This window comes from Streptomyces sp. NPDC096311 (genome assembly GCF_044763085.1).
Taxonomy (GTDB): Bacteria; Actinomycetota; Actinomycetes; order Streptomycetales; family Streptomycetaceae; genus Streptomyces.
Window position 1 is genome coordinate 1 of sequence record NZ_JBIWFN010000002.1, and the last position, 55549, is coordinate 55549.

The following is a 55549-nucleotide window of genomic DNA, read 5'->3' on the forward strand; positions in this document are numbered from 1 at the left end:
GGGGGGGGGGGGGGGGGGGGGGGGGGGGGGGGGGGGGGGGGGGGGGGGGCGGGGGCCCCCCCCCCCCCCCCCCCCCCCCCCCCCCCCCGCTTCGCCGTGCTCCCCCGTACTCCCCGTTGGGCCCCCGTTCGGTCGTCCCCCGGGTTCCCCCGTGCCTCGCTCCCGCCGACGGAGTCGACGGAAGGAGCGGCCAAGGGCGCGAGGACCGTTCCGCCGCCCCGTGTCGGCGGTACCGGAGCCGCGCCCCTTTCCGTGTCTCCACTCTCTCTTTCGCGCAGGTCGGGCCCCATCCGCGCGCGTACTCATCTCACTCACTAGGTACGGATACTCAGTCGTACGCACTCATGCCCAGGACGCACCGTCGTCAACTGGTTACGATCGCGTCCGTGTCCGTACTCCCCCTGGTCTTCACCAGCGGCTGGGCCAGCGGCATCAACGCGTACGCGGTGGTGCTGCTCCTCGGCATCTTCGGAGCGACCGGTCTGAGCGACGACGTCCCGGAGTCCCTTCAGCGCCCTGAGATCCTGATCACAGCGGGCGTTCTCTTCCTGTGCGAGGCGGTCGCCGACAAGATCCCGTATGTGGACTCGGTGTGGGACTCGGTGCACACCGTGATCCGCCCGGCGGCGGGGGCATGGGTGGGGGCCCTGCTCGCCGGGCAGAGCGGTTCGCTCTCCGATCTGGCGGCGGGCGCGATCGGCGGTTCGACGGCGTTGGCGAGCCACACGGTCAAGGCCGGGACGCGGATGGCGATCAACACCTCGCCGGAGCCGTTCAGCAACTTCGTCATGAGCACCGCCGAGGATCTCGGGGTCGCCGGGATCCTGACCTTCGCGATGTTCCACCCCGAGGCCGCGGCGATCATCGCGGGCGTGCTGCTGCTCGCGGGCCTGCTGGCGCTCTTCTTCCTGATCTCACGGATCCGCCGGTTCCTGCGCCGCAGGGCCCAGCGCCGGGAGGAGAAACGCCTGGCCGAGCGGGTGGGACAGCCACCCGACTGAGACCGCGGACCGGGTTGTCAGTGGCGGCCGATAAAGTCGCTGGCATGGGACGGATTGCGGTGATCGGCGCTGGGATGGGCGCGATGGCGGCCGCCGCCCGGCTGGCCGTCGCGGGCCACCGGGTGGTGGTGTACGAGCGCGGGGCGACGTACGGCGGGGCGGTGCGCCGCTTCGAGCGCGACGGCTTCGTGTTCGACACGGGCCCGGGACTGCTCCCACTGCCCGCGGTCTACCGCGATCTGTTCGTCAAGACGGGCAAGGAGCCTCTGGAGACGTGCGTCGAGCTGGTCCAGGTGGACCCGTCCTCGCGCCATGTCTTCGCCGAGGGCACGGAGGTCGGTCTGCCGAACGCCTCGCGCGCGGGCGTCGTCACCGCCCTCGACGAGGCCCTCGGGGCGGGCGCGGGCGCACGGTGGGGCGACTTCCTGGTGCGGGCACGCGAGGCCTGGGACCGCACCCGCAGGCCGCTCCTGGAGGAGCCGCTGTGGCCGCACTGGTCGGTGCTCGCCGAACGCGAGCCCTACCCGTCGGTGCCGCACAAGAAGCTGCTGCGCACCCGCCGCGCCACGACCCTCGCCGAGGTCGCCGCCTGGGAGTTGCGCGACCCGCGCCTCACGGCCCTGCTGGAGAGCCACGCCCTCGCCCACGGGCTCGATCCGCGCGTCACCCCGGCGAGCGCGGCGGTACTGCCGTACATGGAGCACGCCTTCGGCACCTGGTATGTGCGCGGCGGCATACGGGAGTTGGCGCGCGCGGTGTACGAGCGGTGCGTGGCCCGCAGGGTGGAGTTCCGCTTCGAGGCCCCGGTCGCGCGGATCGTCGAGAAGGACGGCCGGGCGACGGGTGTGGAGCTGGCCGACGGCGAGGTCGCGGACGCCGACTTCGTGGTCGCCGGTGTCGCGCCCGGAGCGCTCGACGCCCTGGTCCCCGGGACGGCGCTACGGGGCGGTGACGAGGTCGCGCCGCAGCGCGGGGCGCCGAGCAGGCTGACCGTGCTCCTGGCGCTGCGCGGAGGGCGTCCCGAGGGGGTGGCACACCGCACGGTGGTGCACGCGGCGGACCGGGCGGAGGAGTTGGAGGGCTTGTTCGATGACAGCAACGCCCCGGTGGGTTCGGCGCAGCCCACGGTCACTGTGCTCAGACCGGGAGACGCCGGCCTGGCACCGGACGGCGACCACGAAGCGGTCACCTTGACCGCCACAGTGCCCGCGTACAGCGATGCCCCGGACTGGGCTGCGCGTGATGTGTTCGCCATCCAGGCCGAAAATCTGGTCGCCCGTGCCGAGCGTGCGATACCGGATCTGCGCGACCGCATCCTCTGGCAGGAGGTCCGCACCCCGTGGGACGTCGCGGAGGAGACCGGCGCGGACGGCGGCGCCGTCCCCGCACCGGCGCTCGCCGCGGCGGACGGACGGCTGCTGCACGCGTCGAACACCACCCGTATGCCGGGGCTGTTCGTGGTCGGCGGCTGGGCCCACCCGGGCGGCGGCCTCCCGCACGCGGGCATGTCAGGCGCCCTGGTGTCCGGACTGATCGTGGAGGGACCGCAGTTCCGGGGCTCTCAGTGAGCGCACCGGCGCGCCGAAGGCCGCCCGAAGGGGCCGGCCTTCAGTACCGGTACTGCTCGTCGTACCCGGCGCCGTTGGCGTTGCCGTTGCCCTGGTACGGGTAGGGCTGCTCCGGCGGGAGTTCGCCGCCGTAGGGGTCGTCGGTGTTGCGCTGCTGCGGGACCCAGACGCCGCCGGCCGGGGTCTCGCCGGCGTAGCCGCCGGTGGCGTACTGCTGCTGGCCGTTGTCGTAGCCCTGCTGCTGCGTGTACTGCTGGTCGCCGCCACCGTAGGTCGTGTCGTACGAGGCGCCGCTGTAGGTCTGCGTGCCGATGTACGGGTCGGAGTAGGCCGCGTACTGCTGCTGGCTGTTGTCGTAGCCGTACTGCTGCTGGTCGTACCCGGTCGAGTAGCCGTCGTACGCGTAGGCCTGCTGGTCCTGGGACTGGGCCGCGGCGGCGTAGGACTGGTCGTTGGCGGCCGCGTAGGCCGTGGCGCTGTAGACGCCGTAGGAGCCGGTGTCGTCGGGCAGGGGCTGGGGCTCGTACACGGCGGTGGCCTCGGCGGCCGTCAGGTCGCCGGAGCCGGGCGGCATGAACCGGTCGGAGTGCGCGGGCGAGAACACGTCGTCCTCGCGGGTGAAGTCGTCGCCCTGGGGATACGCCGCGCCTCGGGCCGGTCCTTCGGCCCCGGCCTCGGCTCCCTCGGCTGTTTCGAGGTCGGAGACCTCCAGCGCCGGGTCCTGGTGGTCCTCGCCGCGGCGTCGCTTGCTCTTGCCGAAGCCCTTGCCGACGCCGCTGTCGGCAGCCTGCCGGTTGCCCACGGCCCAGCCTTCCGCGAAACCGCGGCGGAACGACAGGGTGACGTACGTCTGGCCGACCGCGAAGGCCGCCGCGCCGAGCCCGATGACGACCACGGAGGGGATCAGTACGCCGAAGACGACACCGAGGAAGCCCACGAACGCGAGCAGGCGCCAGCGCAACCGCGCCTTGTACTGCAGCAGGACCTCGCCGAGCAGCCACAGCGCGACGATGCCGAAAGCGATATAGAGGACCGTCCAGCCCATGTACGCCCCTCTCCCAGTGGCCGCTACGCAGTGTGTCGTACGTGGGTGCGACCGGTCTAGGCCTGCTGCGGGTGGTGCAGGCCCAGATTCTCGTAGATTTCCAGCGTCGCCGTGGAGTTGTTGAGCGTGATGAAGTGAAGTCCGGGGACTCCCTCGTCCTGCAGCCTCGCGCAGAACTCCGTCGCGAACTCGATCCCAATGGAGCGTACAGCCGCCGGATCGTCTTTGGCTGTGAGGATCCGCTCTTTCAGGACGTCCGGGAACGAAGCGTTGCTGAGCTTCGGAAGTCGTTCCAGCATCTTCACACTCGTCACCGGCATGACTTCCGGGATGACCGGTGTCGTACAGCCGGCCGCCACCACCCGGTCACGCAGGCGAAGATACGACTCGGGCTGGAAGAACATCTGGGTGATCGCGTAGTCCGCGCCGGCCCGGCACTTGTCGACGAAGTGCGCGACGTCCATGTCCCAGTCCGCGGAGCGGGGGTGCATCTCGGGGAAGGCGGCGACGCCGACACAGAAGTCGCCGGACTCCTTGATGAGACGGACGAGTTCGGCGGCGTAGGTCAGGCCCTGGGGGTGCGAGACCCACTCGCCCATCGGGTCGCCGGGCGGGTCGCCGCGGACCGCGAGCATGTTCCGGATGCCGGCGTCGGCGTACTGGCCGATGATGTTGCGCAGTTCGGCGATGGAGTGGTTGACCGCGGTGAGGTGGGCGACCGGGGTGAGCGTCGTGTCGGCGACGATCTGCTCGGTCTCCTTGACCGTGCCCGCGCGCGTCGAGCCACCGGCACCGTAGGTGACAGAGACGAAGTCGGGGGCGACGGCCTCGACGCGACGCAGCGCGTTCCACAGGTTCCGCTCGCCCTTGGGGGTTTTCGGCGCGGAGAACTCGAACGAGTACGTCGCCTTGCCGGTGGCGAGCATGTCACGCACGGTGCGTGCGCGATCAGTCCTGGTGGAAGCAGATCCGAGGGCCATACCCGCAGGTTAGTCAGGGGGCGGCGGTCTCCCAACCGAACCGACGTCAATTGTCCGATTTGTCGACTTCTTGTCCACCCCTCGGACACCTGTTGGGACAACCGGTCCGATCGTCATCGACCATCGACGCGCCCGTGGGCACGGCCTGTACCTGACGCGGCCGCCCCTTACGCCTGACGCAGCCGCTTCGCGAATTCTCCCGCCGCCGCGCCGGGATCCGCCGCCTCGGTGATCGCCCGTACGACGACGACGCGGCGGGCGCCCGCCTCCAGGACCTCGTCGAGGTTGCCGAGGTCGATGCCGCCGATGGCGAACCAGGGGCGGTCGGTGACGAGCGAGGCCGTGTAACGGACCAGGCCGAGGCCTGGGGCGTGGCGGCCGGGCTTGGTGGGGGTGGGCCAGCAGGGACCCGTGCAGAAGTAGTCCACGCCGTCCTGGGCGGCGGCCGCCGCGGCCTCGGACTCGGCGTGCGTGGAGCGGCCGATCAGGACCTCGTCGCCGAGGATCGCGCGGGCGGCGGGGACCGGCAGGTCACCCTGGCCCAGGTGGAGTACGTCGGCGCCGATGGCGTGGGCGACGTCTGCCCGGTCGTTGACCGCGAGGAGCTTGCCGTGGCGGGCGCAGGCGTCCGCGAAGACCTGGAGGTGCTCCAGTTCCTCGGCGGCCTCCATGCCCTTGTCGCGCAGCTGCACGATGTCGACGCCGCCGGTCAGGACCGCGTCCAGGAAGTCGGCGAGGTCCCCCTGACGCCTGCGGGCGTCCGTGCAGAGATAGACGCGGGCGTCGGCGAGGCGGGTGCGGGCGGCGTTCTCGGGCATGCGTGTGTCCCCCGTGGTGCGGTGCGTACGGATGTCGTACGCACCCTACGGACGTGGTGCGGTGCGTACGGACCGCGGCGGCCGGGGTGGTCCGGGGCCGGCCGTGGTCCGTACGCCGGAGGGTCGGTCGAATCAGACGGCGAGCGCCTGGGCGCGGCGCTTCACCTCCGTGCCGCGATTCTCGCTCAGAGCCTGCGCGGGGGTGCCGGGCAGGCTCGGGTCGGGGGTGAAGAGCCACTCGAGCATCTCTTCGTCGGAGAAGCCGTCGTCCCGCAGGAGCGTCAAGGTGCCGGTCAGGCCCTTGACGACCTTCTGCTCGTTCCCGTCGATGAAGGCGGCGGGGACGTGCAGCGCGCGGTTGTCACCACGGCGTACGGCGATCAGCTGGCCCTCCTTGACCAACTGCCGGACGCGGGTCACCTCGACGCCGAGCTGTTCGGCGATGTCGGGGAGGGTGAGCCAGGCGGGGACGAGAGCATCGATCTTTGCGTCAATCTCGGTCACGGGACAAGCCTGCCATCCCGGACTGACACTCGGTACCCGAGCGCCCCCCGGACCGCCGTCCGGGCGACGCAGACCGGGCGGTCATGCCGTGGCGTCCTTCAGAGGGCGGGAAGGGTCGGCCAGGACGTCCGGATGCATGGGCATGCCCGCCTCGATGAGGCGGCGGCCCTGGGCCAGGTCACGGGGACGCCCCACGGCCAGCAGGGCGATGAGGCGGCTCTCGCGGAGCCAGCACACCGTCCAGGCCGCGCCCGACGGGTCGCCCCGCCAGATGGTCGTATCGGCGGGGGTGTGATGGCCGACGTACTGGACGAAGCGGCCGAACTGCTCGGACCAGAAGTACGGGACCGGGTCGTAGGCCGCCGGGGCCTCGCCGATGATGTTCGCCGCGACCGTGCGCGGCGCCTGGAGGGCGTTGTCCCAGTGGTGGACGAGGAGGCGCTGCTCGTAGCGGCCCGACGGGAAGGAGGCGCAGTCGCCGACCGCGTAGACGTCCGGCACGGAGGTACGCAGGTGGTTGTCGGCGACCACTTCGCGGTGGGCACCGAGCTCGATGCCGGAGCCGGCCAGCCAGGCGGTGGCGGGGCGCGCGCCGATGCCGACGACCACGGCGCCCGCCGGCACCCTCGTGCCGTCGTCAAGGATCACCGCGCCGGGCTCGACGCGCTCCACACGCGCGTGGGTGCGCAGCGACGCCCCGCTGTCCGCGTACCAGGCGGTCATCGGCGCGGCCACCTCCGCGGGCAGCGCGCCGGCCAGCGGCCGGTCGGCGGCCTCGACGACCGTGACCGCGCACCCGGCCTCACGTGCCGCCGTCGCGAACTCCGCACCGATCCAGCCCGCCCCGACGACCACGATGTCGTGCTGCTGGGCGAGCACGGGGCGCAGCCGCTCGGCGTCGTCCAGGGTCCGCAGCAGATGGACGCCGGGAACGCCCTCGGCGCCCGGCAGCTGGATCGGTTCCGCGCCGGTCGCGAGGACCAGGACGTCGTAGGGCACCGGTCCTGCCTCGGTGTCCAGCTCATGGTCCGCGGGGCGCACGCCCAGCGCCTCGCAGCCGAGCCGCAGTTCGATGTCCAGCGCCTCGAAGTCGATGTCGAAGGCGGAGCCCTCGGCCTTGCCGAGCAGCACCGCCTTGGACAGGGGTGGCCGGTCGTACGGCTGGTGCGGCTCGGCGCCGATCAGCGTCACATTCCCGGTGAATCCCTGTTCCCGCAGGGCGACCGCCGTCTGTACGCCGGCCATGCCCGCGCCCACGATGACGACCCGCCGTGCCGTACGCACCTGTGCCCGCGTCTGCTCGCTCACCTGATCACCATAGACAACTGACAATCTGTCAGTCAGGGGACGTGCGCAGTGACCTGTTCCACAACGCTCGTACCGCTTCCGTCCTGGGACTCCCACTCCCAGGTCTCCTCCAGGCGCAACCGTCCGTCGGGCAGCTCCACGACCACGGACACGCAGTGGCCCGACGAGGTGCTGCCGTCGTGCTTCAGCTGCACGTAACGGAAGTCGAGGCGGTCGCCCTCCCGCGTCCCCACGAGGTGACCGCGTACGACGTCCCCGCCCGCGTACTCGGCCCAGATCTCGCCGTCCTTCTCGTGGTACGTGAACCGGGTGCGCGTACCGACCTGCCCGGGGGCCTGGTCGGCGACCGGGGCGAGGACCAGGCCGTCGAGCGTACGGGCCATGGGCGGAGGCTCCCTTACTGAGACATACGGCAGCGGCTAGGGTGGCCAACGTAAAGCACTCGCGGGAGCCCGGACGCACCGGGCTGAGAGGGAGGCTGGCGGCCTCCGACCGTACGAACCTGATCCGGGTCATGCCGGCGAAGGGAGGGGCTGGACGCCCATGTCGCCTACGCGTACACCTGCACGTTCCTCGGATGCGCCGTCATCGGACGCACGTGCGTCAGACGTCCTCGTCATCGGGGGCGGGATCATCGGTCTGGTGACCGCCTGGCGGGCCGCGCAGCGCGGGTTCACCGTCGCGGTCGTGGACCCCGAGCCGGGCGGCGGGGCGGCACGGGTGGCCGCCGGAATGCTCGCCGCCGTCACCGAGCTGCACTACGGCGAGCAGACCCTGCTGGGCCTGAACCTCGCCTCCGCGCGCCGCTATCCCGACTTCGCCGCCGAACTCACCGAGGCGAGCGGCCAGGACCTCGGCTACCGCCGGTGCGGCACGCTGGCCGTCGCGCTGGACGCCGACGACCGGGCTCACCTGCGCGAACTGCACGCCTTGCAACACCGCTCGGGGCTCGAATCGGAGTGGCTCAGCGGCCGGGAGTGCCGCCGTCTGGAGCCCATGCTCGCGCCGGGCGTGCGCGGCGGGCTGCGGGTCGACGGCGACCACCAGATCGACCCGCGCCGGCTCGCGAAGGCCCTGGTCACGGCGTGTGAGCGAGCCGGAGTGGAGTTCCACCGGACGTGGGCGGAGCGCTTGACCGTCGTACGGGACCGGGCCGCCGGGGTCGTCACGACGGGCGGTGAACGGCTGGCGGCGGGACAGGTGGTGCTCGCCGCCGGGAGCCTCAGCGGAAAGCTCCCGGGCGTGCCTGCCGACGTACTGCCGCCCGTACGGCCCGTGAAGGGTCAGGTGCTGCGGCTGACCGTGCCGAAGCGGTACGCGCCGTTCCTGAGCCGGACCGTGCGGGCCGTGGTCCGCGGCAGCCAGGTCTACCTGGTGCCGCGGGAGAACGGTGAGCTCGTCGTGGGCGCCACCAGCGAGGAGCTGGGCTGGGACACGACGGTGACCGCGGGCGGGGTCTACGAGCTGCTGCGCGACGCCCACGAGCTGGTGCCCGGGATCACCGAGCTGCCGCTCACCGAGACGCGCGCGGGCCTGCGGCCCGGGTCGCCCGACAACGCGCCGCTGCTCGGCCCGACCGCGCTCGACGGGCTGCTGCTGGCCACCGGGCACTACCGCAACGGCGTGCTGCTCACGCCCGTCACCGGGGACGCCATGGCGCACGCCCTGACCACCGGCGAGCTCCCGGAAGAGGCCCGCCCCTTCACCCCCGGGCGCTTCAGCGCCGCACTCACGGAGCAGACCGTATGAACATCTTCGTCAACGGAGAGCGACGGCTCGTCGCCGCCGACACGGCCCTCGACGCGCTCGTCGCCACCCTCACCGTCGCGCCGTCCGGCGTCGCCGCCGCGCTCAACGAAACCGTCGTCCCGCGCACGCAGTGGTCGTCCACGGCCCTCTCCGAGGGAGACCGCGTCGAAGTCCTCACCGCAGTCCAAGGAGGCTGAACCATGGCCGACGATCCGTTTGTCCTCGGAGGTACGTCCTTCTCGTCCCGGCTGATCATGGGGACGGGGGGTGCGCCCAGCCTCGACGTCCTGGAGCGGTCGCTCGTGGCGTCCGGCACGGAGCTGACGACGGTCGCGATGCGGCGGGTGAATCCCGCGGCGCACGGCTCGGTGCTGTCCGTGCTCGACAAGCTGGGCATCCGGGTGCTGCCGAACACGGCGGGGTGTTTCACCGCGGGCGAGGCCGTGCTGACCGCGCGGCTCGCGCGGGAGGCGCTCGGTACGGAGCTGGTCAAGCTGGAGGTCATCGCCGACGAGCGGACCCTGCTGCCGGATCCGATCGAGTTGCTGGACGCCGCCGAGACGCTGGTCGACGACGGGTTCACCGTGCTGCCGTACACCAACGACGATCCCGTGCTCGCGCGGAAGCTGGAGGACGTGGGGTGCGCGGCGGTCATGCCGCTCGGGTCGCCCATCGGGTCCGGTCTCGGCATCCGCAACCCGCACAACTTCCAGCTGATCGTGGAGCACGCGCGTGTGCCGGTGATTCTGGACGCGGGGGCCGGTACGGCGTCGGATGCGGCGTTCGCGATGGAGCTGGGGTGTGCGGGCGTCATGCTGGCGTCGGCCGTGACCCGGGCCCAGGAGCCGGTGCTGATGGCCGAGGGTATGAAGCACGCGGTGGAAGCCGGGCGGCTCGCGTGGCGTGCGGGGCGGATTCCTCGGCGGCACTTCGCCTCCGCGTCGTCTCCTGCGGAGGGGCTGGCGCGGTTGGATCCTGAGCGGCCCGCTTTCTAGGTACCTGGCGTCTGTGTTTTTTCTCCCGCCCGCGCACCGCCCGTTTCCAGTCGGCTGGAAAGTGTGCGTCGCCTGTGGGGGGCGGGGTGCCGTTGGCGGCTGGGGGGTGGCGGGGCAGGCTGCCTTACCTTCCCTGTGCACGGCATGTGGACCGGATCGATCAAGCGTGCGAGATCCGTCACAGGTCGGCTGCAGTCCCGCTCCGGAATTGGCCGGAAGGGTGGGGGTGACAGTGGCGGCTCGTAGACTCGCCTGCGTGGATACGACCCTTCAGGACCCGCTTGTCGGGCAAGTGCTCGACGGCCGCTACCGCGTCGACGCACGGATCGCAGTCGGCGGGATGGCCACGGTCTACCGGGCCCTGGACACCCGCCTCGACCGCGTACTCGCGCTCAAGGTGATGCACCCGACGCTGGCCGCCGACGGCTCGTTCGTCGAGCGGTTCATCCGGGAGGCCAAGTCGGTGGCCCGGCTCGCGCACCCCAACGTGGTGCAGGTCTTCGACCAGGGCGCGGACGGGTCGTACGTCTATCTGGCCATGGAGTACGTCGCCGGCTGCACCCTGCGTGACGTGCTGCGCGAGCGCGGGGCGCTGCAGCCGCGGGCAGCCCTGGACGTCCTGGAGCCGGTGCTCGCCGCGCTCGGCGCCGCGCACCGCGCCGGGTTCGTGCACCGCGACATGAAGCCGGAGAACGTCCTGATAGGGGACGACGGCCGGGTCAAGGTGGCCGACTTCGGCCTCGTCCGAGCCGTGGACACCGTCACGAACACGACAGGGGCCGTCCTTGGCACCGTGTCGTACCTCGCCCCCGAGCAGATCGAGAACGGCACCGCGGACACCCGCGTCGACGTCTACGCCTGCGGGGTCGTCCTCTACGAGATGCTCACCGGCGGCAAGCCGCACTCAGGGGACTCCCCCGCCCAGGTGCTCTACCAGCACCTGCACGCGGATGTGCCGCCGCCCTCGGCCGCCGTGCCCTCGATGCCCTACGTCCTGGACGAGCTGGTCGCCTCGGCGACCGCCCGCAACCCCGAGGTGCGCCCGCACGACGCGGTGGCGCTGCTCGGCCAGGTCCTCCAGGCGCGGGCCGGCCTCACCGCCGAACAGCTCGACGCCATACCCCCGCAGGCGCTCGCCGTGGGGCACGACAACGCGGGCGACCGTACGAGCGTGATCCCGCGCTCGCTCTCCGTGCCCCGCCTGCTGCCGGTGAACGAGGACGACGGCGACGCCGGCGACCCGGTGAACCGGACCAGTCGGTTCGAGCAGACCAGCCGATTCGAGTCCGGACCGCCCGCTCCCCCGCGGAGCGGCTCACGGCCCCGGCGCGGAATGTTCGCGATCATCGCCGCGGTCGTGCTGGTGCTCGGGCTCGGCGCGGGCGTCTGGTACATCAATTCCGGCCAGTTCACGAAGGTCCCGCTGCTGCTGGCAAAGACCGAGGCGCAGGCCACGGCGCGCATCGAGCAGGCCGGTCTCGACGTCGGGCAGGTCAAGCACGCCTACAGCGACACCGTGAAGCGCGGCACCGTCATCAGCAGCGACCCGGCGCCCGGCGCCCGCATCCGGGACAACGACTCCGTGACGCTGACCATCTCGAACGGCCCGGAGACGGTGAAGGTGCCCGACCTGACGGGACTCGCGCTGTTCAAGGCGCGGGAGGTCCTGAAGGGGGACGGGCTCGCCGCGGGCATGGTCACCCGGGAGTTCGACCAGGACGTTCCCAAGGGCTTCCTGATCAGTTCGGATCCGGGCGCGGGCACGGAGCGGCACGCCGGTTCGGCCATCGCCCTCACCGTCAGCAAGGGCAGCCCGGTGGAGGTCGCGGACGTCACGGGCGCGTCCGTCGCGGACGCCACCTCGGAGCTCGAGCAGGCGGGCCTGAAGGTGAAGATCGCCACCCAGCAGGTCAACTCGGAGTTCGACCAGGGCCAGATCGCCCAGCAGTCGCCGAAGGCGGGCAGCCAGGTCGCAGGCGGCGACACCGTCACGCTGACCGTCTCCAAGGGCCCCGAGATGGTCTCGGTGCCGGATGTGGTGGGCGACAGCGTGGACGACGCGAAGCAGACGCTGGAGGACGCCGGGTTCCAGGTCGACGAGGACCGCGGGCTGCTCGGGCTCTTCGGTGACCACGTCAAGAGCCAGTCGGTGGAGGGCGGCAAGACCGCGCCCAAGGGGTCGACGATCTCCATCGTGATCCGCTGAGACCACAAGCGGCGCCGAGACCACGGCAAATTGCTGGGACCTCGGCAGTGAGGTCCGCCGCCGGGCCGTCCCGGAGCGCGTGACACCCTGAAGAGCGTGACCAGCAAGCAGCTCCGCAACCCCGTCGGCGGCCATGTCCCCGTGGCCGGCGGCCTCAGCTCCGTCGGCCTGACCTACGCACGCGAGATGGGCGCCGAGGCCGTCCAGGTCTTCGTCGCCAACCCGCGCGGCTGGGCGACGCCCGTCGGCAGCCCCCGCCAGGACGAGGAGTTCCGGGCGGCCTGTGCCGCCGAGTCGATACCCGCGTACGTCCACGCGCCCTATCTGATCAACTTCGGCTCGCACACCGAGGCGACGGTCGAGAAGTCCGTGGAATCGCTGCGGCACTCGCTGCGGCGGGGCCGGGAGATCGGGGCGCTCGGCGTGGTCGTGCACACGGGGAGCGCCACCGGGGGCCGGGAGCGGTCCGTCGCCCTGAAGCAGGTGCGTGAGCATCTGCTGCCCCTGCTGGACGAGCTGACGCATGACGACGACCCGTATCTGCTCCTGGAGTCGACCGCGGGCCAGGGCGCCTCGCTCTGCTCGCGCACCTGGGACTTCGGGCCGTACTTCGAGGCGCTGGACGCCCATCCGAAGCTGGGCGTGTGCCTCGACACCTGCCACATCTACGCGGCGGGGCACGACCTGACCGGGCCGAGCGGCATGCACCAGACGCTCGACCTGCTGGTGGACACGGTCGGCGCGGGCCGGCTCAAGCTGATCCACGCCAACGACTCCAAGGACGTGGTCGGCGCCCACAAGGACCGCCACGAGAACATCGGCTCCGGTCACATCGGCGAGGACCCGTTCCGCGCGCTGATGACCCACCCCGCCACTGAGGGCGTACCCCTGATCATCGAGACGCCGGGCGGGAAGGAGGGGCACGCGGCGGACGTGGAGCGCCTGAAGAAGCTCAGGGACGGCTGAGGCCGCCTCAGGAGGCTGGCCGGGTCAGAGCTCGGGGCCGTCCCCGGGCTCCTCCTGGTAGGAGTAGCGCTGTTCGCGCCAGGGGTCGCCGATGTTGTGGTAGCCGCGCTCCTCCCAGAAGCCGCGGCGGTCGGCCGTCATGTACTCGACGCCACGCACCCACTTGGGGCCCTTCCAGGCGTAGAGGTGGGGGACGACGAGGCGGAGCGGGAAGCCGTGCTCGGCGGTGAGGAGTTCGCCGTCCTTGTGGGTGGCGAAGATCGTGCGGTCGGAGGCGAAGTCGTCGAGGCGCAGATTCGAGCTGAAGCCGTACTCCGCCCAGACCATGACATGGGTGACGGTGGGCGCGGGCGGGGCGATCTCCAGGATCGTGCGCGCCGGGATACCGCCCCATTCGGCCCCGATCATGCTGAACTTCGTGACGCAGTGCAGATCGGCCACGACCGAGGTGTACGGCAGGGCCGTGAACTCCTCGTGGGTCCAGCAGTGCTTCTCACCGTCGGCGGTGGCGCCGAAGACCCTGAACTCCCAGCGTTCGGGACGGAACTTGGGTACGGGACCGTAGTGCGTGACCGGCCAGCCGCGCTGCAGTCGCTGCCCCGGCGGAAGCTCCGACTGTGCTGCTGCTCCCGTTCCACGTCCCACCGGCTGACCCATGACTCCATCCTGACAGACCGGGGACAGTGCACATGACCAGCCCAGTACGGAATCGGGCAACTCCTACTAAGCGTGCACTTACTGGACGACCCGGGACGCCGATGCAAGGATGCGGCGCAATCTGCCCAGTCCCCCGCTTGGAAGGAGCCTCTGCGATGCAGGGCGACCCCGAGGTCATCGAATTCCTCAACGAGCAGCTGACCGGTGAGCTGACCGCGATCAACCAGTACTTCCTGCACGCGAAGATGCAGGAGAACTTCGGCTGGACGAAGCTCGCGAAGTACACGCGCCACGAGTCCTTCGACGAGATGAAGCACGCGGAGGTGCTCACCGACCGGATCCTCTTCCTGGACGGCCTGCCGAACTACCAGCGGCTCTTCCACGTCCGGGTGGGGCAGACCGTCACCGAGATGTTCCAGGCCGACCGGCAGGTGGAGGTCGAGGCGATCGACCGCCTCAAGCGTGGGATCGAGGTGATGCGCAACAAGGGCGACATCACGTCCGCGAACATCTTCGAGTCGATCCTCGAGGACGAGGAGCACCACATCGACTACCTGGACACCCAGCTGGAGCTGGTGGAGAAGCTCGGCGAGGCGCTCTACATCGCCCAGGTGATCGAGCAGCCGGAGAGTTAGGCGGCTTCTTCCAGTCGCTGCGCCGGGGACAGCTCGGCCAGTACCGGCTTGCCCTGTTCGGCCAGCTCACGGCGGGGGCAGCTGCCACGGCCGAGGATCGCCTGGATGCTACGGACGCAGGAGCCGCAGTCCGTGCCCGCCTTGGAGGCGGAGGCTATCTGGCGGGGCGTGCAGGCGCCGTTCTCCGCGTGCTGCTTGACCTGCTGTTCGGTGACCCCGAAGCAACTGCATACGTACACGCGGTTCACCTCCCGGCGGGGTTGAAGTCTGGTGCCATCCCGTTAATCGGTGAGGCTAACCTAACCTTACCCATCACTCAGGAACCACAAAAGTGGGAGGGGGCGCGGATCGTATGTGATCCGCGCCCCACTTCACTCAGGTGTAACAGGCGAACCCGTCACTGGTCCCTGTACATCTCCGCGACCAGGAAGGCCAGGTCGAGGGACTGGCTGCGGTTCAGACGCGGGTCGCAGGCCGTCTCGTAGCGCTGGTGGAGGTCGTCGACGAAGATCTCGTCGCCGCCGCCCACGCACTCGGTGACGTCGTCACCGGTGAGCTCGACGTGGATGCCGCCCGGGTGCGTGCCCAGACCCTTGTGGACCTCGAAGAAGCCCTTGACCTCGTCGAGCACGTCGTCGAAGCGGCGGGTCTTGTGACCGGAGGCCGCCTCGAAGGTGTTGCCGTGCATCGGGTCGGTCACCCAGGCCACCACCGCGCCCGAGGCCGTGACCTTCTCGACCAGCTCGGGGAGCTTGTCGCGGACCTTGTCGGCGCCCATCCGCACGATGAAGGTCAGCCGGCCGGGCTCGCGGTCCGGGTCGAGGCGGTCGATGTACTGGAGTGCCTCCTCGGCCGTCGTCGTCGGGCCGAGCTTGATGCCGATCGGGTTGCGGATCCGCGAGGCGAACTCGATGTGCGCGCCGTCCAGCTGCCGGGTGCGCTCACCGATCCACACCATGTGGCCCGAGACGTCGTACAGCTGGCCCGTACGCGAGTCGACCCTGGTCAGCGCTGCCTCGTAGTCGAGGAGCAGCGCCTCGTGGGAGGCGTAGAACTCGACGGTCTTGAACTCCTCCGGGTCGGTCCCGCAGGCCCGCATGAAGTTCATCGCGTTGTCGATCTCCCGCGCCAGCTGCTCATAGCGCTGCCCGGACGGGGAGGACTTCACGAAGTCCTGGTTCCAGGCGTGCACCTGGCGCAGGTCGGCGTAGCCGCCGGTGGTGAAGGCGCGCACCAGGTTGAGCGTGGAGGCGGAGGCGTTGTACATCCGCTTCAGGCGCTCGGGATCCGGGATGCGGGCCTTCTCGTCGAAGTCGAAGCCGTTGACCGAGTCACCGCGGTACGTCGGCAGGGTCACGCCGTCGCGGGTCTCGGTCCCCTTGGAGCGCGGCTTGGAGTACTGGCCGGCGATGCGGCCGACCTTCACGACCGGCACGGAGGCGGCGTACGTGAGCACGGCGCCCATCTGGAGCAGGGTCTTGAGCTTGTTGCGGATGTGGTCGGCCGACACCGCGTCGAAGGCCTCGGCGCAGTCGCCACCCTGGAGAAGGAACGCCTCTCCCTTGGCGACGGACGCCATCCGGGCGCGCAGCTGGTCGCACTCGCCCGCGAAGACGAGCGGCGGATACGACTCGAGGTCCGCGATCACATCGCGCAGAGCCTCGGCATCGGGGTACTCGGGCTGCTGCGCCGCGGGCAGGTCTCGCCAGGTGTTGCCAGCGCTTGCGCTGGGCTTAGCGTTCACGGTCACCCTGACAACATTACGGGGTCGTGTCGGGCGTCCCTCCCCATGCCCATCAATTGAGACGAACCGCGCTCGATCGGGACGCGCTCCGGGCGGCCGCATGGCAGGTCACCGCGGCCGCCCGGAACGGGCAGGGCCTAGTCCACGTCGAGCCGGTCGCGGTCGATGGAGATCGTCACGCCGCCGTGCGTCTCGGTCGTGTCGCCCTTGTACTGGTGGATGCGCTGGTGGTCGGCCCACAGGTTCGCGGGGATCGTCGAGTCGGTGGTCGTCGACTCGCCGTTCCAGTGGGCGAAGTGGAGCACGTCGGGCAGGGTGACGCGGCTCTTGTTGGCCACGAGGTCGGTGACCAGGGACGAGGTGTTGCCGTAGACGCCGGAGCGGTAGCCCAGTGCGTGCACGCGCTCGGTGTAGGCGTCGAGGTAGGACAGCACCAGGCTGGTGACGGTGGAGCCGGGTGTGTAGTGCTCCAGGTCGCTGTAGATCACCGTGCTCTTGGGGAAGCCCAGCGTGGTCGCCTGCTGGACCGCGTCGTCGGCGGCCTCGGTGCCCTGCCGCACGGGATCGGTGATCGCCTCGCAGCCGCCTGCGCAGCTGCTCCCGCCGGAGGTGGGCTGGCGGCCGACGTAGAGCGGGATGAACCGCCAGCCGTTGGCGTACTGCGTCCGCAGCCAGGCGGCGGTGAGTCTGCTCTGGACGCAGGCGCGGTTGATCCCGCCGATGTAGACGCCGACGGCCCGGTAGTCGGAGTCGTCCCGCCAGGCGTCCATGGCCGTCTGGCCCGGCGCGGTGCAGGCGTCGAAGCCCTCGCCGCGGAAGGACGTCGCGTCTGCGGGCAGCGGCGCCTCGGCGGGCGCGCCCGCGGTCGCGTCAGTTCCCGCGGCGGCGGCCGGCAGGCCGGCGTCGCGCAGGATGTCCTGGATCCTCGTGCGGTCCTCCGCGTACGCGGCGGTCACGGCGATCCGGTCGGCGGTGACCCGGAACGTGCGGGCCGTGCGGTTCTCGCTGGCGGTGCGGCCCTTGACGGCGGACGGCTGGACCAGGAACGCCTCGGTACGTCCCCTCGCCCCCGCCGGACACCGCTGCTGGTCGCCGGGCGTGCCGAGGTACACGGCGTGCCGGTCGAAGCGGACACAGACGTCCGGATGTTTCTCCAGGTCCACGATCGACCAGGAGGCGGGGACGGTGAACTCGTGGCCGCGGTAGGTGACCTTGACGGTGTCGTCGGTCCCGGCGGCGCGTGCGGTGCCGAGCGGGCCGGCGGCGAGGGCCGCTGCGGCGGCACACACGGTGAGGGTTCGGACGCCGCCCCGGCGGGGCCGGGGTGAACGGGCTGCGTACATGGCTGTCTCCTCGGTCGGGCTTCCTGGGCCATGCCATCCATGGCCGGTGACCGAGCGGTAGGAACGCAGGGCGTGGACGGTTCACGCTGTTGCCCGCCCCCTGACGTCGGGTAAGGTGCGGCGCATGTTCGCGCACTCGACCCAGAACTGGTGGTGGACCGCTCATCCGGCGGCCCACTGACTGCGCGTACGCAAGACTTCGCGAAGGCCGCCCGAGGGGCGGCCTTCGGTGTTTGCGGACACGGGCCGTTCCTCTCCGAGTTTTCGGGAAACCGAGAATCCGAGAATCCGAGAGAAGGAACAGGACCGATGCACCTGCTCGACCTGCTGGACGATCCCCGTCCGTTCGCCCTGCTGCGGCGCCGCACCCCCGGTCACGACCACGACACCGTCGAGCTGCTGCTCGGACCGGTCAGCACCTGCGACCGCCTCGCCGACCTCCCCGACGAGGGACTCGCGCTCGTTCCCTTCCGCCAGATCAGGGAGCGCGGCTTCGACGTCCGCGACGACGGCACGCCACTCGCGGTGCTGACCCCCGAGGAGACGCACGTCCTGCCGCTGGAGCGGGCGCTGGCTGAGCTGCCGGCGCACGAGGTGCGTGTCACGGGCGGGGGCTTCGACGTCACCGACGAGGAGTACGCGGAGATCGTCGGGCGCGTACTGGAGGAGGAGATCGGGCGCGGCGAGGGCGCGAACTTCGTGATCCGGCGTACGTACGAGGGCGCGATCCCGGGGTTCGGGCGGGCCGACGCGCTGGCCCTGTTCCGGCGGCTGCTGGTCGGCGAGCGGGGCGCGTACTGGACGTTCGTCGTGCACACCGGAAATGAGCAAGGGTCCGAAGGGCCTTCCTTGGAAGGGCGGGGACGGGAGACGGGTGGGCGCACGCTGGTGGGCGCGAGCCCCGAGGTGCACGTGCGGATGTCGGGCGGAACCGTCGTGATGAACCCGATCAGCGGCACGTACCGCTATCCGGCCGAGGGGCCCTCCGCGGACGACCTGCTCGGCTTCCTCGCCGACGGCAAGGAGATCGAGGAGCTCTCGATGGTCGTCGACGAGGAGCTCAAGATGATGTGCACGGTTGGTGACATGGGGGGCGTGGTGATCGGTCCGCGGCTCAAGGAGATGGCCCACCTCGCGCACACCGAGTACGAGCTGCGGGGCCGGTCCTCGCTGGATGTGCGCGAGGTCCTGAAGGAGACCATGTTCGCGGCGACCGTCACCGGGTCGCCGGTGCAGAACGCGTGCCGGGTGATCGAGCGGTACGAGCCCCTCGGGCGGGACGGCGTCGGGCGGGGCTACTACGCGGGGGCGCTGGCCCTGATCGGCCGCGACGCGGGCGGTGCCCAGACCCTCGATTCGCCCATCCTCATCCGGACCGCCGACATCGACGCGGACGGGCGGCTGCGGGTGCCGGTCGGCGCCACCCTCGTGCGGGGATCGGATCCTGCGGGCGAGGTCGCCGAGACGCACGCGAAGGCCGCGGGGGTGCTGGCGGCGCTGGGGGTCGTGGAGACCGGGGCCCGCGTGGAGGGCGTACGGCCGAGGCTGGCCGACGATCCGCGGGTGCGGGCGGCGCTGGACGGGCGGCGGACCTCGCTCGCGCCGTTCTGGCTGCGGATGCAGGAGCAGGCGCGTGAACTGGAGGGCCATGCGCTGGTCGTGGACGCCGAGGACACCTTCACGGCGATGCTCGCGCATGTGCTGCGGTCCTCGGGACTCGAGGTGACCGTGCGGCGCTACGACGAGCCGGGGCTGCGGGTGGCGGTGCGGGCGCACGAGGGGCCGTTGGTCCTGGGCCCCGGCCCGGGCGACCCCTTGGACCTGGACGATCCCAGGATGCGGTTCCTGCGGGAGCTGACCGCCGAGGTGATCGGGGGGCACGGGCACGGCGTGCTCGGCGTCTGTCTCGGGCACGAGCTGATCGCGGCGGAGCTGGGCCTGGGGATCGTACGCAAGGAGGTCCCGTACCAGGGAGCGCAGACGGAGATCGATCTCTTCGGGCGGCCCGAGACCGTCGGTTTCTACAACAGCTTCGTGGCGCACTGCGACGAGGAGACGGCGGCCGGGCTGTCGGCCCGTGGCATCGAGGTCAGCCGCACCGAGAGCGGTGAGGTGCACGCGCTGCGCGGGCCCGGGTTCGCGGGTGTGCAGTTCCACCCGGAGTCGGTACTGACGCTGAACGGGACGGCCGTCGTGCGGGAGCTGGTCGGTCGGCTGCGGGGCGCCGGCACGCCCTCGGAGCGGCGGCCCTCCGTGTAGTCGTGGCAGCCGAGGACGCCGGCCGCACGGGTGTCGGGTGGCCCGTGCGGCCGACGGGATCGCGGGGAGGGGGCGCGTCAGCCGAAGAAGACCCCGACCTCCTCGTACAGCTTCGGCTCGACCGTCTTCAGCTTGGCCGTGGCCTCCGCGATCGGGACCCGGACGATGTCCGTGCCGCGCAGGGCGACCATCTTGCCGAAGTCGCCGTCACGGACGGCCTCGATGGCGTGCAGTCCGAAGCGGGTGGCGAGCCAGCGGTCGAAGGCACTGGGGGTGCCGCCGCGCTGGATGTGCCCGAGGACCGTGGTGCGGGCCTCCTTGCCGGTGCGCTTCTCGATCTCCTTGGCCAGCCACTCGCCGACCCCGGAGAGGCGCACATGGCCGAAGGAGTCGAGGGACTCGTCCTTCAGGACCATCTGGCCGTCCTTGGGCATCGCGCCCTCGGCGACGACCACGATCGGCGCGTACGAGGCCTTGAACCGCGAGGTCACATAGGCGCACACCTGGTCGACGTCGAAGCGCTGCTCGGGGATGAGGATGACGTTGGCGCCGCCGGCCAGGCCCGAGTGGATGGCGATCCAGCCCGCGTGACGGCCCATCACCTCGCAGACGAGGACGCGCATGTGCGACTCAGCGGTGGTGTGCAGGCGGTCGATCGCCTCGGTGGCGATGCCGACGGCGGTGTCGAAGCCGAAGGTGTAGTCGGTGGCGGACAGGTCGTTGTCGATGGTCTTCGGTACGCCGACGACGGGCACGCCGTACTCGTCGGTGAGGCGCGCGGCGACGCCGAGCGTGTCCTCGCCGCCGATCGCGATGAGTGCCTCGACCTCCTGCTTGGCGAGGTTCTCCTTGATGCGGCGGATGCCGTTCTCCTGCTTGAGCGGGTTCGTCCGCGAGGAGCCGAGGATGGTGCCACCGCGCGGCAGGATGCCGCGCACGGCGGGGATGTCCAGCCGGACGGTGTCGTTCTCGAGAGGTCCGCGCCAGCCGTCCCGGAAGCCGACGAAGTCGTATCCGTACTCCTGTACGCCCTTGCGGACGATGCCCCGGATGACGGCGTTGAGTCCGGGGCAGTCGCCGCCTCCGGTCAGTACTCCGACCCGCATGGAAAAGTCCCTTCGCCGCGATTGCCTGAGGGGACTCACGCTAATAGTGATCCAGGTCACTTCGGCATGGGGCGGAAGGGCAATTCCGGTGAATTGTGCGGGTGTTGATCACTCGCCTTCACTCGATGGTGGGTCAACCAGGGTTTACGCCGCCCACTCGTCGGGGTCTACGCCTCGTCGAGACCGCGCTCTATGGCATAGCGCACCAGCTCGACCCGGTTGTGGAGTTGGAGCTTGCCCAGGGTGTTCTGCACATGGTTCTGGACCGTGCGGTGGGAGATGACCAGGCGCTCGGCGATCTGCTTGTAGCTCAGGCCCTTGGCGACCAGGCGCAACACCTCGGTCTCGCGGTCGGTGAGCTGCGGGGCCTTGGGCTCGTCGGCGCCCGCGGCGGGGGCGGGCTCGGAGGCCAGCCGGCGGTACTCGCCGAGGACCAGGCCCGCGAGGCCCGGCGTGAACACCGGGTCACCGACGGCCGTACGGCGCACGGCGTCGATCAGCTCCTCCGTGGACGCCGACTTCAGCAGATAGCCGGTGGCGCCGGACTTCACCGCCTCCAGGACGTCCGCGTGCTCGCCGCTGGCCGACAGGACGAGGACGCGCAGCGCCGGGTTGCTGCCGACCAGTTCCTTGCAGACCTGGACGCCGGGCTTGGCGGGCAGGTTCAGGTCGAGCACCAGGACGTCGGGCGCGGCGGCCCGGGCACGGCGCACCGCCTGCTCGCCGTCGCCCGCGGTGGCGACCACGGCGAAACCGGACGCATCCAGGTCGCGGGCGACCGCGTCGCGCCACATGGGGTGGTCGTCCACCACCATGACCTTGATCGGACCCTGCCCCACCACGTCGGTGACCTCCGTCATCGCTGCTCCGCCTTCCCCCGTGAAACCCTGGAAACCTTCGGTACCTTCAGCTCGACCTCCGTGCCCTGGCCGGGCACCGAGACCAGTTCGGCCGCGCCGCCGAGGTCGCGCAGCCGGCCCCGGATCGACAGGGCCACACCGAGCCGCCCCTCCCCCTCGGCCTGGGCGAGCCGCCCCGCCGGGATGCCCGGGCCCTCGTCGCGTACGGTCACGATCACCTCGTCCGGCTCGTCCTCGACGAGGATCCAGGCCCGGGCGTCCTCGCCGACGTGCCCCCGGACATTGTCCAGGGCGGCACCGACAGCGGCGGCCAACTCCCGGGCGGCGGCCGGGGGGAGAGGCACCGGGGCGCCGGGCTCGGAGAAGGTCACGCGCGCGCTCGCGTACGGGGCGAGCAGGGCGCGCAGGTCGACAGGGCCCCGGGAGTCCTGGTCGTCGTCCGGTTCCTCGACGGCCCGTACGACCGCGCCGAGCGCGGCGTCCTCGGACACCCGCGAGACGGGCACCAGGCCGCCCGAGACCAGGGTGCGCAGCGCGACCTCCTGCTCGCCCGCCATCCGGCCGAGCTCCGCGGCCTCGCCGCCGAGCGCGGAGGCCCGGCGCTGCACCATGGCGAGGACCTGGAGGACACCGTCGTGGATGTCACGGGCGAGGCGCTCGCGCTCGCGGGTCGCGGCCTCGATCTCCAGTGCGCGGGCGAGGGTGAGCTCGGAGGCGCGGGCGACCTCGACGACGTAGCCGATGGCGATGGAGGCGACCCAGACCAGGATCACGTTGTGGACCGTGTCGCGGGTGGGGGCGCCGCGCTCGACGAGGTTGGCGGCCGCCACGAGCGTCGAGGCGAACGCCGCCCAGCGCCAGCCGCCCTTGATGGCGAAGGCAAGGACGGAGCCCGCGGTCCATATCGACGGGAGGGTGGGGCCGCCGGTCACCACGCGGTGGTGGGTGTCCGCGACGGGCGTGAGCATGATGCCGGTGAGTGCGACGGTCAGGTCGACGGCGAGGAAGCGCTTGGTACAGCTCGCCGCGTTCGCCACCCTGGGCAGGGTGGCGAGCGTCCAGACGAAGAGGACCGCGTAGTACCCGATGGCCACCCAGGGATGGGCGAACTTGCGGAACGCGGTGGCGAAGAGCCCGATCGCGTACAGCATCGTCAGCACGCGGTAGGCGGTGAGCGCACGCCACAGCGGCTGCTCGACCGACATCCTCATGACTCTCTCGCGCTTGGCCATGTCCCCCACCCCCACCGTCCCCCGACGCAAGCGTCTAGGTGCCGGCCCGTCCTTCTTCGGTTCCGGCTTCGGCCGCCTTCGCGGCCTCCTTCTGCGCCTGTTCGGCTTCCTTGAGCGCCTGCTTCTCGGCCTTCGCCGCGTCCGCGATCTGCCGCTTGGCGGCCGTCGCGTAGATGTCGACGTACTCCTGGCCGGAGAGCTTCATGATCTCGTACATGACCTCGTCGGTCACCGCGCGCAGCACGAAGCGGTCGTGCTCCATGCCGTTGTAGCGGGTGAAGTCGAGCGGCTTGCCGATGCGGATGCCCGGGCGCATCAGCTTGGGCATCACCTTGCCCGGCGGCTGGATCTTCTCGGTGTCGATCATGGCGACCGGGATGACCGGGGCGCCGGTCGCGAGCGCCACGCGCGCGAGGCCGCCCGGCTTGCCGCGGTACAGCCGCCCGTCGGGCGAGCGCGTGCCCTCCGGGTAGATGCCGAACAGCTCACCGCGCTCGATGACATCGATGCCGCTCTTGACGGCCGCCTCGCCCGCGCCGCGCGCGCCGGAGCGGTCCACCGGGAGCTGGCCGACGCCCTTGAAGAAGGCGGCGGTCATCCGGCCCTTGACGCCGGGCGTCGTGAAGTACTCGGCCTTCGCGATGAAAGTCACCTTGCGGTCGAGGACCGCGGGCAGGAAGAACGAGTCCGAGAACGACAGATGATTGCTTGCCAGGATGGCGGGGCCCTCGGCGGGAATGTTCTCGAGGCCTTCCACCCAGGGCCTGAAGGCAAGCTTCAGCGGCCCTCCGATGGAAAACTTCATGGCGCCGTAGATCAACCGAATGCCTCCTGTGTCGTCGGTCAGACCTTATCCCGGGGCACTGTCAAAGGCCTCGACGACCCTGGTCGGTGTCAGTGCCGTCGCGTACGGTGAAGTACGCCTCGCATTCCGCCCGTCTGATGAACAGGAGACCGAAGGTGCCGGTCCTTCCTGGAGCCGAGCCGTTCCGCCACGAGGGCGGAGAGGTCGGTGTCCTTCTCTGTCACGGCTTCACCGGTTCCCCGCAGTCGCTGCGCCCCTGGGCGGAGTATCTCGCCGAGCGCGGTCTGACCGTCGCGCTGCCCCTGCTGCCCGGGCACGGCACGCGCTGGGAGGACATGCAGCTCACGGGCTGGCAGGACTGGTACGCGGAGGTGGACCGCGAGCTGCGTGCGCTGCGGGAGCGCTGCGCCCAGGTGTTCGTCTTCGGCCTGTCCATGGGCGCCGCGCTGACCCTGCGGCTCGCCGCGAAGCACGGGGACGAGGTGAGCGGCATCGTCGTCGTCAATCCGGCGAACAAGGTGCACGGGGCGGCGGCCCACGCCCTCCCGGTGCTCCGCCACCTCGTCCGGACGGTGAGCGGCATCACCAGCGACATCGCCAAGGAGGGCGTCTCGGAGGTGGGATACGACCGGGTACCCCTGCACGCCGCCCACTCCATGCGGAACTTCTACCGGATGGTCGACGGTGAACTGCCCCAGGTCACCCAGCCGATGCTGCTGCTGCACAGCCCTCAGGACCATGTGGTGCCGCCCGTCGACTCGGCCCGGATCCTGAGCCGGGTGTCGTCCACCGACGTGACGGAGATCCTGCTGGAACAGAGCTACCACGTGGCGACGTTGGACCATGACGCGGACCGGATCTTCGAGGAGAGCTACGCGTTCATCGCCCGGCTCGCGCCCGGTGTCGGCAAGCGGTCCGACACGGGTCAGGTGGGTCAGCAGGAAGGGACGGCCACTGGTGGCTGAGCACGACGCGGAGCGCGGCGAGCCCGACGAGAAGGGCGTACCCGTCGGCGAGCCTCTCGGTGACGAGCAGGGGGTGCCGTTCGACGAGGACGCCGCGTGGCAGGCGATCGTGGCGGGGTACGGCGAGGAACCGCCGGATCCGCCCGGCGCGAAGCCGTTCAAGTCGATCGAGGACCTGGCGCTCCTCGACCCGGTGACGAACGACGCCCCGGGTGGCGAGGACGCATCCGAGAGGCCCGAGAAGGGCAAGAAGAACGGGACCGGCGGGACCGTCGGGACCGTCGGCACCGTCGGGACAAGCGAGAAGGACGGGGCCGGCGACGAGGCCGGGGAGCCGCCCGCCGCTGCGAAGCCCCTCGGCGGCTCCGTCTCCTTCGCGCCCGGCGTCGGCGGTCCGCGCGACTACCAGACGCCCGAGCCCTCCGAGGACGACTTCGACGGGGACGACGAGGGCCATTTCGTCCCCCCGGAGCCGCCCCCGCTGCCCACCGCGGACACCACGGCCAAGTTCGCCTGGCTCGCCGTCGTCGGCGGCCCGATCGTGCTCCTGCTGGCCATCCTGCTCGGCTGGGACATGACGTGGTGGCTCGCCACGGTCGGCATCGGCGGCTTCCTGGGCGGCTTCGCCACCCTCGTGGCGCGTATGAAGCCCGACGACGAGGACGAGGACGATCCCGGGCGGGGCGCGGTGGTCTGACGCGGCCGGTTACGCGGCGGGAACTCTGAGGGCGGCCAGCACGGGCAGATGGTCCGTGGCCGCCCTCAGGTCTGTCTCCGTGACTCCGGGATGGCCGTACGGGACCCCGCAGCCGAGGATCTCGATGCCGCGGGTGGCGAAGATCGCGTCGATGCGCTGGTGGGGGTCGGTGGGCGTCGAGGTGTATTCCATGCCCCAGGGCGCGGTGGCCCAGCAGTCCTGGAGGCCGTCGGCGAGGCGGGTGAAGGTGGGGCCGTCGGGGCGTTCGTTCAGGTCGCCGCCGACGAGGGCGTGCGGGGTGCCGAGAGCTGCGAGGCGGTCGAGAAGCAGGCCGCTCTGCGTGTAGCGCTCGTCCTTCTGGAGCGAGAGATGGCAGCTCACCACGCCGAGCCGGGCGCCGCCGAAGCGCACGACGGCGGTGGCGAGGCCGCGGCGGTGCAGGCCGGGGGTGAGGGGCAGCAGGACGTCCTCGGTGCGTTCGACGGTGGCCCGCATCGAGCACAGGAGCGCGGGGCCCGCGGCGGTCGCGCCGCCGGACAGGATCGTCTGCCCGGACGCGGCCGCGAGCCGGGCCAGCTTCTTGCGCCAGCGGAAGAAGCGGGGGGCTTCCTGGACGAGGACCAGGTCGGGGGCGCAGGCGTGGATGACGCGGGCCAGGGCGGTGGTGTCGTCGCGCATCGAGCGGATGTTGTAGCTGAGGACGCGGATGACGGCGGAGCCGTCGGATTCGGTGTGGGAGCGGGGCAGCGGGGTCGTCGCCATGTGGATCAACATACGTGGATGCGCCGCTCGGGGGAGCCGGAACGCTGCGGTGGTTTGTCGGCCGCGGGACGGTGGGGGCTGGTCACGCAGTTCCCCGCGCCCCTGAGGGGCGCCATCCGCGCCCCCGCCCAGAGGGATTCGGTACGACATCGCCCGCCGTCCCCCTGAGGGGCGCGGCGGGCGATGTCGTACGAACAGGACACGCGGTGTTACATGATCGGGTCGGGCTCCCTGGCCAGGTCCGCCGCGCCCACCAGGCCCGCCTCGTTGCCGAGCTGGGCGGCGATCACCTCGGCCACCGGGCGCCAGTTGCCGCCCACCAGCCAGCGCTTGTACGACTTGCGGATGGGGTCGAGCACCAGCTCGCCCTCGTCCGAGAGGCCGCCGCCCACGATGAAGGCGGAGGGGTCGAAGAGCGAGGCCAGGTCGGCGAGGCCGGCGCCGGCCCAGCGGGCCAGCTCGCGGTAGGAGTCCACCGCCACCGGGTCGCCCTGGCGTGCGGCCACCGAGATGTGCTTGCCCTCGATGCCGTCGGGGGTGCCGTTGCCCAGCGCGAGCAGGATCTCCGCGTTCTCGGGGGTGGCGTTGGCCCGCTGCTTGGCGTAGCGGACGAGCGCGCGCCCGGAGGCGTACTGCTCCCAGCAGCCCTGCGAGCCGCAGCCGCACAGCAGACCGTCCGGCACCATGCGGATGTGGCCGAACTCGGCGGCCACACCGAAGTGCCCGCGGCGCAGCTTGTTGCCGATGATGATGCCGCCGCCCAGGCCCGTACCCAGGGTGATGCAGATGACGTTCCGGTGGCCCTTGCCCGCGCCGAACTTGTACTCGCCCCACGCCGCCGCGTTCGCGTCGTTCTCGACGACGACGGGCAGCCCCACGCGTGCCTCGACCTCGGCCTTGAGCGGCTCCTGCCGCCAGTCGATGTTGGGCGCGAAGTACACGGTCGAGCGCTGGCGGTTCACGTATCCGGCGGCACCGATACCCACGCCGACGATGTCGTGACCTGCGCGCGCGCCCTCCACCGCGGCGGCGATGGCGTCCACGATGGCCTGCGGCGTGGTGGGGGTCGGCACCTTGTGCGTCGAGAGGATGTTGCCTTCCTCGTCGACCACACCGGCCGCGATCTTCGTGCCGCCGATATCGACGCCGATGGTGAGTCCCATGAATCCCTCAGTTTCGGTCGAGCCCCGCTACGGCCAACCGTACCCGAGCAGCCTTTAGTCCAAGTCAATCCGCTCCCCCGGACCGGTCCCCTCGTCACGGGGGCCACGCTCCCGGGTGGTCCAGCGTCGTTCCTGGGCCTCGACGGCCGAGCGGTAGGCGGCGAGCAGCTCGCTGCCCGCGGCCGCGAGGTGATCGAAAACATCGGGGTTGCGCTCTATGACCGGTTCGACGGCGGCCTTGGCCTGCTGTACGACCTGGTTGACCATCTGCTGGGCGGTGCCGGAGGCGACCACGCCGAACAGCGGCGAGTTCAGTCCGGACAGCTTGTCGGCGACGGCGTCGACCAGCTTGCGCAGTTCCTCCGCGGCCGAGCCGGGCGGCGGACCGTACTGGGCGCGGCGGCGGGCCTTCTCCGCCGCGAGGTCCTCGGCGCACGCCTTCGCCCAGGCGTCGGCGTCGCTCGCGCGCGCTTCGTCGTTCGCCTCCTGAGCGGCGTCGGACGTGGGGCGCTCTTCGCTCATGGCGGACTCCTGCCTATGGTTCTTCCTTTCGACGGTACCCGAACGGGGGTACGCCGTTCACCGTGTCCGGGGCCACAGATCCGGGTCCGGCGCGAAACGCACCCTGAGTTCCCCCTCGCGCAGGGCGGCGCCGGCCACGGTGCAGCGGCGCAGCGCGGACGGCAGCGGCACGATCCTGCGGAACTGGCCCACGGTGACGACGAGTTCGTCGCCCCGGCGGATCAGGTCCAGTTCCTCGCGTATCGCGCCGGGCAGCGGGATGTGCCATACGAGGACGCCGTCTTCGGCGAGGTGGTCGAGAACGGGCCACTCGACCGGGGTCGGCGTCCGGTTGACGCCGGGCACGGGGAGCGCGCCGAGGTCGTCGGTGCCGCGCGGGTCGCGGCCGAGGTGCGGGACCTCGTGGACGGTGTACGTCTCCTGCCACTCGTCCAGCGCCTTGCGCTGCTGGGCGGCGAGGGCGCCCAGCCAGGCGTCCGCGCTGGCGGCCGGCAGTACCCGGTTCGCGACCAGCGCGTCGACGCGCAGCCCGTGCAGGGCGAGGGCGGTGGTGGCGGCGTGTACGGCGTCGGTGCCGGCCGGGCCCGGCTCGGCGACCAGCCGTACGGTCGTGGCGCGGTCCTCGACGACCGCCGCGACGGCGGCCAGCTCGATGTCCCAGCGTGCCGCCGTCTCGTACAGCCACTCGGCGGGCATCGGGACACCCGCGAGGCGACCGAGGACGGGGCGCAGGGCGCGGGCCGCCTGGCGCTCCGGCGGGAGCAGCCGACGCAGGTAGCGGCGCAGCTCCTCCGGGAGGGCGAGGAGGGCGAGGGCCTGTGGGGTCGGCGGGAGGTCCACGACCAGCAGGTCGTACGTCTGCGAGGTCGCCGCGTCGCGCAGGGCGCGCAGCAGGGCGAGTTCCTCGGCGCCGGGCAGGGGGGTGAGTTCCTCGGCGTCCAGGCGGGCGGCGCCGAGCAGGTCCAGGGCGGTGGTCGCGCGGTCCTGGAAGGCGGTGAGGTCCTCACGGAAGCGGGCGTTCGCGTCGGGGCGCCAGGCCGTGAGGCGGGGCGCGGTGCCGGTGGGTTCCGCGCCGGTGGGTACGCCGAGGACGGCACCGAGGGTGTCGGTGCGGTCGGCGGTGAGCAGGAGGGTGCGGGTGCCCTCGCGGGCGGCCTTCAGCGCGGTGGCCGCCGCGACCGTCGTACGGCCCGTGCCGCCCTGGCCTGTGATCAGGATGGTGCGCATTGCATGAACGCTACCTGCGTCGAGTGCCCCCGCCGCCCCTGCCCCGTCCCCTCCTCGACCTGGGGGCTCCCCGGGGCGGGGCGGAGCGGGATCAGCCCGCCTCGCCCGACTCCACTCGCTTCTTCAGACCCGCCAGCGCCCGGTCGATGATGACCTTCTCGGCCTTGCGCTTGATCATGCCCAGCATGGGGATCTTGACGTCGACCGTGAGCCGGTAGGTCACCTCGGTGGCGCCGGCGCCCGCGGGCTTGAGGATGTACGAGCCGTCCAGGGAGCGGAGCATCTGGGACTTGACCAGGGTCCAGGAGACCTCGTGGTCGCCGGTCCAGGTGTACCCCAGGGTCTGGTCGTCCTTGATCGCACCGGCGTCCATGACGAGGCGCACCTGCTCGGCGCGGCCCTGCCCGTCCGTGGCGAGTACCTCCGCCTCCTTCACCTCTCCCGTCCAGTCCGGGTAGCGGGCGAAGTCGGCGATGACCGCCATGACATCAGCCGGTGCCGCCTCGATCGTGATGCTCGAGCTGGTGTGTTCCGCCATCGCGGTGGCTCCTCCAGATGCGGTCCGGTGAGGGGTTTGGTACGCACGTGTGTGCAGCGTGAAGGCTACCGCGCGCCCGCCGAACCATCGCCACCCCACCTGGTGTTCACCACTCCAGGACCCACGGGCGGCCCGACGCCGCGAAATGTCCGACGTTCACGCACTCGGTCGTCCCGATCCGCATCCGCCGCGCGAGCGGCTGGTGGACATGGCCGAAGAGGGAGTAACGGGGACGGATGCGGCGGATCGCGTCCAGGAGGGCACGGGAGCCGCGTTCGAAGCGGCGCGCCACCGTGTCGTAGACCAGTTCCGGTACGTCCGGCGGGATGTGCGTGCACAGCACGTCGACCTCGCCGACCGCCTCGATCTTCGCCGCGTACTCCTCGTCGTCGATCTCGTAGGGCGTCCGCATGGGGCTGCGCAGCCCCCCGCCGACGAAGCCGAAGACCCGGCCGCCGATCTCCACCCGCTCACCGTCGAGGACCGTCGTGCCGGATCCGGCGTACTCCGCCCACAACGGGGGCATGTCGACATTGCCGTAGGTCGCGTACGTCGGTGTCGGGAACGCGGCGAACAGCTCGGCGTACTGCTTGCGCACCGCCTTCTCGATGGCCACGGAATGGTCCATCCCGATCTCGTCCCACAGCCGCCGCCCGAACTCCCGCGCCTCGGCGAAGCGGCGTGCGGTGCGCAGCTCGACGATCCGGTCGGCGTTCTCGGTGCCGAAGAGGTCGGGGAAGATGCCGCGCGCGTGGTCGGCGTAGTCGAGGAAGAGCACCAGGTCGCCGAGGCACAGCAGAGCGTCCGCGCCGTCGCCGGCCCGGGCCAGGTCGCGCGCGTTGCCGTGCACGTCACTGACCACATGAATGCGCGTTCTGCGGTTACCGCCTGGTGTGGGTGCCATGACGATCAAGCGTAGGCGTGTGGGGCAAACGTGAATAGAGGCGGTCGGACCTGCGGTTACTGGCATGGCAAGAAGAGCGTGGACTACTGTGCGTGAAGGAACGCCATCGGGTGCGACGCGCCACCGTGTGTGACGCAGGGAACATCTCGGCAGGACCCCCTATCGAAAAAGCCGTACCGGTGGGTAACGTCCGGGCAGTCCAGTCGTACTCAGGATTTCAACAATGATGTTCCTGGGTACCTGCCCGAGCCTTGGACCGCTCCGTCGCATCACACACCGTCGTGGCGTCGGCGCCCTATGAGGAGCAGCAGTCTTGCGCGAGTTCAGCCTTCCGGCTTTGTACGAGGTCCCTGCGGACGGAAATCTGACCGACATCGTCCGCAGAAACGCCGCGCAGCATCCCGACGTCGCCGTCATCGCCCGCAAGGTGGGCGGCACGTGGACGGACGTCACCGCCACCACCTTCCTCGCCGAGGTGCGGTCCGCGGCCAAGGGCCTGATCGCCTCGGGCGTACAGCCCGGCGACCGGGTCGCCCTGATGTCCCGTACCCGCTACGAGTGGACGCTGCTCGACTTCGCGATCTGGAGCGCGGGCGCGATCACCGTGCCGGTGTACGAGACCAGCTCGGCCGAGCAGGTGCAGTGGATACTCGGCGACTCGGGCGCGAGCGCCTGCATCGTGGAGCTGGACACGCACGCGGCCTGCGTGGAGTCGGTGCGCGACCGGCTGCCCGCCCTCAAGCACGTCTGGCAGATCGAGGCCGGCGGGGTGGAGGAACTGGGGCGCGCGGGCCGGGACGTCAGCGACGCCACCGTCGAGGAGCGCAGCTCGCTCGCCAAGGCGGACGACCCGGCGACCATCGTCTACACGAGCGGTACGACCGGCCGCCCCAAGGGCTGCGTCCTCACCCACCGCGCCTTCTTCGCGGAGTGCGGCAACATCGTGGAGCGGCTGCGCCCCCTGTTCCGTACGGGCGAGTGCTCCGTCCTCCTCTTCCTGCCGCTCGCGCACGTCTTCGGACGTCTGGTGCAGGTCGCGCCGATGATGGCGCCGATCAAGCTGGGCTGCGTCCCGGACATCAAGAACCTCACCGACGAGCTGGCCGCGTTCCGGCCGACGCTGATCCTCGGTGTGCCGCGTGTCTTCGAGAAGGTCTACAACTCGGCGCGCGCCAAGGCGCAGGCGGACGGCAAGGGCAAGATCTTCGACAAGGCGGCGGACACGGCGATCGCCTACAGCCGCGCCCTGGACACGCCCTCCGGGCCGTCGCTCGGCCTGAAGATCAAGTACAAGACGTTCGACAAGCTCGTCTACAGCAAGCTGCGCGCGGTGCTGGGCGGTCGTGGTGAGTACGCGATCTCCGGCGGCGCCCCGCTCGGCGAGCGTCTGGGCCACTTCTTCCGCGGCATCGGCTTCACGGTCCTGGAGGGCTACGGCCTGACGGAGTCCTGCGCGGCCACCGCCTTCAACCCCTGGGACCGTACGAAGATCGGTACGGTCGGCCAGCCGCTGCCCGGCTCCGTGATCCGCATCGCCGATGACGGCGAGGTGCTGCTGCACGGCGAGCATCTGTTCAAGGAGTACTGGAACAACGAGGCCGCGACCGCCGAGGCGCTCGCGGACGGCTGGTTCCACACGGGTGACATCGGCACCCTCGACGAGGACGGCTACCTCCGTATCACCGGCCGCAAGAAGGAGATCATCGTCACCGCGGGCGGCAAGAACGTCGCCCCGGCCGTGATCGAGGACCGCATCCGCGCGCACGCGCTGGTCGCGGAGTGCATGGTGGTCGGCGACGGGCGCCCGTTCATCGGCGCGCTGGTCACCATCGACGAGGAGTTCCTGGGCCGCTGGGCCGATGAGCACGGCAAGCCGGCGGGTTCCACCGCGGCGTCGCTGCGCGAGGACCCGGATCTGATCGCTGCGATCCAGGACGCGGTCGACGACGGCAACGCCGCGGTGTCGAAGGCGGAATCGGTGCGGAAGTTCCGCATTCTGTCCTCCCAGTTCTCGGAGGAGTCGGGCCACCTCACGCCGTCCCTGAAGCTCAAGCGCAACGTGGTGGCGAAGGACTACGCGGACGAGATCGAGGCCATCTACCGGGGCTGACGGCCCGGTCGAGCGGTTCTCATGGCGCGGTGTCCTCGGCGAGGATCCGCGCCATTCCGCGTTCCGCGAGCGCGGTGATCGTGAGGAACGGGTTCACCCCGATCGAGCCCGGCACGAGCGAGCCGTCGGTGATGTACAGGTGCGGGTAGCCCTTCACCCGGCCGTAGCCGTCCGTCGCCTTGCCCAGCACGCAGCCGCCCAGTGGGTGGTAGCAGAAGTCGTCGGCGAAGGTCTTGTTGTTGCCGAAGAGGTCGTAGCGGTAGATCGTCGCGTTGGCCGAGTTGATCCGGTCGAAGAGCTTCTTGGCCATGCTCACGGAGACCGCGCTCTGGGCGGCGGTCCAGCCGAGCTTGGCGGAGTCCGTCGCCGCGTCGTACGTGAAGGACGCGCGCTCCGGGTTCTTGGTGATCGCGAGGTAGAGGCTGATCCAGGTCTCCAACCCGGTGGGTATCGGGGCGATTTCGGCGAAGACCGGGTTGGCGGTGTTGGCCCAGTCGTCGATGCCCATGACCGGCATCGTCGACTGGTTCGCCCCGACCGTGTCCCAGATGTGGTTGGCGCGGCCCGTCATCACGTTGCCGTTCGTGCCCCAGCCGCTGCCGACGCTCGCGTCCAGGGACGGCAGGGTGCCCGTCTCCCGGGCCCGGACGAGGAGTTCGGTGGTGCCGAGGCTGCCGCCGCCCAGGAAGAGGTACGTACAGCTGTACTGCTTGGTCTCCACGACCGCGCCGGTGGTGTCGATCCGGTCGGCGGTCAGGGTGTACGTGCCGTCCGTGGCCCTGCTGATCGCCCGGACCTTCTCCAGGGTGTGGATGGTGACGTTGCCGGTGCCGAGCGCTGCCGCGAGGTAGGTCTTGTCGAGGCTCTTCTTGCCGTAGTTGTTGCCGTAGATGACCTCGGCCGCGAGTGCGGACTTGGTGGCGGTTCCGGCCGCCTCGCGCTGCATGTAGGTGAAGTCGTAGACGTTCGGGACGAAGGTCGTCTTCAGGCCGGCGTTGGCGGCGGCCTTACGGGAGGTGCGGGTGAACTGGTACCACTCCGTGGACTCGAACCAGGTGGGGTCGACCGTGTTGACGCCGAGCATGGTGCGGGCGCGCGGGAAGTAGGTGTTGTACATCTCGGTGGCGTCGACCGTGGGGAACTGCTCGGAGAAGTAGGACTGGAGGGGCGTGACGGCCATTCCGCCGTTGACCAGTGAGCCGCCGCCGACGCCTCGGCCGACGTAGACCGACATGTTGTCGTAGTGGACCCGGTCCAGGACTCCCGGGTAGAGGCCGATGTCCTTGTTGACGACGTCCAGCCACAGGAAGGTGGCGAGCGGGGCCTCGGTGCGGGTGCGGAACCACATCGAGCGCTCGTCGGGGGCACTGGTGGAGCAGAAGACCTTGCCGTCGGAGCCGGCGGTGTTCCAGAGCTTGCCCATCTCTATGACGAGGGTGCGGATGCCGGCCTGGCCGAGGCGGAGGGCGGCCACGGCGGCGCCGTAGCCCGATCCGATGACGATGGCGGGCGCGGTGTCGACCGCGGCGGGCTCTGCCGCGTGAGCGGACTGGAGGCCTACGCGGGTGAGGCCGGCGGCGGCGGCCGTCTGGAGGGCGACCATGCCCAGGATCTGGCGTCTCGTCAGGTGACGGTTTGTCAGCTGACGGTTACTCATCTGATGATGAGTCAGTTTTTCTGTCATGACCGCAGCATCGGCGGATTATTTGCTTCCGCCTAGGGTTTTTGCCGGGATTTCAGGGGGCGTCGCGATGGATGCGGAGAGTGCCGGTTGTTTATGACCGGCCGTGCACCTAGAGCAACTCCTTGAGGCTCTCCGCCAGCAGGTCCCAGCGCCATTTCCGCTCCACCCACTCCCGTCCCCGTTCGCCCATGTGGCGGCGGAGTTCGGAGTCGGCGAGGAGGGTGATGATGCGGTCGGCGGAGTCGTCCGGGCAGTCGCCTCGCACGACCCAGCCCGTTTCGCCGTCGAGGACCGCGTCGGGGGCGCCGCCCGAGTCGCCCGCGACGACCGGCAGGCCCGTCGCGGAGGCCTCCAGGTAGACGATGCCCAGGCCCTCGACGTCGAGGCCGCCCCGGCGGGTGCGGCAGGGCATCGCGAAGACGTCGCCCGCGCCGTAGTGGGCCGGCAGCTCCGACCAGGGGACCGCGCCGGTGAAGCGGACCGCGGCGGCGACTCCGGTGTCGTACGCCAGCTTGCGCAGGTCCTGCTCGTACGGCCCGCCGCCGACGATCAGCAGCACCACCTCCGGCTCCTTGGCGAGGATGCGGGGCATGGCGAGGATCAGCGTGTCCTGGCCCTTGCGCGGGACCAGACGGGAGACACAGACCACCACCGGGCGGTCGGTGAGGCCGAGGCGGGCGCGGACCCCGTCGCCGCCCGAGCCGGGGTGGAAGGTCTTCTCGTCGACCCCCGGAGGCAGCTGGACCATGCGGGAGGCGGCCTCGGGTGTCAGCGCGGACGCGATGCGCGAGCGCGTGTACTCGCCGAGGTAGGTGATCGTGTCCGTGGACTCGCCGATACGGCGCAGCAGCTGCCGTGCGGCGGGCAGCTGGGCCCAGCCCGCCTCGTGGCCGTGCGTGGTGGCCACCAGGCGCTCGGCGCCCGCCCTGCGCAGCGCGGGCGCCATCAGGCCGAGCGGGGCCGCCGCCCCGAACCACACCGCCGTACAGCCGTGCTCGCGCAGCAGCCCGACGGCGCGCCTGGTGGCACCCGGTGTGGGCAGCAGCATCGTCGTACGGTCCCGGACGACGGTGAAAGGCTGCTCGGCGTCGAAGGCGGCCGTCGCCTCGACGCCCTCCCGGCTCCGCTTCCACGTGGATGCGTAGACTACGAACCGCTCGGGGTCCAGTCGTAGCGCCATGTTGTGCAGGAACGCCTGGATGCCGCCGGGACGGGGCGGGAAGTCGTTGGTCACGATCAAGGTCTTGTGCATCGCGTTCGACACTACCGAAACCTTCGAATCCCCACGCGAGCGGTCCACAGCGGCGAAGCTGTATTCCAGGCGAAGCTGTATTCCATCGGTGGTCACAGCTCCGTACGGCCGCGCTTCATGGGCCTCGCACAGCCCCGCACGTCATCATGTTTCCGCACAACCGCACCACCGCACCATGTCACGACCGCACCACCACACAACCGCACGACCGCAGAGACAGCCGACGAACGAGGGCCAGGTGAGCATGAAGGGCACACGGGGGGCAGGGTTTCCGTACGCGTTGCTGGGAACCTGGGGCCTGACCAGGCTTCTGCTCCTGCTCTTCGTCTTCAAGGTGTTCGTCTTCCCGGGCCCGGACGTCACGAGTGACGTCTCGGTGATCTACCAGGGCTGGTACGAGATCCTGCGCACCGGCACCTTCCCGCTCGACGACGTGACCTGGCAGTACCCGCCGGCCGCCGCGCTCGCGATCCTCTCCCCCGGGCTGCTGCCCTTCCTCGACTACGCGCACGCCTTCTTCGTGCTGGCCTTCGTCGCCGACGTGGTGGTGTACGCGCTGCTCCACTACACCGGCCGGCGCCCCGGCAAGACGCTGCGCGGCGCCTGGGTGTGGGTGATCGGCGTACCGCTGCTCGGACCGACCGTCTACGCCCGCTACGACGTGATGGTGACGGCCGTGGCGGTCGCGGCGCTCCTCGCGGGCGCCCGCCATCCGCGGGTGATGGGCGCTCTCGTGGGCTTCGGGGCGCTGGTGAAGGTATGGCCGGCGCTCCTGCTCCTGGGGGCCGTGAAGCGGCGCGCGTGGGCCGCGGCGGCGGTGACCGCGGGCGGGATCGCGGTGCTGTCCGGGCTGTCGATGCCCGGCGCCTTCTCCTTCCTGACCTTCCAGCGCGACCGGGGCACCGAGGTGGAGTCGCTGGGCTCCCTCGTCTTCCATGTGGGCCGGCACTTCGGCTGGGACGGTCAGGTACTGCTCAACTACGGCTCGGTGGAGTTCCTCGGCCCGTACGTCGACGTGGTGAGCAGGCTGGCCCTGGCGCTCACCGTGATCGCCTTCGCGTGGCTGCTGCTGTGGCGGCTGCGCGCCCAGCGCTTCCGGCCGCACACGCTCGCCGACGCCGCGTTCGTGGCGGTGCTGATGTTCACGGCCACCAGCCGGGTCATCAGCCCGCAGTACATGGTGTGGCTGGTCGGGATCGGCGCGGTCTGCCTGTGCTTCCGGGGCAGCCGGATGACGCTGCCGGTCGGGCTGGTGCTGGCCGCGTGCTTCGTGACCGTCCTGGAGTTCCCGATCTGGTTCTCCCACGTCGTGGGCAGCGACCGGCTGGGCATCACCCTGCTCTTCCTGCGCAACGGCCTGCTGGTGATCGCGGCCCTGCTCGCCGCCCTCGAACTGTGGTGGAGCACCGTGTCCGACCCGACCCCGACCCTGCCCGCTCAGGCCACCCGCAGCAAGGAACGCCTGAGCTCCTCCTGACGGCGGCGGGCGCGGGCGAGAAGCAGTCCGACGGCCGTGCACTGCACCGCCATGGACAGCGCCAGCGCCAGGCAGATCCCGGGCAGCCCGAGCCCCGACAGGGCGTACGCCAGGGGCAGCTGGACCGCGGTGCCGAGCAGTGTCACCCGCAGCAACAACGGGGCTCCCCCGCTCCCCTCGATGACCCCGCCCAGCGCGATGAAGCAGGCCATCAGCAGCAGATACGGGCCGACGCAGCGCAGGAACAGCACGCCGTCCTGGGCGACCGCGTCCCCGGCTCCGAAGGCCCGCATGATCCAGGGGGCGAACGCGCCGAGCGGGACGGCCGCCACCAGGCCCACCGCCCCGGAGACGATCACCGCCTGCCGCCCGATCGCGCCCCGCTCGTCCCGGCCGGTGCCCCGGGTGTGCGCGGTGTGGATCGAGGCGGCCTGCCGCACCGCGTAGAAGGCCATGGTCGCGACGTACATGACCTTGTAGGCGATGGAGTACGCGGCCACGGCCGTCACCCCGAGCCGGGCCACGATCGCGACCAGGACCAGCGTCCCGCCCTGGCGCACGGTGAAGTCGGCGGACATGGGCAGTCCGGTCCGCAGGGTGCGGCGCAGCGCGGGGCCGGTGGGCTCGGCGGGGCGGACGGCCGCCGCCTCGCGCAGCGGCGCGTTGCGGCGCAGGGCGCGCAGGCCGGCGGCGGGGGCCACGCAGCGGCACAGGACCGTGGAGAGGGCGGCACCCCTGACGCCGTACGCGTGGATGAACAGCGGGTCGAGGCCGAGAATCAGCCCGTTGGCCAGCAGGGCGAGGCGCATCGGGGTGCGGGTGTCACCGACGCCCTTCAGGATGCCGTCGACGAGGTTCTGCGCGAAGAAGACCGCGATGCCCGGCAGGGAGATCCCGAAGTAGGCGACCGCCAGGGCGAGGGCGCGCCCGTCGCCGTCCAGGACCAGCCGGGCCAGCGGCTCGCGCAGCAGGTATCCGCCCACGGCGACCACGGGCGTCACGACCGCGCACAGGGCCCCTCCGCCGCGTACGGCCGCCCGGAGCGCGCCCGGATCCCGGGCCCCTCTGGCATGGGCGACGAGGACGGTCGTACCGGAGGCGAAGACCAGGGCGACGCCGAGGAGCACGTTCTCGGTGTTGGTCGCGACGGCGACGGCGGCCACGGCGGGACCGCCGAGCCGGGAGACCCAGACGGTGTTGATGATCCCGGCGGCGACGGAGGCGAGCAGGGAGAGGTACACGGGGTGGGCGAGCGATATGAGCTGCTTCCGATGGGCGTTCACCGATGAGTCCCTCGATTCCCTTGGGTTCCCTTGATTTCTCTTGACTTCCCTTGAGTACCTCTTATCGAGCTACCTCGTTTAGAGGTAACTCGATAAGAGGTACCATGGGCGTCCGGCACCCGCAAGCAAGGAGCGCCCCCGCATGCTGGAGCTGTCGATCCTCGGATTTCTGTTCGAAGAGCCCTTGCACGGCTATGAGTTGAAGGAGCGCATCAAGGCGCTCAGCGGCCACGTCCGCCCGGTCAGTGACGGCGCGCTCTACCCGGCGATCACCCGCCTGGTGGCCGCAGGACGGCTGGACCAGCACACGGAGCCCGGCAACGGCGCCGCCCCGCGGCGCATCCTGTCGCTCACCGAGAAGGGCCGTGCGGACCTCCTGGAGCGGCTGCGCCACCCCAAGCAGGCCGAGATCACCGACCAGGTCCGCTTCAACACCCTGCTGGCGTTCCTGCGCCACCTCCCGGACCCGCGGGAGCAGGCCGCGGTCCTGCGTCGCCGCCAGGAGTTCCTCCTGACGCCCGCGAGCTTCTTCTACCGGGACGGCGCGCCCGTACGGGCGGAGGAGGCCGGCGACCTGTTCCGGCAGGGGATGCTGCGGGTGGCGCGGGCGACGGGCGAGGCGGAGCGGGAGTGGCTCGCCGAGGCCATCGCCCGACTGGACACGGCGACGCGCTGATTCAGCGGAGCCGGTTCAGCCGAGCTGCGCCTCCAGATACGCCCGCCACTGCTGCGTGAACTTCTCCGGCGTCGTGTGCAGTACGTCCCGCAGCGCGCCCTCGACGGCCCCCGCCCGCTTCTCGTGGTCGCCGACGGCCCGGTAGAACTCGTTCAGCCGGACCTCGCCCCAGTGGTCGGCGATCAGCCTGCAGGCCATCCAGCCGCCCTCGTACGCCCGCGCCAGCCGCGCCGCGTCCCCGGCGAACCCGAAGTCCTTGTCGTCCGGCAGCGCGGCCGGTACGTGCCCGTCCAGCACCGCCCGCTCCAGCTCCGGCGCCGCCTGCGTCGCCGTACGGCCGCTGCCGCGGTAGCCGACCCAGTCCGCGAAGCCCTCGGAGAGCCACAGGGGTGTGGCGGCGGTGGTGTGGGCGCGGGTGGCCACGTGCGTCGTCTCGTGGGTGAGCACGACCTGCTTGCCGAAGTCGCCGAGGAGGCCGTACGCATCGGGGTTGACGATGATCCGGTCCGCGGGCGCCCTGGCCGTCCCGCCCGCCTCTCCCGTGGTGACCGCCGCGATCCCCCGATACCCGGAGGCGGGCGCCCCGAGCAGCCCCGCCATGCCCTCCAGCGACTTCGGTACGAGGACGACGACGTGCCCCGTCCAGTCCGCGCCCCAGGCGTCCGTCACGGCGGGCACGGCACGGTCCGCGAGGCCGGCGTACGCCCGCAGCCGCTCACCGGACTGCCCGACCCCCAGGACGAGGCTGTGCGCGCCCCGTACCACCGTCACCGCCCCCTGCTCCCACAGCTGCTGACTGGCCCGCTCGGCGGGCACGTCGGAGGCGACCCGCCAGGTCCCGCCGTCGTGGACCAGGCGCAGCGTGCGGGCCGCCGTGACGGGCGCCCTGTCATAGCCCTCGATGCGGTAGCGCAGCTCGGCGCCCGCGGTGGCGTGGTCGCCGGAGCGGTGCAGGTCCGTCAGGCGGTACGACCAGGCGGCCAGCGGGACCGCGCGCAGCCGGGTGAACTCCGCGGCCGAGCCAGACGGTTCCTCCGTGGCCCGGTACGCCGACTCGTTCCGGTCCAGGACCGCGGCCGCCCGCCGGTCGAGGACCCGCTGCACATCGGCGGACGCGGTGTCCGGGGACGGCCCGCCGCCGCAGCCCACCAGCACGGCGAGCAGCAGCACCAGGGAGCACCCCGCCCGCGACGCACGCCTTCGACCAGCCACGTTCCCGATCGTACGGCGCCCGGGCGCGGGGGTCAGACCCGCGTCACGGACGAGATGGGCATCATGCCCACCGGGTCGTAGCGCACCGGCGCACCCGGGTAGGGCGCGTGGATCACCTGGCCGTTGCCCGCGTACATCGCGACATGACTCGCGTCGGAGCGGTAGGTGACGAGGTCGCCGGGCTGCGCCTGGGAGAGCGGCACCTGCCGTCCGGCGTAGCGCTGTTCCTGGGAGGTACGCGGCAGACCGACGCCCGCCTGCCGGTACGACCACTGCATGAGGCCCGAACAGTCGAATCCGCCGGGCCCGTTGGCGCCCCACACGTAGGGGCGGCCGAGTGCGGAGCGGGCCGCGGCGAGGGCGGCGGCGGCGCGCCCCGAGGCGGGCGTGAGACCGCCGGGTCCGGGCAGGTCGGAGCGTCCGGAGCGGGAGGCCCGGTCGTAGGCGGCGCGCTCGGCGGACGGCAGCGAGTTGAGCAGTATGCGCGCCTTGGCGAGTTTCTGTTCGACGGTCCGCTTGTGCTGGGCGACGGCCTTGGTGCTCTTCTCCAGCTCGGCGAGTTTGGCGGTCGCCTCCTCGCGTTCCTGGGCGAGGTCGCGCATGGCGAGCTGAAGGTCCTTGAGTTCGCCCGCCTGGTGGGCGTTGATCCGGTCGAGCGCGGCGGCCTTGTCGAGGTACTCGGCGGGGTTGTCGGAGAAGAGCAGTGCCAGGGAGGGGTCGAGGCCGCCGGCGCGGTACTGCGCCCCGGCGAGCGAACCGAGCGCGTCCCGCATGGTGTTGATGCGCTCCTGCTGACGGGCGATGCGGTCCTGTGCCGTGCTCACCTCTTCGCGCAGGGTTCCCGCGCGCTCGTCGGCCTTGTTGAACGCCTCGGTTGCCTTCTCCGCCTGGGTGTACAGGCGGTCCACCTCGGCCCGGGTGTCGTCCTTCGGTGCTGCGGCGGCCGGTACGGCCCCGAGGGCGGCGGCCGCGACGGACATCACGGTCACGGCGATGCCGGCGACGCCCGCGGCACTGACGCCCCGGTCGAACCCGGACGGTGGACGGCGGCGATGGGACCCCACGAGTAGCCGCTCTCCCTTCCGCTGACGGTCCCCCGGAGTTGGGGGAAACGCGCCAGACAGTAGCCGTGCGACTACGCACCGGCCAAAGACCTCCAGGGGCGCACAACGCGGCGCCCCGCCGGAGACGCAGGTCACCGACGGGGCGTGGGGTCAGCGGGAGTTACCGCGATTCGCCCGTTCGGGCGGCATGCCGAGGGGGCCTCGAAAGGATCTCGGAGGGTTCGAGGAGCCGGATCAGACCCGGACGCCGAACTGGAAGGCTCCGCCGATGGTGCTCATCGACTCGTAGCGCACGACGGTTCCGGTGCGCGGGGCGTGCAGCACCTGGCCGTTGCCCGCGTAGAGACCCACGTGGTGCAGGTCGCCGAAGAAGAAGACCAGGTCGCCGACCTGCAGATCGCTCTGCGAGTAGATGCGGGTGCCGATGGTCGCCTGCGACTCCGAGGTGCGCGGGATGGAGACACCGGCCTGGGCGTACGCCCACGAGGTGAAGCCCGAGCAGTCGAAGGAGCTGGGGCCGGAGGCGCCGTAGACGTACGGCGAGCCGATCTTGGTCTGTCCGGCGGAGAACGCGGCACCGGCGCGCCCGGACGCGGGCGTACCGGGGTCGCCGAGAACGGTGCGCTCGCTGGCGCGGGTGGCGCGGGACTGCTGCGCGTCCAGAGCCGCCTTCTCCTTGGCGGTCAGGGAGTTGAGGAGCTTCTGCGCCGCGGCGAGCTTGGTCTGGACCATCTTCTTCTGCTTGGCCAGTTCCGTACGGGTGTCGGCGAGGTCCTTGAGCTTCGCGGAGGCTTCCTGCCGCTGCTGGGCGAGCGAACGCTGCTTCTCCTGGACCTTCTTCAGCGCCTCGACCTGCTGACTGCTCAGCTGGTCCATCGCGGACGCCTTGTCCAGGTAGTCGTCCGGGTTCGAGGAGAGGAACAGCGCCACGGAGGGGTCGATGCCGCCGGTGCGGTACTGGGCGCTGGCCATCGAACCGAGCCCGTCGCGCAGGGCGTTCAGCTCGTCCTGGCCGCGGGCCACGTTGTCCTGCAGGGTGCTGATTTCCTTCTCCAGCTTGTCCTGCTTCTCCTTGGCCCCGTCGAGCTTCTCGGTGGCCTGCTCGGTCTCCTCGTAAAGCTTGTCGACCTTGCTCTTGACCTCGTCCTTGCTCGGCTTCTCGCTGGGCGCGGCGTTGGCGGCGTTGGCGCTGAGGACAACGGCAGCGGCTGCGGCGGTGGTGAGCACGGTCACACGGGTGCGGCTCGGCTGCTTGGGTCGACGGTGGGACGCCACGAAGGCGAGCTCCTTCTTCCTCCAGCCGCCTGCCGAGACGCCGACGGGCGGTGTCCCCCCACCGTCACTCCCAATGAGTGATCACCCGAGTGGAGGTTCGAGCCCAGACCCTAGTGACCCTCCTGTGATCAGTTCAAATCCAAACCTGAAAATTCTTCGTCACCGAGCGCATTCTTTGCACTCAACTCACGTGCAGTGATGTGGGGCTGACGCTACGTTGCGTGAAGGTTTCGCCAATTCGGGCACAACGCCTGGATGTTACGGATGGGACGTACGGGTCCTTTGGTGCGTACGGCGCAGATCGTCGACGGCTGTCTCAGCCGCGCGAGAAGCGCTTGAGAAGCACCACGGAGGCCACCGGGCGAGCGCCGGCCTTGGCGATCCCGTCGGCCACCTCACGGTCGGTGGAGACCACGATGACGGGCCGCCCGGGCGGCTCGGCGCGCACCAGCTGGCGGATCAACTCGTCCGCCGTGACACCCGCCTTGGAGAACAGCACCCGCACCCCGCGCGGCGGCGCGAGCAGCACGGGCGCCGCCAGCTCGGCCCCGTCGAAGACACATGTCACCTCGGCCCCGGTCTGCGCGGCGAGCTGCGAGAGCTGCCCCAGCAGCCTGAGCCGCTGCTTCTCCAGCGGCATCTGCGGATAGCCGGTCTTGGTGACGTTGTAGCCGTCGACGACCAGATGCGCCTGCGGCAGCGCGAGCAGCTGGTCGAGGATCGCGGGATCGTTTTCGGACAGGGCACGGGTCGCGATGTCCTTGGGCGTCATGCGCCCCGGTTCGACGGCGTCCACGGTCTCCGCCGGCCGTACGGACACGGGGGGCAGCGCGAGCTCCCGGCGCAGCCCCTGGGCCGCCTCCAGCACGGTGTCGAGCAACAGCCGTACGCGCATGTCCTCGACGCTGCGACCCTCGCGCGCCGCCTTGCGGGTGGCCTCCAGGGCCGCCTCGGCCTCCGAGAGCCGCGCCTTGAGCCGCCGGGTCTCGCTCTCGGCGGCGGACACCTGGGCCTGCCCGTCCGCCCGCGCGGTGTCCATCTCGCCCTGCAGCTTGCGCAGCGCGGCCTCGCCCCGCTTGACGTCGCTGAGAGCGCCGCGCAACTTGCGGTGAAGCGATTCCGCTTCCCTCTTCGCGGACTCCAACTCCGTGCGCAACCGCTCGGTTTCGGCCTTGGTCTGACCACGTGCCTGCGTGAGCTCCTCGCGCAGTCGATCCAGCTCCGCCCGGCTCTCCTCGTCGGCGCGCTCGGCGTCCGCCCGCAGGGCCTCCTCGCCCGCGGCGGTCACCAGCTTCACCCAGCCCGTGGGGCGCAGCACATAGGCCGCGGCCGCCACGTCCAGCGGATCCGCGGCCGGCGGCGGCGCGCCCGAGTCGAGGGCGCCGGCGAGCTCCGACTGCGCCTCTCTGAGCTTCTCGGCGATGCGCTGCCGGAACAGCGGATCGGTCTCCAGCGCGGCGGCCATGGCGTTGCCGGCGAACTTCGCGCGCCGGTTGGGGGCGAACCGCGCATACTGCCGCAATTGGGCGGGCAGTTCGGCGACGGTCAACCCTCCGAAGCCGTCCGACACGATCTGTACGACCCGCCGGCGCACCCCGTCGGGCAGCGGACGGTCGAGCACCTCAGCGGCGCCGTCGTCCGGCTCCCCGCCTGTGGTCTCCACCATCCGTCACCCCAATGTCTGTGCGGGGCCCGCTCCCTCAGGAGCCGGCGCCCGGCCTGTCCACCAGTTCCACCTGGTCCACCGCGTTGCACCACCGGCAGCGCACCGACTCGATGGTCTCACTGACCACCTTGCGCTCCTCGACGTTCGGCTCACCGGCCAGGTCGAGGTGCACATACTCGACGACCTTGGACGAGCGGGTCACGTCGAATCGCGTGAGGTTGCCGCAGAGTGTGCAGCGCCAGCGAGTCTCGGCGGTCGGGAGGGGAACCGTCATGTGGCAGTCGCTTTCCTTCTAGTGTCCGTCCAACGCCGGTCTCCGGCGCGTGTGGCTCGTTACCCTACGGCCTGGCGGGTACTCGACGCTCGGCCGTCCACGGCGGCGAGGCACTCTGCGCGCATCGGTCCGGTTACGTCATGCTCTGTCCCATGATCAGTACCTGGGGTACGGCGGTCGGCAGGACGATGCGCGGTCAGTCCGCGCCGGTGACGTACGGGCTGATCTTCCTGTGCTGCCTGATCTTCCTGATCGGTCCCGCCTCGGGACTCAATCCGTCGTTCGGCACCGGGGACGCGCTGGTGGTCGCCCAGCGGGCCTACTTCCGGCGCTGGGGCGTGATCCCCGCCGAGCTCTTCGACGGGACCCCGAGCGCCTGGCTCACCCCGGCCACGGCCCTGTTCATCCACGGCAGCTGGCTCCACCTCCTGGGCAACATGCTCTTCTTCTACGTCTTCGGAGCGATGACCGAGGAACGCATGGGCCACGTCCAGTTCGTCGTCTTCTACGTGGTCTGCGGCTACCTCGCTCTGCTGGGTTACGCGATCGCCAACTCCGGCTCAGAGCAGACGCTGGTCGGCGCCTCGGGGGCGATCTCCGCGGTCCTCGGAGCGTTCCTGTACCTGTTCCCCAGGGCCCGGGTGACCAGTCTCTTCCCGTTCCTCTTCTTCTTGCCGCTGCGCTTCCCCGCCTGGGTCGTGCTGCCCTTCTGGGTGACCCTGCAATGGCTGGCGGCGGGCCGCAGCTCCTCGGGCCCCGGGGTCGCCTATCTGGCCCACCTGGTGGGCTTCTCGCTGGGCTTCGTCTACGCGTGGGTGCGGTTCGGGCGGCCGACTAGAGTGAAAACCCCAGCAGCAGCACCCGAGGGAGAAAACCAGCCGTGATCACCGCGATCGTGCTCATCAAGACCAGCGTGGACCGGATCCCCGAGATCGCCGAGTCGATCGCCGCGCTGGACAGTGTCAGCGAGGTCTTCTCCGTCACCGGTACGTACGACCTGATCGCCATGGTCCGGGTGAAGGCCCACGACGACCTGGCGGACGTCATCCCCGGCAAGATCAGCAAGATCCCCGGCGTCGAGGGGACGGACACCCACGTCGCGTTCCGCACGTACTCCCAGCACGACCTGGAAGCGGCGTTCGCCATCGGCCTCGACAGCTAGGCACAGCCGCGGGGTCCATTCGGGGATGTGGGGGCGGAGCCCCCACGTGCCCCCGGCCGGCCTCAGACCGCCGGGACGCAGCGGCCGTCCTCCGTACGGTAGTTCCACTTCGCCCCGTCCCGCACCAGTTCCCGCACCGCGCGCACGAACCGCTCCACATGCTCGTCGGGCGTACCGGCCCCGAAGCTGACGCGGATCGCGTTGAGGGACTTCTCCCCGGGCGCCGCCTCGGGCGCCCCGCACTCCCCCTGCGTCTGCGGATCGCTGCCGAGCAGCGTCCGCACCAGCGGGTGGGCGCAGAACAGACCGTCCCGCACCCCGATCCCGTACTCGGCGGACAGCGCGGCCGCGAAGTGCGAGCTGTTCCAGCCCTCGACGACGAACGAGAGGACGCCGACACGCGGGGCGTCGTCGCCGAAGAGCGACAGGACGCGGACCTCGGGCACCTCGGCCAGACCGGCGCGGACGGCCCCGATCAGCTGCTCCTCGCGGGCGACGAGCGTGTCGAAACCGGCCTCGGTCAGCGCCTTGCAGGCGGAGGCGATGGAGTAGGCGCCGATCACGTTCGGCGAACCGGCCTCGTGCCGGGCCGCGCTCTCGTGCCACTCCACGTCCACGCCGCCGTCCACCCGCCGCGTGACCTTGCGGCTGGCGCCGCCGCCCGCGAGGTACGGCTCGGCCTCGCGCAGCCAGTCGGCGCGGCCCGCGAGCACGCCGGAGCCGAACGGCGCGTACAGCTTGTGCCCGGAGAAGGCGACCCAGTCGACGTCGAGGTCCCGCACGGACACCGGGTGGTGCGGGGCGAGCTGGGCGGCGTCCAGGACGATCCGGGCACCGTGCGCGTGCGCGGCGGCGGCCAGCTCGCGCACCGGCCACAGCTCGCCGGTGACGTTCGAGGCGCCGGTGACGCAGACCAGGGCCGGGCCGTGGGGGTCACGGGCGGCGAGGGCCCGCTCCAGGGCCGTGACGGCCTCCTGCGGGGTGCGGGGCGCGTTGAGGTAGGTGACCCGGGCGTTCTTCCACGGCAGCAGCGAGGCGTGGTGTTCCGTCTCGAAGACGAACACCTGGCAGTCGGCCGGAAGCGTGGCGGCGAGCAGGTTGAGGGAGTCGGTGGTGGAGCGGGTGAAGACGACCTGGTCGCCGCCCCGGCAGTCGAGGAACTCGGCGACGGTCCTGCGGGCGTTCTCGAAGAGGTCGGTGGACAGCTGGGAGAGGTACCCGGCACCGCGGTGCACGCTGCCGTAGTACGGGGCGTACGCGGCGACGTCGTCCCACACCCGCTGGAGGGCGGGGGCGCTGGCGGCGTAGTCGAGCGCGGCGTAGGTGACCTCACCGCCGGTCACGAGCGGGACGGTGACATCTCGCCCCAGAACGGGCAGAGGGGAACAAACAGCCTGGTCGGCGGCAGCGGTGGAGACAGACATGGCGAGCTCCTGTGAGAGGCAGGCGGAATCGCTGCGCGGGCCGGGCGCACGGGGGTACGGGGGTACGGGTGCGCGACTGCACGGCTCGGCGCAGAGAGGAAAGGCAAAAGGGGTGTGCGGAGGCGGGGCTCTACGCCCTATCGCATTCGCTTGCTCACAGAAGGCTCCCTCGAACGACCAGGACCCCTGGGATTCTCGAGGGGTCCGCGCTTGCCGTAGACCTCGCTGCCTACGGCCTGGTCTTCACCCGGGGCACCCCGCCACGGACGGAGGGTTGCCGGACAGCCGGCCGGGGCCTGATGGCTGTCGCTCATGACCTGATACCGCATCCTGCCACAAGATCTTCCCCCCGCAACCCGGCGTCCGTATACCGGGACGCCGAGCGGGGCCCCAAAGATCGCGCAGTTCCCCGCGCCCCTGCAGGGGCGCGGGGAACTGCGCGGGCAACCCCCACCGGCCCGCGGACTACGACTGGCTCGCCGCCACCCAGCGTTCCAGCGTCCGCTTCGCCGCCCCCGAGTCGATCGCCCGCGCCGCCTTCGCCATCCCGGCACGGAGCTGGTCCGCGAGCGGCGCGTCGGTCGGGGACAGGGCTACGAGGGCCGCCGCGGAGTTCAGCAGCACGGCGTCCCGTACGGGCCCCGTCTCGCCGCCCAGCAGGCGACGGGCGACGTCCGCGTTGTAGGACGCGTCGGCGCCGCGCAGGGCCTCCACGGGGACGAGTTCGAGGCCGACGTCACGCGGGTCGAAGCGCTCCTCGGTGACCTTGCCGTCGCGGACGATCCAGACCCGGGACGTCGCGGTGGTGGTCAGCTCGTCCAGGCCGTCGTCGCCGCGGAAGACGAGCGAGGAGTTGCCGCGCTCGGCGAACACGCCCGCCACGATCGGCGCCATGCGCAGGTCCGCGACTCCGACGGCCTGTGCCTTCACCCGCGCCGGGTTCGTCAGCGGACCCAGCACGTTGAACGTGGTCCGGATCCCCAACTGCCCCCGCGCCGCCGCGACATGACGCAGCGCCGGGTGGAACTTCACCGCGAAGCAGAAGGTGATCCCGGCCTCCTCCGCGACCTCGGCCACCCGCTTCGTCGTCAGGTCCAGATTGACGCCGAGCTTCTCCAGGACGTCCGAGGCACCGGACGCGGAGGAAGCGGCCCGGTTGCCGTGCTTGACGACCTTGGCGCCGGTCCCGGCCACGACGATCGACGACATCGTGGAGATGTTCACCGTCTTCGCGCCGTCACCGCCCGTACCGACGATGTCGACGGTGTCCCCGGGCACCTCGATCACGTTGGCGTGCTCGTACATCGTCCGGACGAGACCGGAGATCTCCTCGACCGTCTCGCCCTTGGCCCGCAGCGCCACCGCGAACCCGGCGATCTGCGCGTCCGTCGCCTCGCCGCTCATGATCCGGTCCATCGCCCAGGCCGTGTCGTCCGCGCTCTGGTCGCGGCCCTCGAGCAGGCCGTTCAGCACCACGGGCCAGGAACGGCCCGCCGCGGTGTTGCCTCCAGCGGGGTTCACAGCGCTCATAAGCCGCTCCTGGGTCCGTCGTCCCGGCAAAGGGACGCCTTGTGTAGATGGGAACACCCTATCCAGGCCCGGAGACGGCAAAGAGCCCCCGTCCAGGCAATGGACGGAGGCTCTCGCCGTGGCGATCAGTGAAGACCGGTCAACCGGTCGGAGGATCAGTGGTGGCCGTGGCCGCTCGTGATCTCCTTGTACTCCTCGACCGTGGGCTTGGGGATCTGGCTGTCCTCCCCGTAGAAGCCCTCGCTGAGCTTGGAGCGCAGCCTCTCCGAGCCCTTCACCTTGCGCTCGACACCGTTCTCGTCGACCGTCGCGCCGATCTCGGCGGGCTGGTACTGCTGGTGCGCGGTGAGCGTGTGCAGGGCCTCCTGGCTGAGCGGCTCGTGCACCTCGATGAACTCACCGTGCGGCAGGCGCTTGATGATGCCCGACTCGCGGCCGTGCAGCACCTTGTCCTTGTCGCGGCGCTGGAGGCCGAGGCAGACCCGCTTGGTGATGACGAACACGATCACCGGCACGACGAAGAAGCCGATGCGCACGAACCAGGTGATCGAGTTGATCGACAGGTGGAAGTGCGTGGCCCAGATGTCGTTGCCACCACCGACGAGCAGGACGAAGTACCAGCTGATCCAGGCGGCACCGAACGCGGTCCGGGTCGGGACGTTGCGCGGGCGGTCCAGGATGTGGTGCTCACGCTTGTCGCCGGTGACCCAGGACTCGATGAACGGGTAGACCGCGATCGCGACCAGGACCAGCGGGAAGATCACCAGCGGGATGAACACGCCCAGGACGAGCGTGTGACCCCAGACGTTGATCTCCCAGCCCGGCATGACACGGATCAGGCCCTCGGAGAAGCCCATGTACCAGTCGGGCTGGGCGCCCGTGGACACCATGTCCGGACGGTAGGGGCCCATGGTCCAGATCGGGTTGATCGAGGCGATCGCCGAGATGGCCGCGATGACACCGAAGACCAGGAAGAAGAAGCCTCCGGCCTTGGCCATGTAGACCGGCAGCAGCGGCATGCCGACGACGTTGTTGTTCGTCTTTCCGGGGCCCGCGAACTGCGTGTGCTTGTGGTAGAAGACCAGGATCAGGTGGCCGACCACCAGGCCGAGCATGATGCCCGGCAGCAGCAGGATGTGGACCGAGTAGAACCGCGCGACGAAGTCGCCGCCCGGGAACTGGCCGCCGAAGAGGAAGAACGCCAGGTACGTGCCGACGACCGGCACGGACAGGACCGCGCCCTCCATGAAGCGGACACCGGTGCCGGAGAGCAGGTCGTCCGGGAGCGAGTAACCGGTGAAGCCGGTGAACATGCCCAGGACGAACAGCAGGAAGCCGAACAGCCAGTTGACCTCACGCGGCTTGCGGAACGCACCCGTGAAGAACACGCGCATCATGTGCACGAACATGCCGGCGAGGAAGACCAGCGCCGCCCAGTGGTGGATCTGCCGGACCAGCAGACCACCGCGCACCTCGAAGGAGATGTGCATGGTCGAGTTGAACGCCTCGGACATCAGCTGTCCCTGCAGGGGGACGTAGCTGCCGTGGTACGTGACCTCGTTCATCGACGGGTGGAAGAACAGCGTCAGGTACACACCCGTGAGGATGATGATGATGAAGCTGTAGAGGCAGATCTCACCCAGCATGAACGACCAGTGGTCGGGGAAGATCTTGCGCATGTTGGACTTGGCCAGGGAGTAGATCCCGAGCCGTCCATCGGCCCAGTCGGCGACTTTCTCGCCGGCCGGGGCCTTCTCGCGCGAGGGGCGCGAGTCGGAAGTGGTGGTAGTACTCATCCGCGCTCCCAGAAGGCAGGACCGACGGGCTCTTCGAAGTCGCCGAGCGCTTCGAGGTAGCCCTGTTCGTTCACACCGATGCGCAGCTGCGGCAGGGCGTGACCGGCCGGGCCGAAGATCACTCGGGCACCGTCGGAGAGGTCGAAGGTGGACTGGTGGCAGGGGCAGAGCACGTGGTGCGTCTGCTGCTCGTACAGGGAGATCGGGCAACCGACGTGGGTGCAGATCTTCGAGTACGCCACGATGCCCTCGTGCGACCAGGCGAGCTCGCGCTTGTCCTTGATGTTCTCCGGCTGGAGCCGGACGATCATCAGGGCCGCCTTGGCGATCTGGAGCTGGAAGTCCTCGTCGTGCTCCTCCAGGCCCTCGGGCTTGGCGAAGGTGAGCGAGCCGACGGCGACGTCGGAGGCGCGCAGCGGCTCGTTCGTGTTCATGTTGACGAGCAGCTTGCCCTTGGACCAGAGCGTGTGGCGCAGCTTGGTGCCGGGCAGCGGACCCAGGTCACGCAGCAGCATGACGCCGGAGAGCGGGAACAGGGCCAGCGCGCCGAACATCGTGTTGCGGATCAGCTTGCGGCGGCCGAGCGCGGACTCCTTGGCGCCCTCCTTGAAGTCGGCCAGGACCTTGGCCTTGACCTCGGGCTCCGCCTCGATCGGGTGACGCTGGTCGGCGATCTCCACGTCGGACATCAGGGTGCGGGCCCAGTGGACCGCGCCCGCGCCGATCGAGAACAGCGCCACACCGAGGGTCATACCCAGCGCGAAGTTCAGCGCGCTGATGTGCCCGAGCGGGAAGACGAAGATCGACTGGTCCCTCGGGATCGCCACGTACGAGGCGATGAAGCCGACGGTGGCCAGCATCGACAACGTGAACAGCATGGCGACGACGCGCTCGGACCGCTTGGCGGCCCGCTCGTCGATGTCCTGGATGCGGTGCTCGTGGGGCGGCAGGCCCGGGTCCGCGAACGGGTTGGTCTCGTCCGCGAGGGCTACCGCGCCATGACCGTGCTCGTCGACCTGCTCAGCGGGCAGGTTCTCTTCTGGAATGTCTTGGCTACTCATGACTTCTTGGCCTTTGCGGTCCGAGCGGCGACCCAGACGGCGACGGCGACCAGGGCGCCAAGACCGAAGATCCAGCCGAAGAGGCCTTCACTGACCGGCCCGAGGCCACCCAGCTCCAGACCGCCGGGGCTCTCGGTGTCGTCACCGTTGACCGCGTCGAGGTACGCGATGATGTCCTTCTTGTTCTTCTCCGACAGCGTGGTGTCGGGGAAGGACGGCATGTTCTGCGGGCCGGTCTGCATGGCCTCGTAGATGTGCTTGGGGTCGACACCCTCAAGGCTCGGCGCGAACTTGCCGTGCGTCAGCGCGCCGCCCTTGCCGGTGAAGTTGTGGCACTGCGCGCAGTTCGTACGGAAGAGCTCGCCGCCCTTGGCGATGTCCGCGCCCTCGGGGCTGACCTGGCTCTTCGTAGGCACCGTGGGACCAGCGCCCAGCGAGGCGATGTACGCCGCGAGCTGGTCGATCTCGGCCTGCGAGTAGATGACCTTCTTCTTCGGGATCTGCGCGCCCGGCTGCTGGGCCGGCATACGGCCGGTGCCGACCTGGAAGTCGACCGCCGCGGCGCCCACACCCACCAGGCTCGGCCCGTCGGAGGACCCCTGACCGCCGGTTCCGTGGCAGCTGGCGCAGCCCACGGAGTAGAGCTTCTTGCCCTCGTCGATGGCAAGGGACTGGGCGGTCGTATCGGCCTGCGCCTTGCTCGCGGGTGCGAACGCGGCGTACAGCCCCCCGGTGGCCGCCAGCGCGAGGAGTAGGACGACGACCGCCGCCAGCGGATGGCGTCGTCGTGCGGAGAGCTTTTTCACGGATTACCCCGGTGTCAGGATCTTCTGCGTCGATGCTTCGGGAAATGGATCGGTTCGTCGCGTGCGATCGGTTCGCCGCGGACGCCGCCCGGTTACTTGATCAAGTAGATCGTGGCGAAGAGGCCGATCCAGACGACATCGACGAAGTGCCAGTAGTAGGACACGACGATGGCGGCGGTCGCCTGCTCGTGAGTGAACCTCTTGGCCGCGTAGGTGCGGCCGAGGACGAACAGGAAGGCGATGAGGCCACCCGTCACGTGCAGGCCGTGGAAGCCGGTGGTCAGGTAGAACACCGAGCCGTACGGGTCGGAGGAGAGCGAGAGCCCGTCCTTCTTGACCAGCTCGGTGTACTCGAAGATCTGACCACCGATGAAGATGGCACCCATCACGAACGTGACGCTGAACCACATCCGGAGCTTCTTCACGTCCCCGCGCTCGGCGGCGAACACGCCGAGCTGGCAGGTCAGGGAGGAGAGCACCAGGATCGTGGTGTTGGAGGCCGAGAACGGGATGTTGAGATGGCTCGCCATCTCTTTCCAGTGATCCGGCCCGGTCACCGATCGCAGGGTGAAGTACATCGCGAAGAGGGCCGCGAAGAACATCAGCTCGGAACTCAGCCAGATGATGGTTCCGACGCTGGTGAGGTTCGGTCGATTGACCGACGGGTGCGCGTGCCCGGTTTCTACTGTCGTTGCTGTCGCCACGACCGACATTATGTCGGTCGCTTATCCCGCCCTCACGCCCGGGGGTGCCGTTCGGGGTGTTGATGGGGTGTGTCCAGCCCGTATGGCCCATCGAAGCCCTGTCCGAACCGGTGTTGACGGGGTGTTCGAGGGGGTAGCATCCGCGCCATCGGTACCAGGAGTTCCCGAGCAATGCCGTGCTTCTTAGATGCGTGGAGGAACAATGCAGCCGACCGCCACGGTGCTGGTCTACAGCGACGACTCCAACACCCGGGGGCAGGTGCGGCTGGCGACCGGCCGCAGACCGGCCCCCGACGTCCCCCAGGTCGAGTTCATCGAGTGCGCCACGCCCGCCGCCGTCCTGACGGAGCTGGACAAGGGCGGGATCGACGTCTGTGTGCTGGACGGCGAGGCGGTTCCGATGGGCGGCATGGGCGTCTGCCGGCAGATCAAGGACGAGATCTTCAACTGCCCGCCCGTGCTGGTGCTCATCGGGCGGCCTCAGGACGCCTGGCTGGCCACGTGGAGCCGTGCGGACGCGGCGGTGACCCTTCCGGTGGATCCGGTCGAGTTCGCCTCCGCACTGGCCTCGCTGCTGCGTCGTAAGGCTTTGCAGGGCGCCTGAGGGCTCGGAGGGAACTGTGGTTCGGCGGCCGCGGGTCGACGGCGGCTGAACGCGCCCCGCGGAGGAGCCGCGGAGGAACACGGCCCCGCGCCCCTTTCGGGGCGCGGCGGCGGGGGTCTGGGTCACACGGACTCAGGGCGCAGGCGGGCCCGGTCCGTCAGCTTCGGGCCCTCCGGGGTGCCCGCTGTCAGGGCGCTGCCGTTGCGCCAGTCCTTCCAGTCGACGTTCCAGTCGCCGAAGCCGTTGTTGAACGGGGTCATCTCGTCACCGTTGGAGTTCTGGACCTTCACGATGTCGCCCGGCCGGACGTTCTTGAAGAACCACTCCGCGTTGCTGGTGCTCATCCCGGTGCAGCCGTGGCTGACGTTGGCGGACCCCTGCTCCCCCACCGACCAGGGCGCGGCGTGCACGTACTCGCCGCTCCAGGTGACCCGGGTCGCCCAGTAGACGGGCAGGTCGTAGGAGTCCGCGCTGCCCTCGGCGATGCCGACGGTGGTACCGCGCATGCGTACGTAGGGTTCCTTGCTCAGTACGACCTTGACGCCGTTGCGGGTCTCGTAGCCCGGCTTGCCGGTGGTGACGGGGATCTGGTTGATCACCCGGTCGTTCTTGTAGATCGTCATGGAGTGCGCGGCGGCGTCCGTGACGGCGACGAAGCGGTCCCCGGTGGTGAGCGTCAGGGGCTTCGCGTCGCCGCCCCAGAGCCGGTCGGCGACCTTGATGCCCTTGAGGTTGCTGTGGGCCTGGATGGTGGCGTGGATGGGCCAGTACTCCTTGGGCCGGTAGTGCAGCGTCTTGTCGTCCACCCAGTGCCAGGCGCCCTCCGCGGCGGGCACGGAGTCGACCTTCAGGGCGCCCTCGACGATCGCACGAGCGGCCTTGTCCTTGACCGGGGCACTGAGTTCGGCGGTGATGGGCTGACCGACGCCGTACTCGCCCGAGGCGGGCCCCAGAGTCACGCCCAGGGGCTTGTTCGTGGTGGGCGCGGTGGTCTCGAAGTCGACGATCTGGCGGCCGGGTGCGCCGGCCTCGTCCTCCGTGCTCACGTGCACCGTGTAGTGGGCGCCCGCGGCCAGTGGTGAGGTGCTGTGCCAACGGGAGCCGTCGGCGGCGAGTTCGCCCGCCACAAAGCGCCCCGACGCGTCGACGGCCGTCACATCCGTGATGCGCTCGTCGTCGCCCTTGGAGGTGATTTCCAGGGGCTTGTCCGGGTCGACCTTGCGGCTGTCGCCGACCACGTCGGTGAAGGAGAGCTGACCCGCCGCGTCGTACGGCCTGGCGGAGAGCGGGTGGCCGCTTCCGCCACAGGCAGCGGCGGCCGCGCCGAGGGCGACCACCAGCGTGGTGCGGCTGACGACCGTGCGGATTCGCGGTGCGTGATTCATGGACTCACGCTATGAACACCCATCAACCCTGGCACGGCGAGTGAGCCGTGTGGGGGATGTGATGTGTGGCAAAAGAGGAAGCCCGGACTCTCCGTCAGGAGAATCCGGGCTTCCGGGGTGTCCAGCGATCGCTACGGGACCGCGTGCGTGCTACTGGGTGCGGTTCTCACCGTGGTAGTACTCGAAGACCCAGCCCCACAGGCCGATCAGGATGATCGGGAACCCGAAGTACAGCAGCCACCAGCCGAAGACGACGGCCATGAAGGCGAGCGCGCCGCCGACACCGAGCGCGAGCGGCTGCCAGCTGTGCGGGCTGAAGAAGCCCACCTCGCCGGCCTCGTCCGCGACATCGGCCTCATCGTTGTCCTGCGCCAGCTGGTCGACCCGCCGGGCCGTGAAGGCCAGGTAGTAGCCGATCATCACGCTCAGGCCGAAGGCCAGGAAGAGCGCCGTGGTGCCGGCCGGCTCCTTCGACCACACGCCATAGACGATGGCGATGACGAGGATGAAGGCAGCCAGCCAGAGGAACATCTTGCCTTGGACCT

The 55549-nt window shown here is 70.5% G+C and carries 55 protein-coding genes, 1 pseudogene and 2 riboswitches (1 of these 58 cut by a window edge); of the genes and pseudogenes, 19 read left to right on the forward strand and 37 right to left on the reverse strand.

Annotation, left to right across the window (positions count from 1 at the left end):
• Positions 1-386: 386 nt before the first annotated feature.
• A complete protein-coding gene (locus ACIRA5_RS04580; RefSeq protein ID WP_067363688.1) occupies positions 387-1001 on the forward strand; it encodes a DUF4126 domain-containing protein in 615 nt (204 codons plus the stop codon).
• A gap of 44 nt (positions 1002-1045) precedes the next feature.
• Positions 1046-2569 carry a phytoene desaturase family protein gene (locus ACIRA5_RS04585; RefSeq protein WP_403687257.1) on the forward strand — a complete coding sequence of 508 codons (1524 nt, stop codon included), beginning with the start codon at positions 1046-1048 and terminating at the stop codon, positions 2567-2569.
• A gap of 40 nt (positions 2570-2609) precedes the next feature.
• Here ACIRA5_RS04585 and ACIRA5_RS04590 read toward each other — a convergent pair whose 3' ends face one another.
• From ACIRA5_RS04590 to ACIRA5_RS04615, 6 genes are all read right to left on the reverse strand, one after another.
• Complete coding sequence (locus tag ACIRA5_RS04590; RefSeq protein ID WP_403687260.1) at positions 2610-3614, reverse strand: hypothetical protein; 1005 nt, start codon at positions 3612-3614, stop codon at positions 2610-2612.
• 56 nt (positions 3615-3670) lie between these two features.
• Positions 3671-4594: a methylenetetrahydrofolate reductase [NAD(P)H] gene (gene metF, locus ACIRA5_RS04595; protein ID WP_403687262.1), complete on the reverse strand. Its 924-nt coding sequence runs from the start codon at positions 4592-4594 to the stop codon at positions 3671-3673.
• Between the two features lie 167 nt (positions 4595-4761).
• Positions 4762-5412, reverse strand: a complete 651-nt coding sequence (gene thiE / locus ACIRA5_RS04600) for a thiamine phosphate synthase (protein ID WP_403687264.1) — start codon at positions 5410-5412, stop codon at positions 4762-4764.
• A gap of 132 nt (positions 5413-5544) precedes the next feature.
• The gene (locus ACIRA5_RS04605; RefSeq protein ID WP_403687266.1) at positions 5545-5916 is read right to left on the reverse strand and encodes an Rv2175c family DNA-binding protein; all 372 of its coding nucleotides are present in this window, start codon (positions 5914-5916) and stop codon (positions 5545-5547) included.
• 81 nt (positions 5917-5997) lie between these two features.
• Positions 5998-7224 carry an NAD(P)/FAD-dependent oxidoreductase gene (locus ACIRA5_RS04610; protein WP_403687269.1) on the reverse strand — a complete coding sequence of 409 codons (1227 nt, stop codon included), beginning with the start codon at positions 7222-7224 and terminating at the stop codon, positions 5998-6000.
• Positions 7225-7256: 32 nt separating this feature from the next.
• Positions 7257-7607 (reverse strand): hypothetical protein, encoded by a 351-nt coding sequence (locus ACIRA5_RS04615; RefSeq protein ID WP_054231514.1) that lies wholly within the window; start codon positions 7605-7607, stop codon positions 7257-7259.
• A 51-nt stretch (positions 7608-7658) separates the two neighbouring features.
• Positions 7659-7770: riboswitch (TPP riboswitch) on the forward strand.
• Between ACIRA5_RS04615 and thiO the strand changes: the two genes are divergently transcribed.
• From thiO to ACIRA5_RS04640, 5 genes are all read left to right on the forward strand, one after another.
• Positions 7768-8973 (forward strand): glycine oxidase ThiO, encoded by a 1206-nt coding sequence (thiO, locus tag ACIRA5_RS04620; protein WP_403687271.1) that lies wholly within the window; start codon positions 7768-7770, stop codon positions 8971-8973. (Overlaps the previous riboswitch by 3 nt.)
• The gene (gene thiS, locus ACIRA5_RS04625; protein WP_352046612.1) at positions 8970-9170 is read left to right on the forward strand and encodes a sulfur carrier protein ThiS; all 201 of its coding nucleotides are present in this window, start codon (positions 8970-8972) and stop codon (positions 9168-9170) included. Before thiO ends, thiS begins: the two co-directional genes overlap by 4 nt.
• Positions 9171-9173: 3 nt before the next feature.
• Positions 9174-9968, forward strand: coding sequence for a thiazole synthase (locus ACIRA5_RS04630; RefSeq protein WP_352046613.1), 795 nt, complete (start codon positions 9174-9176; stop codon positions 9966-9968).
• A 256-nt stretch (positions 9969-10224) separates the two neighbouring features.
• Positions 10225-12174, forward strand: coding sequence for a Stk1 family PASTA domain-containing Ser/Thr kinase (gene pknB / locus ACIRA5_RS04635; protein WP_403687275.1), 1950 nt, complete (start codon positions 10225-10227; stop codon positions 12172-12174).
• Between the two features lie 96 nt (positions 12175-12270).
• Complete coding sequence (locus tag ACIRA5_RS04640; protein WP_403687278.1) at positions 12271-13140, forward strand: deoxyribonuclease IV; 870 nt, start codon at positions 12271-12273, stop codon at positions 13138-13140.
• 24 nt (positions 13141-13164) lie between these two features.
• On the opposite strand, the gene ACIRA5_RS04645 is transcribed toward ACIRA5_RS04640, so the two are convergent.
• Positions 13165-13797, reverse strand: a complete 633-nt coding sequence (locus ACIRA5_RS04645; RefSeq protein ID WP_403687281.1) for a sulfite oxidase-like oxidoreductase — start codon at positions 13795-13797, stop codon at positions 13165-13167.
• Positions 13798-13952: 155 nt separating this feature from the next.
• Here ACIRA5_RS04645 and bfr point away from each other — a divergent pair, with 155 nt between their 5' ends.
• Positions 13953-14432 (forward strand): bacterioferritin, encoded by a 480-nt coding sequence (gene bfr, locus ACIRA5_RS04650; protein WP_403687283.1) that lies wholly within the window; start codon positions 13953-13955, stop codon positions 14430-14432.
• Here the strand turns inward: bfr and ACIRA5_RS04655 are convergent.
• From ACIRA5_RS04655 to ACIRA5_RS04665, 3 genes are all read right to left on the reverse strand, one after another.
• Positions 14429-14680 carry a bacterioferritin-associated ferredoxin gene (locus tag ACIRA5_RS04655; protein ID WP_403687286.1) on the reverse strand — a complete coding sequence of 84 codons (252 nt, stop codon included), beginning with the start codon at positions 14678-14680 and terminating at the stop codon, positions 14429-14431. The genes bfr and ACIRA5_RS04655 overlap by 4 nt on opposite strands.
• Positions 14681-14829: 149 nt before the next feature.
• Positions 14830-16182 (reverse strand): class II 3-deoxy-7-phosphoheptulonate synthase, encoded by a 1353-nt coding sequence (locus ACIRA5_RS04660; protein ID WP_054231523.1) that lies wholly within the window; start codon positions 16180-16182, stop codon positions 14830-14832.
• Between the two features lie 131 nt (positions 16183-16313).
• Positions 16314-17519, reverse strand: coding sequence for a glycoside hydrolase domain-containing protein (locus tag ACIRA5_RS04665; protein ID WP_403687288.1), 1206 nt, complete (start codon positions 17517-17519; stop codon positions 16314-16316).
• 124 nt (positions 17520-17643) lie between these two features.
• Between ACIRA5_RS04665 and ACIRA5_RS04670 the strand changes: the two genes are divergently transcribed.
• Together ACIRA5_RS04670 and ACIRA5_RS04675 are read left to right on the forward strand one after the other, a co-directional pair.
• A complete protein-coding gene (locus tag ACIRA5_RS04670; protein ID WP_071528813.1) occupies positions 17644-17700 on the forward strand; it encodes a trp operon leader peptide in 57 nt (18 codons plus the stop codon).
• Positions 17701-17828: 128 nt separating this feature from the next.
• Positions 17829-19778: an anthranilate synthase family protein gene (locus ACIRA5_RS04675; protein ID WP_403687291.1), complete on the forward strand. Its 1950-nt coding sequence runs from the start codon at positions 17829-17831 to the stop codon at positions 19776-19778.
• Between the two features lie 77 nt (positions 19779-19855).
• Here ACIRA5_RS04675 and ACIRA5_RS04680 read toward each other — a convergent pair whose 3' ends face one another.
• The 4 genes from ACIRA5_RS04680 to ACIRA5_RS04695 form a co-directional block, all read right to left on the reverse strand.
• Positions 19856-20884 carry a 6-phosphofructokinase gene (locus ACIRA5_RS04680; protein ID WP_403687294.1) on the reverse strand — a complete coding sequence of 343 codons (1029 nt, stop codon included), beginning with the start codon at positions 20882-20884 and terminating at the stop codon, positions 19856-19858.
• A 167-nt stretch (positions 20885-21051) separates the two neighbouring features.
• Complete coding sequence (locus tag ACIRA5_RS04685; protein WP_075026834.1) at positions 21052-21699, reverse strand: response regulator transcription factor; 648 nt, start codon at positions 21697-21699, stop codon at positions 21052-21054.
• A 41-nt stretch (positions 21700-21740) separates the two neighbouring features.
• Entirely contained in the window at positions 21741-22976 is a 1236-nt protein-coding gene (gene macS / locus ACIRA5_RS04690; RefSeq protein ID WP_403687297.1) for a MacS family sensor histidine kinase, read from the reverse strand.
• A 34-nt stretch (positions 22977-23010) separates the two neighbouring features.
• The gene (locus ACIRA5_RS04695; protein ID WP_403687300.1) at positions 23011-23781 is read right to left on the reverse strand and encodes a lysophospholipid acyltransferase family protein; all 771 of its coding nucleotides are present in this window, start codon (positions 23779-23781) and stop codon (positions 23011-23013) included.
• Between the two features lie 155 nt (positions 23782-23936).
• On the opposite strand from ACIRA5_RS04695, the gene ACIRA5_RS04700 reads away from it, so the two are divergent.
• Positions 23937-24746: an alpha/beta hydrolase gene (locus ACIRA5_RS04700; protein WP_403687301.1), complete on the forward strand. Its 810-nt coding sequence runs from the start codon at positions 23937-23939 to the stop codon at positions 24744-24746.
• Positions 24739-25443 (forward strand): hypothetical protein, encoded by a 705-nt coding sequence (locus ACIRA5_RS04705; RefSeq protein WP_403687304.1) that lies wholly within the window; start codon positions 24739-24741, stop codon positions 25441-25443. Before ACIRA5_RS04700 ends, ACIRA5_RS04705 begins: the two co-directional genes overlap by 8 nt.
• Before the next feature lie 9 nt (positions 25444-25452).
• On the opposite strand, the gene ACIRA5_RS04710 is transcribed toward ACIRA5_RS04705, so the two are convergent.
• The 4 genes from ACIRA5_RS04710 to ACIRA5_RS04725 all read right to left on the reverse strand — a co-directional run bounded on the left by ACIRA5_RS04710 (position 25453) and on the right by ACIRA5_RS04725 (position 28151).
• Entirely contained in the window at positions 25453-26205 is a 753-nt protein-coding gene (locus ACIRA5_RS04710; RefSeq protein WP_403687305.1) for an endonuclease/exonuclease/phosphatase family protein, read from the reverse strand.
• Between the two features lie 209 nt (positions 26206-26414).
• Positions 26415-27368 carry an ROK family glucokinase gene (locus ACIRA5_RS04715; RefSeq protein WP_054231531.1) on the reverse strand — a complete coding sequence of 318 codons (954 nt, stop codon included), beginning with the start codon at positions 27366-27368 and terminating at the stop codon, positions 26415-26417.
• A gap of 54 nt (positions 27369-27422) precedes the next feature.
• Entirely contained in the window at positions 27423-27890 is a 468-nt protein-coding gene (locus ACIRA5_RS04720) for a DUF5304 domain-containing protein (RefSeq protein ID WP_351701081.1), read from the reverse strand.
• A gap of 57 nt (positions 27891-27947) precedes the next feature.
• Positions 27948-28151: a hypothetical protein gene (locus tag ACIRA5_RS04725; RefSeq protein ID WP_403688556.1), complete on the reverse strand. Its 204-nt coding sequence runs from the start codon at positions 28149-28151 to the stop codon at positions 27948-27950.
• A gap of 5 nt (positions 28152-28156) precedes the next feature.
• Between ACIRA5_RS04725 and ACIRA5_RS04730 the strand changes: the two genes are divergently transcribed.
• Positions 28157-28225, forward strand: a complete 69-nt coding sequence (locus tag ACIRA5_RS04730) for a hypothetical protein (RefSeq protein ID WP_403688557.1) — start codon at positions 28157-28159, stop codon at positions 28223-28225.
• A gap of 46 nt (positions 28226-28271) precedes the next feature.
• Here ACIRA5_RS04730 and ACIRA5_RS04735 read toward each other — a convergent pair.
• From ACIRA5_RS04735 to ACIRA5_RS04745, 3 genes and pseudogenes are all read right to left on the reverse strand, one after another.
• Positions 28272-29117: pseudogene (locus tag ACIRA5_RS04735) on the reverse strand (ArsA family ATPase); the annotation flags it as partial.
• Between the two features lie 91 nt (positions 29118-29208).
• On the reverse strand, positions 29209-29655 hold the full coding sequence (locus ACIRA5_RS04740) for an SRPBCC family protein (protein WP_054231534.1): 447 nt from the start codon (positions 29653-29655) through the stop codon (positions 29209-29211).
• A 106-nt stretch (positions 29656-29761) separates the two neighbouring features.
• The gene (locus ACIRA5_RS04745; RefSeq protein ID WP_358543756.1) at positions 29762-30559 is read right to left on the reverse strand and encodes a metallophosphoesterase; all 798 of its coding nucleotides are present in this window, start codon (positions 30557-30559) and stop codon (positions 29762-29764) included.
• 313 nt (positions 30560-30872) lie between these two features.
• On the opposite strand from ACIRA5_RS04745, the gene ACIRA5_RS04750 reads away from it, so the two are divergent.
• Entirely contained in the window at positions 30873-32669 is a 1797-nt protein-coding gene (locus tag ACIRA5_RS04750; protein WP_403687309.1) for an AMP-dependent synthetase/ligase, read from the forward strand.
• Positions 32670-32688: 19 nt separating this feature from the next.
• Here the strand turns inward: ACIRA5_RS04750 and ACIRA5_RS04755 are convergent, their stop codons facing one another.
• Entirely contained in the window at positions 32689-34272 is a 1584-nt protein-coding gene (locus ACIRA5_RS04755) for a GMC oxidoreductase (RefSeq protein ID WP_403688560.1), read from the reverse strand.
• 190 nt (positions 34273-34462) lie between these two features.
• Positions 34463-35605 (reverse strand): glycosyltransferase family 4 protein, encoded by a 1143-nt coding sequence (locus ACIRA5_RS04760; protein ID WP_403687310.1) that lies wholly within the window; start codon positions 35603-35605, stop codon positions 34463-34465.
• Between the two features lie 244 nt (positions 35606-35849).
• Between ACIRA5_RS04760 and ACIRA5_RS04765 the strand changes: the two genes are divergently transcribed.
• A complete protein-coding gene (locus ACIRA5_RS04765; RefSeq protein ID WP_403687312.1) occupies positions 35850-37082 on the forward strand; it encodes a glycosyltransferase 87 family protein in 1233 nt (410 codons plus the stop codon).
• Here the strand turns inward: ACIRA5_RS04765 and ACIRA5_RS04770 are convergent.
• Positions 37043-38365, reverse strand: coding sequence for an MATE family efflux transporter (locus ACIRA5_RS04770; RefSeq protein WP_403687314.1), 1323 nt, complete (start codon positions 38363-38365; stop codon positions 37043-37045). The genes ACIRA5_RS04765 and ACIRA5_RS04770 overlap by 40 nt on opposite strands.
• 142 nt (positions 38366-38507) lie before the next feature.
• On the opposite strand from ACIRA5_RS04770, the gene ACIRA5_RS04775 reads away from it, so the two are divergent.
• Positions 38508-39041, forward strand: coding sequence for a PadR family transcriptional regulator (locus ACIRA5_RS04775; RefSeq protein WP_403687317.1), 534 nt, complete (start codon positions 38508-38510; stop codon positions 39039-39041).
• Positions 39042-39056: 15 nt separating this feature from the next.
• Here ACIRA5_RS04775 and ACIRA5_RS04780 read toward each other — a convergent pair whose 3' ends face one another.
• The 5 genes from ACIRA5_RS04780 to ACIRA5_RS04800 form a co-directional block, all read right to left on the reverse strand.
• The gene (locus ACIRA5_RS04780; RefSeq protein WP_403687319.1) at positions 39057-40253 is read right to left on the reverse strand and encodes a hypothetical protein; all 1197 of its coding nucleotides are present in this window, start codon (positions 40251-40253) and stop codon (positions 39057-39059) included.
• 32 nt (positions 40254-40285) lie between these two features.
• Positions 40286-41317: an NlpC/P60 family protein gene (locus tag ACIRA5_RS04785; protein ID WP_403687320.1), complete on the reverse strand. Its 1032-nt coding sequence runs from the start codon at positions 41315-41317 to the stop codon at positions 40286-40288.
• A gap of 234 nt (positions 41318-41551) precedes the next feature.
• Positions 41552-42592 carry an NlpC/P60 family protein gene (locus tag ACIRA5_RS04790; RefSeq protein WP_403687322.1) on the reverse strand — a complete coding sequence of 347 codons (1041 nt, stop codon included), beginning with the start codon at positions 42590-42592 and terminating at the stop codon, positions 41552-41554.
• 316 nt (positions 42593-42908) lie between these two features.
• Complete coding sequence (locus ACIRA5_RS04795; RefSeq protein ID WP_403687323.1) at positions 42909-44258, reverse strand: NYN domain-containing protein; 1350 nt, start codon at positions 44256-44258, stop codon at positions 42909-42911.
• A gap of 34 nt (positions 44259-44292) precedes the next feature.
• Positions 44293-44532 carry a hypothetical protein gene (locus ACIRA5_RS04800; protein WP_054231545.1) on the reverse strand — a complete coding sequence of 80 codons (240 nt, stop codon included), beginning with the start codon at positions 44530-44532 and terminating at the stop codon, positions 44293-44295.
• Between the two features lie 152 nt (positions 44533-44684).
• Between ACIRA5_RS04800 and ACIRA5_RS04805 the strand changes: the two genes are divergently transcribed.
• Positions 44685-45416 (forward strand): rhomboid family intramembrane serine protease, encoded by a 732-nt coding sequence (locus ACIRA5_RS04805; protein ID WP_403687325.1) that lies wholly within the window; start codon positions 44685-44687, stop codon positions 45414-45416.
• Positions 45413-45694, forward strand: a complete 282-nt coding sequence (locus ACIRA5_RS04810) for an Lrp/AsnC family transcriptional regulator (RefSeq protein WP_054231546.1) — start codon at positions 45413-45415, stop codon at positions 45692-45694. Before ACIRA5_RS04805 ends, ACIRA5_RS04810 begins: the two co-directional genes overlap by 4 nt.
• Positions 45695-45756: 62 nt before the next feature.
• On the opposite strand, the gene ACIRA5_RS04815 is transcribed toward ACIRA5_RS04810, so the two are convergent.
• The 6 genes from ACIRA5_RS04815 to ACIRA5_RS04840 form a co-directional block, all read right to left on the reverse strand.
• Positions 45757-47118, reverse strand: a complete 1362-nt coding sequence (locus tag ACIRA5_RS04815; protein ID WP_403687327.1) for an aminotransferase class V-fold PLP-dependent enzyme — start codon at positions 47116-47118, stop codon at positions 45757-45759.
• A 201-nt stretch (positions 47119-47319) separates the two neighbouring features.
• Positions 47320-47436: riboswitch (SAM riboswitch) on the reverse strand.
• A gap of 147 nt (positions 47437-47583) precedes the next feature.
• Positions 47584-48648, reverse strand: a complete 1065-nt coding sequence (gene trpD, locus ACIRA5_RS04820; RefSeq protein ID WP_403687329.1) for an anthranilate phosphoribosyltransferase — start codon at positions 48646-48648, stop codon at positions 47584-47586.
• A gap of 155 nt (positions 48649-48803) precedes the next feature.
• Entirely contained in the window at positions 48804-50444 is a 1641-nt protein-coding gene (locus tag ACIRA5_RS04825; RefSeq protein ID WP_403687331.1) for a cytochrome bc complex cytochrome b subunit, read from the reverse strand.
• Complete coding sequence (locus ACIRA5_RS04830; RefSeq protein WP_403687332.1) at positions 50441-51505, reverse strand: Rieske 2Fe-2S domain-containing protein; 1065 nt, start codon at positions 51503-51505, stop codon at positions 50441-50443. The genes ACIRA5_RS04825 and ACIRA5_RS04830 overlap by 4 nt, the downstream gene beginning before the upstream one ends.
• On the reverse strand, positions 51502-52311 hold the full coding sequence (locus ACIRA5_RS04835) for a c-type cytochrome (RefSeq protein ID WP_351313151.1): 810 nt from the start codon (positions 52309-52311) through the stop codon (positions 51502-51504). Before ACIRA5_RS04835 ends, ACIRA5_RS04830 begins: the two co-directional genes overlap by 4 nt.
• A 92-nt stretch (positions 52312-52403) precedes the next feature.
• Positions 52404-53024, reverse strand: a complete 621-nt coding sequence (locus ACIRA5_RS04840; RefSeq protein WP_060902037.1) for a heme-copper oxidase subunit III — start codon at positions 53022-53024, stop codon at positions 52404-52406.
• Positions 53025-53217: 193 nt separating this feature from the next.
• On the opposite strand from ACIRA5_RS04840, the gene ACIRA5_RS04845 reads away from it, so the two are divergent.
• Positions 53218-53619, forward strand: a complete 402-nt coding sequence (locus tag ACIRA5_RS04845) for a response regulator transcription factor (RefSeq protein WP_067363572.1) — start codon at positions 53218-53220, stop codon at positions 53617-53619.
• Positions 53620-53741: 122 nt separating this feature from the next.
• Here ACIRA5_RS04845 and ACIRA5_RS04850 read toward each other — a convergent pair whose 3' ends face one another.
• A complete protein-coding gene (locus ACIRA5_RS04850) occupies positions 53742-55004 on the reverse strand; it encodes an Ig-like domain-containing protein (RefSeq protein ID WP_403687334.1) in 1263 nt (420 codons plus the stop codon).
• Between the two features lie 150 nt (positions 55005-55154).
• On the reverse strand, positions 55155-55549 hold the 3' portion of the coding sequence (locus ACIRA5_RS04855) for a cytochrome c oxidase subunit 4 (protein WP_352052142.1). Its footprint extends 4 nt past the window's final position; the window shows 395 of its 399 coding nt (coding positions 5-399); the start codon falls outside the window, past its right edge; its stop codon occupies positions 55155-55157.

Coding starts and splice junctions, on each gene's coding strand:
- ACIRA5_RS04585 (WP_403687257.1), top strand. CDS start 1,046: ATGGGACGGATTGCGGTGATCGGCGCTGGGATGGGCGCGATGGCGGCC.
- ACIRA5_RS04590 (WP_403687260.1), bottom strand. CDS start 3,614: ATGGGCTGGACGGTCCTCTATATCGCTTTCGGCATCGTCGCGCTGTGG.
- metF (WP_403687262.1), bottom strand. CDS start 4,594: ATGGCCCTCGGATCTGCTTCCACCAGGACTGATCGCGCACGCACCGTG.
- thiE (WP_403687264.1), bottom strand. CDS start 5,412: ATGCCCGAGAACGCCGCCCGCACCCGCCTCGCCGACGCCCGCGTCTAT.
- ACIRA5_RS04615 (WP_054231514.1), bottom strand. CDS start 7,607: ATGGCCCGTACGCTCGACGGCCTGGTCCTCGCCCCGGTCGCCGACCAG.
- thiO (WP_403687271.1), top strand. CDS start 7,768: ATGTCGCCTACGCGTACACCTGCACGTTCCTCGGATGCGCCGTCATCG.
- thiS (WP_352046612.1), top strand. CDS start 8,970: ATGAACATCTTCGTCAACGGAGAGCGACGGCTCGTCGCCGCCGACACG.
- ACIRA5_RS04630 (WP_352046613.1), top strand. CDS start 9,174: ATGGCCGACGATCCGTTTGTCCTCGGAGGTACGTCCTTCTCGTCCCGG.
- ACIRA5_RS04645 (WP_403687281.1), bottom strand. CDS start 13,797: ATGGGTCAGCCGGTGGGACGTGGAACGGGAGCAGCAGCACAGTCGGAG.
- bfr (WP_403687283.1), top strand. CDS start 13,953: ATGCAGGGCGACCCCGAGGTCATCGAATTCCTCAACGAGCAGCTGACC.
- ACIRA5_RS04665 (WP_403687288.1), bottom strand. CDS start 17,519: ATGTACGCAGCCCGTTCACCCCGGCCCCGCCGGGGCGGCGTCCGAACC.
- ACIRA5_RS04675 (WP_403687291.1), top strand. CDS start 17,829: ATGCACCTGCTCGACCTGCTGGACGATCCCCGTCCGTTCGCCCTGCTG.
- ACIRA5_RS04680 (WP_403687294.1), bottom strand. CDS start 20,884: ATGCGGGTCGGAGTACTGACCGGAGGCGGCGACTGCCCCGGACTCAAC.
- ACIRA5_RS04685 (WP_075026834.1), bottom strand. CDS start 21,699: ATGGTGGTGGACGACCACCCCATGTGGCGCGACGCGGTCGCCCGCGAC.
- macS (WP_403687297.1), bottom strand. CDS start 22,976: ATGGCCAAGCGCGAGAGAGTCATGAGGATGTCGGTCGAGCAGCCGCTG.
- ACIRA5_RS04695 (WP_403687300.1), bottom strand. CDS start 23,781: ATGAAGTTTTCCATCGGAGGGCCGCTGAAGCTTGCCTTCAGGCCCTGG.
- ACIRA5_RS04710 (WP_403687305.1), bottom strand. CDS start 26,205: ATGGCGACGACCCCGCTGCCCCGCTCCCACACCGAATCCGACGGCTCC.
- ACIRA5_RS04715 (WP_054231531.1), bottom strand. CDS start 27,368: ATGGGACTCACCATCGGCGTCGATATCGGCGGCACGAAGATCGCGGCC.
- ACIRA5_RS04720 (WP_351701081.1), bottom strand. CDS start 27,890: ATGAGCGAAGAGCGCCCCACGTCCGACGCCGCTCAGGAGGCGAACGAC.
- ACIRA5_RS04740 (WP_054231534.1), bottom strand. CDS start 29,655: ATGGCGGAACACACCAGCTCGAGCATCACGATCGAGGCGGCACCGGCT.
- ACIRA5_RS04745 (WP_358543756.1), bottom strand. CDS start 30,559: ATGGCACCCACACCAGGCGGTAACCGCAGAACGCGCATTCATGTGGTC.
- ACIRA5_RS04755 (WP_403688560.1), bottom strand. CDS start 34,272: ATGGTCGCCCTCCAGACGGCCGCCGCCGCCGGCCTCACCCGCGTAGGC.
- ACIRA5_RS04760 (WP_403687310.1), bottom strand. CDS start 35,605: ATGCACAAGACCTTGATCGTGACCAACGACTTCCCGCCCCGTCCCGGC.
- ACIRA5_RS04765 (WP_403687312.1), top strand. CDS start 35,850: ATGAAGGGCACACGGGGGGCAGGGTTTCCGTACGCGTTGCTGGGAACC.
- ACIRA5_RS04775 (WP_403687317.1), top strand. CDS start 38,508: ATGCTGGAGCTGTCGATCCTCGGATTTCTGTTCGAAGAGCCCTTGCAC.
- ACIRA5_RS04795 (WP_403687323.1), bottom strand. CDS start 44,258: ATGGTGGAGACCACAGGCGGGGAGCCGGACGACGGCGCCGCTGAGGTG.
- ACIRA5_RS04800 (WP_054231545.1), bottom strand. CDS start 44,532: ATGACGGTTCCCCTCCCGACCGCCGAGACTCGCTGGCGCTGCACACTC.
- ACIRA5_RS04805 (WP_403687325.1), top strand. CDS start 44,685: ATGATCAGTACCTGGGGTACGGCGGTCGGCAGGACGATGCGCGGTCAG.
- ACIRA5_RS04815 (WP_403687327.1), bottom strand. CDS start 47,118: ATGTCTGTCTCCACCGCTGCCGCCGACCAGGCTGTTTGTTCCCCTCTG.
- trpD (WP_403687329.1), bottom strand. CDS start 48,648: ATGAGCGCTGTGAACCCCGCTGGAGGCAACACCGCGGCGGGCCGTTCC.
- ACIRA5_RS04825 (WP_403687331.1), bottom strand. CDS start 50,444: ATGAGTACTACCACCACTTCCGACTCGCGCCCCTCGCGCGAGAAGGCC.
- ACIRA5_RS04830 (WP_403687332.1), bottom strand. CDS start 51,505: ATGAGTAGCCAAGACATTCCAGAAGAGAACCTGCCCGCTGAGCAGGTC.
- ACIRA5_RS04840 (WP_060902037.1), bottom strand. CDS start 53,024: ATGTCGGTCGTGGCGACAGCAACGACAGTAGAAACCGGGCACGCGCAC.
- ACIRA5_RS04845 (WP_067363572.1), top strand. CDS start 53,218: ATGCAGCCGACCGCCACGGTGCTGGTCTACAGCGACGACTCCAACACC.
- ACIRA5_RS04850 (WP_403687334.1), bottom strand. CDS start 55,004: ATGAATCACGCACCGCGAATCCGCACGGTCGTCAGCCGCACCACGCTG.